Below are 57,671 nucleotides of genomic sequence, written 5' to 3'. Positions count from 1 at the left end.
TGTTAGAATGTTTATTTTAGGTTAGGAGAGTGCTGTCATGACGTATGTGGTGACTGAGTCTTGTGTTCGTTGTAAATATACTGATTGTGTTGATGTTTGCCCAGTTGACTGTTTTCGTGAAGGACCTAACTTTTTAGTTATTGATCCTGATGAATGTATTGACTGTACCTTATGTGTCGCTGAATGTCCTGTTGAAGCGATCTATGCTGAAGATGATGTTCCTGAAAACCAACGTGCCTTTATTGCAATTAATGCTGACCTTGCGAAAGTGTGGAAGCCTATTATTGAACGTAAGGACCCTTTAGAGGATGCTGATGAGTGGAAAGACGTGAAGGACAAACGAGACTTCTTAGAGAAATAACATCATCATGGGCGCTATTAGCAACAGCCCATGAAATAAAGACGATAATTGAGCAATATCCTGAGGGTAGGGGAGTCACTGTAGTCGTCCCACACGCAAAACTTATTCCCCACCTCGAATCATTGGTTTTCTCATATGCTAGATATGTACATATCACAACTTTTTCACTATTGGCAGAACAGGTTCCCTTACATGGTCAAATTGTTGGGGAATATGAACGCCAACAATTGGTTTATGATGCATTAGTAGAAAATAGTTGGTTTGAAGAGCATTATCGCTGGCATTTCGCACAAGAGTCAGTGAGGTTAATGGATGAATTAAATCTCCAAGGTATTATTTGGCCAAATAACGAATCAGAATTAGCGCAGACTCTTGCAAGTGCTTATCAGTCAGCTCTATCACAGCCTCTTCAGTTTGAAGCACGAGTTGTTCATACACTTTGGCAACTACTTCATGATTCTTCCCGCTATTTATCAAGCTCAATGGCATATATAGCGCGCCTAAAAAACTTGCCTAAATATTGTTCAATGAATGTATTGATGGTGATGGAGGCAAGCATTCGTTACCCGGCGGAGAGACAGTTTCTAGAAGATATCAGTGATAACGTATTAATAAAGATAATTGCAACAGAACCCATCCAGCATTCTAAATTAAGAGATTGGTTGTCGAATTTATGGTTACATCGCTCAGACATAGCGCTTGTAGATTGGGCGAATTCTTATAAAACACGATGCCATGATAGTCCATTAATTAATCGGGTTAATTTGGTTGCTTGCGATTATTTTGAGCAAGAGACTGAGTTTGCTGTGTCTTGGATTGAAGCAAGAATAAAAAACAATCAAGTCCCTGTGATGGTAATTGCTCAAGACAGACAATCTGTAAGACGGTTACAGGCTTGTTTATCTTCTAAAAATATTCCTTTTGAAGATACTACAGGTTGGATATTTAGCACTACCACTGTAGTTGCGGCTATTAAGGTTTGTTTGAATTTAGCTCAACGAGGTTTTTCAAGGCAAGGTTTATTTGAGTTGTTTCATATACCGTGGTTTATGGGCGATGAAGAGGAAAATGAACGTTGCCAATTAATTGAACAGCTTATTAATGATATTGGACAGTTCTCTAACCAAAGCCAGTTAAATAAATGGTTAGTAAATGTGACTGTATTAGAAGAAGAAAATAATAATAAAACGAATAAGATAAAAAGAGCTCTTTTAACTGGATTATCATTATTTCAACATAGAAGATTAAGTCTTAGTGGATGGATCAATCAACTGTTTCAATTATTAGAGTGTTGGTCTATGTACACATCTTTAACTAAAGATATGGCGGGACAACAATTCCTGGAGTATTTGCAACAACTCCTTTCAAATAAACAACATCAACAAGGACTTTATGCTTTTAATGAATGGGTGGGATGGTTGGAAGAAGTACTAGAAAGTAGTTATTTTAAACCTGAATATACTAATCCTGTAGTTACTTTTAGCCAATTGTCTCAGTCATTGTATATATCATCAACAGCCACTCTTGTCCTTGGTATAGATAGTACTCAGTTACCATATATTCCAGTTAACCCCATATTTGGTGAATCTGTAAGAAAAGTATTTGGTTTGCCCCTGAGAGAAGATTTTTTAGAGGAATCGACAAAAGATATAATGGAGTTGATTGAGCATTCCAATACAATAGTGATGACCTATCGTACACAAATTAATGGAGCCCAATCCGTATTGGCACCCATGATTGACCTCATGGAAAATACCCATAAATATATGTATGGAAGTTCTCTTTTTATTAGTACACAATCATCTAATATAGAGAATCAGTCAATTCAGGTAACTAGGCCAAAGGTATCTATTCCCGCTAATAAATTCCCTCAAACGGTTACTGCATCGTTTTATCAAAGAGTTATGAATTGTCCTTATCAGGCATTTTTATATGATATTTTGTGTGTAAAAAAACCTTTCCCAGTCACCGAAGGCGTGACAAAAGCGGAGTTTGGCCAATTGGTTCACCGAGTACTTGAAAAAGTTGTTGTGTTTAAAAAATGTCATCCTAACCAGACTTGGCACGATTGTCTTATGCAGGTAACAGACAGTCTCTGGCAACCATTATTAGAAGAGGATCCTTACTGGCAGGCTTGGTATGTGTACTGGTGTTCTTTGATTCCGGTTATTTCAGAATGGTTTGATAAACGAGAACAAGCTAATTGGCAAACAATTGGCATTGAGCAACATATAAATAAGTTAAAACATAATTCGCGGGGTGAGGAGTTTGAATTAGTTGGTAATATCGATAGATTAGATACTAAAGTTGAAGATGGACAACAGATTACAGAAATCTTAGATTATAAATTACGAAGTAGTAAACACATTATAAGAAAAGATATTGAATCAGGAGAAGAAATTCAACTTCCTTTCTATGCCCAATTACTTGATGAGCTAGAGCCAAAAACCAGTTATGTTTTTCTTGAAGATCAACCCATACGAGAAGTGAGTATTAATCATCTATCTGAGTTAAGCGAAAAAATTATGGAGAGATGGTTTGATATTGTAAATGATACACGTAATGGCATAAGTTGGCCTGCAAATGGGACAACCAAAACCTGCGAGTATTGCCAATATCAAGGTGTTTGCCGTCGTCAATATTGGAATTAATATGAATACTTCACTGTTGAGGACATACGAAGCACTTAATCCAGAGCGCTCTGTGATAGTGGATGCTTGTGCTGGAACGGGAAAAACTTGGTTATTAGTTTCGCGAATTATTCGTTTACTTTTAGATAATGTTCCTCCTAATCAAATTGTTGCAATTACCTTTACAAGAAAAGCAGCATCAGAAATGCAAGTACGTTTACGAGAATGGAGTCATCAATTAGCATTTGAACATGACTCTTGGGTAATTGATTTTCTAGTAGAAAGAGGAATTACTCATCAGCAGATAAGTAACTATTTACCTCGTGCCAGAAAGCTCTATCAAAATCTAATGGCACAACCTGGTGTTGTTATAAATACTTTTGACGAATGGTTTTTGTCTTTAATTAAACAAGCACCCTTATCCTCATCAATACAATTTGATGTAAATCCTGGAATTGATCGTTTGTCGATTCGTCAGGAAGCATGGCTATCATTATTAAAAAGAATTGAATTAAATAATGATCACGCTGAGATAAATAATTTAATTAAAAAAATAGGTACCGAATCTCTTAGACAAATATTATTTGAAGGAGCTAACTGGCGTGTTGAGTGGCAATTATTTACACAACACAATAACCCTAAATTAGTATGGGAAAAAATAGATTTTGAACAAGCAGGGGCAATCAATCCTCAAGACATGATGAACGACTCTAGAGTGAATGTATTAGCCTTAGCATTAATTCAGCAATTAACACAATTAACTCCTGCTTTACAAAGACAAGCTCAAGAATTGTCTCTACTTATATCCACTTCAGAACAAGTGTTAGATTTCATTGAGTGGACTTTTACTCAGGAAGGATATGGTACTCCAAGACAGAATATTGCTAATGCCTTAAATGCAGTTCAGCAGAATCAGTTGTGGTTAGATTGGGTAGATTTAATGGAGCGGTATAGAGAGGGGGTTCGGCTTGAGTTTACTCGGCAGTTAAATTTACAACTCTTCACTTGCCTTGATGCATACATACAAGAGTTGATTCGTCTTAAAAAGATTAATCGTGAAGCAGATTTCTCTGATATAGCCTATTGGATCTATCAGCTATTGAGAGATCCAATACAAGCACCACATTGGTTCTATCGATTAGACACTCGTTTCCAACAAGTTCTAGTAGATGAGTTTCAAGATACCAGTCCGTTACAGTGGCATATTTTAAAACAGTGGTTTGTTAATGCTCGAGAGTCAGATTCTTCTCTGAGATTATTTATTGTAGGGGATCCTAAACAAGCGATATATCGTTTTAGACGGTCGGATAGTCGAGTTTTTGAAGAGGCAAAGGAGTTGTTGTTAGCTCAATATGACGCTTTACAATTAACTCTGTCTCAGTCTTATCGTAGTTATCAAGGAATTATTAACTTAGTTAATCGTTTATTTGAAAACAAGTCATCTTTTCCTCATGTTGCTCATCAAGCAAAAAACAATACAGATAAAGGATTGGTAAAACTTATTGTAGACAAACAAAATCGTAAACTTGAAACCAATAAAAAAGCCTATTCGGATAATCTATTACGTCATCCATTAAAAACGGCTCGTGAAGAATATGAAATGAATCCTACAGGGGCAATGGCTGTTGCTCACCTACTCAATGACTCTGTTGGGAAGAGAGATATCTTAACAGGGCAAGGGAAAAAAACACTAGAGTATAGTGATATATTAATTCTCGCCAGACGACGACAAACACTGATAGAGTTTGAAGAAGTATTCAGAGACCTAGGTATTCCATTTATTAGTCAGCAAAAAGGCCAACTATTATTTTTTTTGGAAATTGAAGATATTTTAAGTTTGCTAAAAGTGTTGGTCTATCCAATGGATAATTTAAGTTTAGCCAAAGTTTTAAAATCCCCTGTTTTTAATCGCACAGATACAGATTTATTGAGGTTTTCTCAAGATCTCTCATGGTGGCATCAATTGTCGTCCATATCTTGCTTTAACGATGTTTTCCTTTTACTGGACCACTGGAGGAAACTGTCACAACAGGTTCCCGTTCATGATTTGTTAGAAACGATACTAATTGAAGGAAAAGTTCTACAGTCCTATCAAGCGTGTTTATCTTTTGAGCGCTATTATCAGGCACAGTCAAATATTGACGCTTTTTTAGAGTTTACTCTATCGTGGAATAGTGGACGTTATCCTAATCTAGTGCGTTTTCTTATGGAAATGGATGAATTACGTAATGATGAGTCACAAGCTCCTGATCAAGGCATGCTTTCAGCTACAACCAATGCTGTTAAATTAATGACGATTCATGGAGCAAAAGGTTTAGAGGCACCAATGGTATGGTTAGTTGACCATGATGGATGGCGTGCTAAGGGGAAAAGTCATTTTTGGTATGTAAATTGGTTACCTGAGCACGCTTATCCTGATTACTTTTCTTATGTGCCTGAGAAAAAAATGATTCCCAAAACTCAGTTGTTTTACTTGGATAGAGAGGAAGCGTTACTTCAACAGGAAGAAAATAATTTATTGTATGTTGCTATGACAAGAGCTCAGAGTGAGTTATATATTCTGGGAGGAGTTGAGGAAAAAGAGACCGCTTGGATCAAAGAATTAATAAATCTAAAAAACATTCATCCTGATTTGTTAATAGTTGAAGAGTATCAATAAAAAGAGCTGAAAACTATTTCAGCTCTTTTTAGATTAAAAACTAACTATTAATTAACAAATATTATTACGCAGCAAAATTCTTTGCAGCAAATTCCCAGTTAACTAAATGAGCGAGATAAGTCTCGACAAACTTAGGACGTAAGTTGCGATAATCAATGTAATAAGCATGTTCCCATACATCAATACATAGAACAGCTTTATCTCCAGTAGTAAGTGGTGTACCCGCTGCGCCCATGTTAACAATATCAAGGCTGCCGTCTGCTTTTTTTACCAACCAAGTCCAACCAGAGCCAAAATTTCCAACCGCAGCAGTTTGAAAGGCTTTTTTAAACTCATCTACAGAACCCCATTTCTTATTAATGGCATCAAGTAATGCGCCAGTTGGCTCTCCGCCACCCTGTGGGCTAAGACAATGCCAGAAAAAGGTATGATTCCAAACCTGGGCCGCATTGTTGTAGATTCCGCCTGCAGGTGCTTTTTTTACGATTGATTCTAAATCCAAGCTTTCAAACTCAGTTCCTTTAATCAGGTTATTGAGGTTCACTACATAGGCGTTATGATGTTTACTGTAATGATAATCAAAGGTTTCTTCGCTCATATGCGGTACTAAGGCATTTTTGGCGTAAGGCAGAGCAGGTAACTGGTGTTCCATGAGATTCTCCATGTTTATGAAAGTTTAGACTAATTCTATAAAAATAATAAGAAAAAGAAAACAAAAAAATCCCTCTAGGGTTTTTCTACCTAGAGGGAGTGAGCGTTACACTGATGTTGGAACAGGTTTTTCTGGGTTTATGTTGTATTTCTTAATAGCTTCAGATACTACCTCAGGTTTGATTTTACCTTCCTCAGCCAGGGCATTAAGGGCAGTAATTGTTACGTAATAACGATCAACCTCAAAGAAGTGTCTGAGTTTGGCTCTGGTATCAGAACGACCAAATCCATCGGTGCCTAAAGTCACATATTTACCTGGTACAAAAGCTCGAATTTGCTCAGCAAAGGTTTTGATGTAATCTGTTGCAGCAATAACTGGCCCATTGGTATCTTTTAGGCAGTTTTCCACATAAGACAGTTTTCTTGGTGCGGTTGGATGTAGACGATTCCATCTGACAGTATTCTGTCCCTCACGTGCAAGCTCATTGAAACTTGTTGCGCTCCACACTTGGCTATTGATACCCCAATCTTCAGCCAGCAGCTCTGAGGCGGCAATAACTTCACGTAATATGGACCCACTACCAAGTAATTGAACTTCAGGGCCTTTATGTTTTTCTTGGCGAGCTTTAAATAAATACATTCCTTTTAAGATACCAGCCTCAACTCCCTGGGGCATTGCGGGGTGGGAGTAATTTTCATTCAAAGTGGTTATATAGTAGAAAATGTTTTCTTGCTCTTGATACATTCTTCTTAAACCATCTTGCATAATGACGGCGACTTCATAGGCGAAGGTGGGGTCATAAGACACGCAATTAGGAATAAAGCTTGCATGAACTTGGCTATGACCATCTTGGTGTTGTAAGCCTTCACCATTTAAAGTAGTACGACCTGAAGTCCCACCAATTAAAAATCCACGACACTGCATATCTCCTGCAGCCCAAGCGAGGTCCCCCACTCTTTGAAAACCAAACATGGAGTAGAAAATATAAAACGGAATTGTGGTAACACCATGGTTTGCATAGGAAGTAGCAGCTGCAATCCATGATGAGAACGCTCCCGCTTCATTAATCCCTTCTTGTAAAATTTGGCCAGTAACGTCTTCACGGTAGTACATCAACTGGTCGTGATCCTGTGGTTCATACAGTTGCCCCACAGAAGAGTAAATACCTAGACTGCGGAACATCCCCTCCATGCCAAAGGTTCTTGATTCATCAGGTACAATTGGTACGATTAATTTACCCAGTTCTTTATCGCGAGTTAGTAGTGTTAGTATTCTCACAAAGGCCATAGTAGTGGACGATTGTCGATCTTCTGTACTTTGTAATAGTGACTCAAAGGTTGATAGTGGCGGGACAGTGAGTTTGGGTACATCAAAGCGTCTTGCAGGGATATACCCACCTAGTTTTTCTCGTTGCTGTTTTAAGTACTGTATTTCAGGACTGTCATCACTTGGTCGATAGAAGGGGATTTCTGCAATCACTTCATCTGATATCGGTATTTGGAAACGATCACGGAATTGTTTGATTGCATGTTCACCCATTTTTTTCTGTTGGTGAGTAATGTTTTGCCCCTCTCCAGCCTCACCCATACCATAGCCTTTAACTGTTTTAGCTAAAATTACAGTAGGTTGGCCTGAATGACGCACAGCTGATAGATATGCGTTATAGACTTTAAATGGATCATGACCACCTCTATTCAAACGCCAAATATCATCATCTGTCATATTAGCTACCAAACGAGCTAATTCAGGATATTTACCAAAAAAATGCTTTCTCACATAAGCACCATCACGTGCTTTCATACTTTGATATTCACCATCAACCACTTCCATCATCCGTTGTAACAGTAACCCAGAACGATCTTTGGCAATTAATGCGTCCCACTGTCTTCCCCAGATGACTTTGATGACGTTCCAACCAGCACCACGGAAATCAGCTTCAAGTTCTTGAATAATCTTGCCATTACCACGTACTGGCCCATCTAGGCGTTGTAAATTACAGTTAACAACAAAGATAAGATTATCTAGTTTTTCGCGGGCAGCAAGGGATATCGCACCCAAGGATTCTGGTTCATCCATCTCGCCATCACCCATAAATGCCCAGACTTTTCGATTTTCAGTTTTTGCTATCCCTCTGTTTTCAAGGTATTTCATAAAGCGAGCCTGATAGATCGCCATTAAAGGCCCTAAGCCCATTGATACAGTAGGCATTTGCCAAAAATCAGGCATTAACCATGGGTGTGGATAGGATGACAAGCCGCCACCATCAACTTCTTGACGGAATTTAGCAAGCTGCTCTTCATTTAGGCGACCTTCTAAAAATGCTCGAGCATAAATCCCTGGCGCTGAATGGCCCTGGATATATAGTAAATCACCACCGTGTTCAGCACTAGGAGCTCTAAAAAAATGATCAAAACCAACATCATATAAGGTTGCAGCCGACTGGAAACTAGCAATGTGTCCACCAAGTTCACTTGATGTTTTGTTGGCTCGGACCACCATAGCCATTGCATTCCAACGAATTAACGAGCGGATTTTGTGCTCCATTTCAGGATCGCCTGGAACACTCACTTCCTGGTGGGGTGGAATAGTATTTATATAAGCGGTATTTGCGCTATAAGGTAGAAAGGCACCTGAACGTCTCGCTTTATCAATTAATTGCTCGAGTAGGTAGTGAGCTCGTTCTGGCCCTTCAAGTTCAAGTACGGAATCTAAGGCATCAAGCCATTCTTGGGTTTCTTGTTTATCATTATCAGGCACTGCGGACATAGTTAGTTCCCTCGCGATCAGCGGTTTAGTTTATTAGATTGACTCCTCCAGCCGGGATCACCGGCCACAACCACTATATTACTGCCAAAATAGATTAGATGCTATGGGTTGAAGGGGGAGTTTCCAGGGTCCAGTGGCCTGATTGTCCACCCGCTTTCTCTAAGAGACATATGTCTTTCATTATCATGCCTTTATCTGCTGCTTTAAGCATATCGTAAATAGTTAATAAACCTATTTGAACGCCAGTTAGTGCTTCCATTTCCACCCCCGTTTTACCAATAGTTTCAACACTGACTATACAGTGAACTGCGGAAAACTTAGGATCTAACTTAAACTCCACATTAATATGAGTTAACGCTAAGGGATGACATAAGGGAATCAAATCCGCAGTCTTTTTTGCACCTTGAATAGCAGCAATTTGGGCAACAGCGAGTACGTCCCCTTTTTTCGCCTGTCCTGTTGCAACCAGATCATAAGTGGTTGGTTTCATGACAATGGTGCCTGTAGCGGTTGCCTTGCGGTGAGTGGGGGGTTTTTCTGCAACATCAACCATATGTGCATCACCCTGAGCGTTAAAGTGTGTAAGTGCCATATTGAATTAAGAAAAAAGTAATTAAGTTAGGTTATCATACAGTTATGAAAAAAGTCTTTCTTTGTCTTTTAATTTGCTGTTTCGCTGGGCAAGCGTTAGCAGTTGAATTACCTGATCTTGGTGACAGTTCAGCAAACTATCTGTCTCCCCAAGAGGAATCAGCACTTGGCCGTCAGGTGATGATGGAAATTCGCTCTGATCCAGCTTATTTTGATGATCCAGAATCGGTTGATTTTGTGAATCATGTTGCTGGGCGTTTATTGGCAGTGAGTGACGATGCAACAGGTATGCACTTTGAAGTGTTTATATTACAAGATCCAACACTCAACGCATTTGCTATGCCAGGAGGGTTTATTGGGGTTCATACCGGATTGATTATGGCTGCAGAGACAGAATCTGAATTGGCTTCAGTACTCGCTCACGAAATATCTCACGTCACACAACATCATATTGCCAGAGAAATGGAAGCGCAAAGCCAAAATATGCCTCTTACTTTGGCTGCTATGGCAGCGGCACTATTGGCTGCTAGAACGAGTCCTGATGCAGCAGTTGGAGGGATGATGGGTGCTCAAGCTGGTGCTATACAGGCTCAATTGAATGCCAGTAGAGGATACGAAAAAGAAGCTGATCGTTTAGGTATACAAAGATTAATTAGATCAGGATACGATCCGCGGGGTATGTGGACTTTTTTCGAGAAACTTCAGCACTATGATAGTTTTTACGAGGGAGTCCCAGCTTTCTTACAAACCCACCCGCTTACTACTGAACGGTTGGCTGAGATACAGAATAGATTACAGAATATTCCCTATAAGCAAGTACAAGATAGCCCCAATTTCCAGTTGGTACGCTCAAGAATTAAGGCTCTTGTTGGTACTCCTAATGAGGCAGTACGATCTTTTGCTGGTGAAGAGTTAAATCCAAAATATCCGCAAGATCAACCTGAAATATACGGTTATGCTGTTGCTCTCTGGCGAAATCATCAGTTCAGAGAAGCTCAGCAAAAGTTAGATAGCATTAGATTGTATGCAAAAGCTAATCCAATGTTTTTAAGTCTAAATGCGGCCATAGCACAAGATGAGGGTAAACTTGATTTGGCTTTAGATTTATATCATCAAGCTTTGGCTCAGTATCCTGATGATAGAGCACTTAATTACGGGTATATAAAAACGCTACTAACTTTGAAGCGTAATCAGGATGCGTTAGAGCATATTCGTAAACGAATAAGTCATAACGAACAAGATGCAAAACTATATAACTATGAGGCACGTGCATTTGCTGCTCTTAACCAGCAGCTTGCAAGTCACCAGGCCTTAGCTTATTACTATGAGCATATGGATAATTACAGTGCTGCATTAGATCAGTTACAAATTGCTTTAAAAACAGGCGACGGAGATTTTTATCAAAAATCATCCGTCGAAGCTGAAATAGATACTATTAAAAATGCCTTGGCATCTGACAAGGCAAAACGTAAAAAATAATGTTGTTATTGTTTTAACCGACTGACCTGTACGGTTAAATCAGTGACCTGCTTTTCAAATTGCGTTAAACGCTCTTTTTCTTGATTAACAACCTCGACTGGTGCTTTATCGACAAAACTGGTATTGCTTAGTTTTTGACGAGCTTTGTTAATTTCAATAGTGAGTTTTTCAATTTGCTTGTTTAGACGTTGAATTTCTGCGTCAACATCAATTTCTACTTTAAGCATTAATTTGTAATCACCCACTACTGCAACAGGAGCGGTTGTATTATCTAATACTTGTGAATCAACGTATTGCACTTCACTTAACTTACCAAGATGAGCTAAATGGTCGGCGAATGAATGCAGGTTATCAGTATTACCGACAATGAGTAACGGTACCCGGTCTTTGGGTGAAAGATTCATTTCTGAACGTAATGTTCGACAAGCATTAACGAGCTCTTTAAGAAGACTAATTTCTTTATCCGCTTGGTCATCAAATTGGGTAATAGTAAACTCTGGATAGGGAGCAACCATAATACTTTTATCATGACGGTTCATTAATGGAGCGATTTTCTGCCATAGTTCTTCAGTAATAAAAGGCATTAATGGATGAGTTAAACGTAATATTGTTTCCAGAGTATGAATTAACGTGTAGCGGGTTGCGTATTGAATATCTTGATCAGTTGATCCTAAAGAGGTTTTAGCTAACTCAACATACCAGTCACAGTACTCATCCCAAACTAACTGATAAATACTACGAGAAGCCATATCGAAACGATAGGTATCAAATCCTTCTCTTACTTCTTTAATAGCTTGATTGAGTCGACTCAACATCCATCTATCAATTAGCCCAAAAGTTCTTGGAGTGATTTCAAATGTCGATTCATGATCTGGCAGATTCATTAATACATAACGAGTTGCATTCCAAATTTTATTGCAAAAGTTACGGTAACCTTCGCAACGTTGTAAATCAAATTTTATATCACGCCCATGTGTGGCAAGACTGGCAAAGGTAAATCGTAATGCATCTGTACCAAAACTTTGAATACCTTTAGGAAATTCATTACGCGTTGCTTTTTCAATGGTTTTGGCTTGTTTAGGATCCATTAAATTACTGGTTCTCTTATGCACTAGACTTTCAAGATCTATTCCATCAATGAGATCAATGGGATCAAGAATGTTCCCTTTGGATTTACTCATTTTTTGACCATGAGCGTCACGGACTAAACCTGTGATGTACACTTCTTGAAAGGGTATTTTGCCGGTAAAATGATTTGTCATCATAATCATTCTTGCTACCCAAAAGAAAATAATATCAAACCCAGTCACTAACACATTAGTTGGTAAGTAAGTATCTAGTTCCTTGGTTTTATCAGGCCAACCCAAAGTTGAAAAAGGCCATAAGGCAGAAGAAAACCATGTATCAAGTACGTCATCATCTTGTTTTAGCTTTTTATTGGCTGCTAAAGACTGTGCTTCTGCTTCTGAATGAGCAACAAATACATTACCATTTTCATCATACCAAGCAGGAATTCTGTGTCCCCACCATAATTGGCGAGAGATACACCAATCTTGAATATTTGTTAACCAATGGTTATAGGTGTTAGTCCAATTTTCTGGAATAAAACGGATTTGTCCGGATGAGACCAATTCAAGTGCTTGCTGTGCAAAACCTTCCATCTTTACAAACCATTGATCTGACAACATAGGTTCTATGACAGAGCGGGTTCGATCACCTCTTGGTACCATAAGAGTATGTTTTTTAGACTCAGCTAATAAGCCTTGTGACTCTAACTGTTCAAGTACTTTTTGTCTGGCAACAAATCGATCTAAACCTTGGAATTCAGTAGGGACATGTTCATTTAGTTTCGCTTCTTTTGTGAAAATATTAATCGGTATTAATTGATGTCTTAATCCCACTTGGTAGTCATTAAAGTCATGAGCCGGAGTAATTTTTACGCAACCCGTACCAAAGTTGCTATCTACATAATCATCAGCAATGATGGGAATATGTTTATCAGTTAGTGGTAAGGCTAAATACTGACCAATCAGTGACTGATAACGATCATCTTGAGGGTTTACTGCAACAGCCATATCACCAAACAGTGTTTCTGGTCGGGTGGTTGCTACTACTAAGAACTGACCTGGTTGATTTACGATAGGATAACGGATGTGCCATAAAAACCCTTGTTCTTCCTCAGAAATTACTTCTAGATCCGATACAGCAGTCTGAAGAACAGGATCCCAGTTGACTAACCGTTTACCGCGATAGATCAGTCCTTGTTGATACAAACGTACGAAAACTTCGTTGACGGCTTTGGATAATCCCTCATCCATGGTGAAGCGTTCTCTCTCCCAGTCACAGGAACTGCCCATACGCCTCATTTGACGAGTAATAGTAGACCCGGAGTGCTCTTTCCATTGCCATACCTTTTCCAGAAAACTATCTCGCCCCAAGGTTCTTCTATCAAGACCTTGAGATTCTAACTGTCTTTCCACAACAATTTGTGTGGCAATCCCAGCATGATCCGTTCCTGCTTGCCAAAGGGTATTGTCACCCTGCATACGATGGTAACGGATAAGCGCATCCATTAATGTATGTTGAAAGGCATGTCCCATATGTAACGTCCCTGTTACATTAGGGGGAGGCAATAAAATAGAATAGGGGGAGGTATTGCTTTGGTTGCGTGCTTTAAATAAACCCTCTTTTTCCCAAAAAGGGTACCAGCAGGATTCTATAGAATGGGGGTCAAAACTTTTATCTAATTCAATCATTATTTACGGCTCAAATCATGTGTATAAATTTCAAAACCACGATCACGGTAGTACTGGAAACGTAATCGTGCTGCTTGTCTATCTTGCTCATCAATACTTACAATTTCTAATAATCTTTGAAAACGAGCAAAGTAGTCAAAGCGCTCTGGATGTAAATTAACTAAACAGTCGTGGTGCCATGGTGTCTGTCCAGCGCAATCAATTACAATCGGTACTTCATTGGCGATTGGGTCATTACTCAGACAATGAGGAATCACTGAAGTGGGATTGATTTGCCATAATAGAGCATCAAGTGTTTCGGCTTGATGTTGAGTAGCAGTCCTTACCCAAATAGTTTTTTTTTGCTCCCAGGCTTTTTGAATAAGTTTTTGTGCCACAAGAACTTGGTCTTTAACATGGGTATAAAAGTCAATCCGCGTCACTCAGTGATCCATCCTATTATCTCATTATTGTTGTTTTAAAAAATGGCATAAAAGTGAGACTGGACGTCCGGTTGCCCCTTTTTCTTTCCCGCCACGGTAAGCTACACCGGCAATATCTAAGTGAGCCCAAGTCGCATTACGGGTGAATTTTGCCAAGAAACAAGCTGCGGTAATACTGCCTCCTGCACGTCCTGCCACATTGGCCATATCGGCAAAATTTGAGCGTAATCCTTCATGATATTCCTCCCACAGAGGCATAGGCCATGCTCTATCGCCTGTCACATCACCAGCCTGTTTTAAAGCAGAGGATAAACTATCGTTGTTAGCAAATAATCCTGCAGCCTCATTACCTAAAGCAATAACACATGCGCCTGTCAGCGTAGCAATATCAACTATAGCTTTGGGTTCAAAACGTTGAGCATAGGTTAAGGCATCACATAAAATTAACCTACCTTCAGCATCTGTATTAAGAATCTCAATGGTTTGTCCAGACATGCTGGTAACAATATCTCCTGGTCTTGTGGCGTTGCCATCTGGCATATTCTCACAAGTGGGTACTACACCAATCAAATTGATTGGCAGCTTCATTTCTGCCACCGCACGCATAACGCCAAAAACAGAAGCAGCACCACACATGTCAAACTTCATTTCATCCATTTCAGGAGCAGGTTTTAAAGATATACCCCCGGTATCAAAAGTAATTCCTTTACCAACTAATACAATAGGTTTGGCATTTTTTTGTGTAGCCCCGTTATATTTCATTGTAATCAGTTTAGGGGCTTGTCTTGAACCTTGTGATACAGCGAGTAGGGATCCCATCCCTAATTTTTCCATATCCGATTTCTCAAGAATTTCGATTTTAAGTTTCCATTCTTTACCTAGTTTTTGAGCTTCCTTAGCTAGATAGGTTGGGGTGCAAATATTAGGTGGTAAATTTGCTAAGTCTTTAGTGAAGGCAATTCCATTTGCAGTAGCGTGTGCTTGAGTAATAACTTTGTTCAATGCAGCACTTGGTGTTTTTCCTTTGGTTACAAAAGACATGTGTTGTAGAGAACTTAAACTACCTTTTTCTTTAGTGATTTTTTTAATTCGATAACATATTTCGCTGGCTATAATAACTGCCTGTTCAGTAGACCAGGCATCATCTCTGTTATCAACATTTAGTTGATTTAGAGTGAAGGCAATATTTTTAACACCCAGTGCTTCAAGTGTTTTTAAGCTGGTACGAACTAATTGTTTATATTCACTATCGTTTAATAGCGTTTTACTACCACTGTTAACAAGTAAAATTCTTTGAGCTTTAATACCGGTTACATGATGCAGTACAACTGTAGCACCTAATGTTTTACCTAAATCACCAGCTTTTATGGTTTGGCTGATTATTTTTGAGCATGCGGTGTCTAACTGCTTGATTTCGCTAGAAAGTTGCTGATTTGATGGGATGGCTACAATCAGGGCATCAGCTACAATTTTCTCTAAAGGTTGAGCTTTTAAACTAAATTCCACAGTTGTTCTCCGTATTAAATTAGAATATTGATATATTAAACCCTAAATTATCTTGTTAAAGTTCAATAAAAGTCAAAGTGGTAAAAAATAAGTGATATTTAATCAAGTTTTTCGACGTGAGTTTAGCCAAACCGCATTAATGGCCTTATTGGTTCTGGTTGCCATTTTGTTTACTGTAACAGTAGTAAAGTTACTCGGTCTTGCGGCTGGGGGAGAGTTGTCTGGCGATGCCGTTGCAGCTATGGTGGGTTTTGGAATTTTGACTTACTTGCCGGTTATCATGTCAGCCTCTGTTTTTACTGCTGTACTAATGACTTTAACTCGTGCTTATCGTGACTCAGAAATGATTATATGGCTCGCTTCGGGGGTGAGTTTAACGCGATTTTTGATCCCAGTGATGGCATTTGCTATTCCTATGGCACTTATTGTTTCATTAATGAGTGTTGTTATTTCCCCATGGGCCACAGGACAAAAAGCAATTTATCAAAAACGACTGGATTCACAAGATGATACCTCTCAAATCACCCCAGGCGTATTTAGAGAATCCAAACAATCTGACCAGGTGTTTTTTGTAGATTCAATCAATACAAATAAAAAAGATGTATCAAACGTATTTGTTCAGTCAATTCAAGAAAATAAAGTTGGTGTCATCGCAGCTGAAAAAGGGTTTGTTACTACCAAGGCTAACGGTGATCGTTTTGTAGTGTTACAAAAGGGACGACGCTATGAAGGAAAACCTGGTACTGCAAATTATAACCTTGTGGATTTTGATGAAGCTCAATTGAGAATTCAAGAAAAAGCAGCTGGGCAAACTTCATTATCTGTTAAATCAATGCCTATTACTCAATTAATGACAAAACCCACTTTAGAACAGTGGAGTGAATTTAATTGGCGTATTGGTTTGCCTATCAGCTTGATTATCTTATGTATTTTTGCCATTCCATTGTCATACATCAATACCAGAGCAGGACGTTCTGCGAATATGGTTTTCGCTTTATTAGCCTATATGGTCTATTACAACACAATGGGTATTGGTCAGTCATGGATAGTGCAGGGGAAAGTATCGCCTTGGGTCGGCATTTGGCCAATTCATTTAGGTTTTTTTCTGGTTGCTTTTTTTATGTTAATCAAAAGACAATGGTTATGGTCTGTAAAACGCTTATTTATTAAAAGACAAACCAACAACTAAATGACAGTGTTTATTGAGTTAAGTTATAATATATGGTTTGGAGAGATGGATGAGCGGTTTAAGTCGCACGCCTGGAAAGCGTGTTCAGGGTAATACCCTGACGGGGGTTCGAATCCCCCTCTCTCCGCCAAATGTCAAGCATTTGAGAGGTTTTAAAACATAGGCTGTACCCAATTAACGGGGGATGAGTATTCACTAAACTCTATTAAATATTCCATTCCAACCGCAGTGCGTTAGTACTCTTAATCTGTAGTTTTCAAAGTTTCTGAATCCAAACGCTCGTCGTGACATCATTTCCATTTTAGTATGGAATCCCTCTGTAATACCATTTGATTTAGAGAAGCGCCACATTCTAACAATCGGCTCTAGCCAAGATTGTAGGGTTTGAGCTAAAGACTTGGCTGGACTGTGAGAGAGCTGCTGGATTAATCTTGTCAGTCTCTTGATCTTCTTTTTAGCCTGGTATCTACGCAGGTGTCTACTCAGTAGTAATGAGTTTAATCGCTGCTTGGCAAAGTATAGAGATCGTAATATTGGGTACTGATCCAAGTAAATGCCTAAGTTATGCTTCTGTTCTTCACTCAATCGCCAACGATGTCGACGCATTAGACTGAGTAATCCTCGGTTCTTTCTGCCCACCGGATCGGTTTGTTGCCATAGTTTGAGGAAGTGGTGATTCACCAATCTAATAACATGGAATCGATCAGAAATGATCTTAGCGTTAGGGAAATAGTGATGAACAATCTGTCGATAAGTCTCTGATAGATCCATGACGACGAACTGCACACGATCTCGCCCTGGTAAACGGTTTAAATAGCGCCGTAGACTAGGCTCAGATCGCCCCAGAACCACATCAAATACCTTATGGTTTCTCAAGTCTACTAGGGTTGTGGCATAGCCTTATTTACGACTAAAAAAGTGCTCATCAATACCAAGAACGATTGGGCAGGATCGTCCTGAGAGTTCTGATATGCGCTTATTAAGGTGATGGTGATACCAGCGCTCTACGGTGGCGCTACTAATATGATGGGTGAGAGACAGTTTATGTTGGCTGATACCTCCATCGTGAGCTTCAAAGATCTCGAGACGGAAGCATTCGGTTGCCCTATGGCGTGGACGTATCCCCTTAAAGGGGTGTCTAAAGTAATGATTACAGTTCAAGCAATGGTATTTGGGTACGCTTAAATGCAGTACCATTAACTGATTCCCTTGGCGGGTATGCTTGAGTGTACGCTCATGGGTGGCTTTGATTCGAATAGGGCTATATTGGCAGTGGATACAGTCCATTCTGCGCTTAGGCTTAGCCCAAACATGAATAGCGGATCCTCTATCTACTCTAAGAACTTCAAGACCATCAATACCTAGGATAGAATCTATCTGGGACATCGGTATTACCTCCATTAAAAAAGTTTCTTCGCAAAAACAATTTTAATGAATACCGCTGTCCCCCGTTAATGATGTAGAGCCTAAGGCTACCAATTATAAAAATTAGTGCCCCCAGGAAAATTGCCAAATCGGATTTATAAAATTTATTTGTCATTAGGTGATCTCCATCAACAAGGCGAACTTGCTAGGTAATGCCGTTGCAAAATCTGTGTTGTATAAAAAATTTCAACTACGAAACATCCTTGATATCTCTGGTTGGATGAAACAAATACCATGCTTGCCAACAATTAAACCTGAATAGGAAGGGTAATCTGTGGTTGAATTGGCACCAAAATTTTTGTGTAGGCATGCAAAATCTCATTATAAAGATCGGCATGCCGAGGCGCTTCAACAGAGATGATTAACGCATATCGAATCCGTTCTGGTCCAATTGCTCTTGCACCAGCTTCACGAGCGTTGTAATGAATATCAAAAACCGGATTTTTAAGACTTGATCCAAGCATTGACTTATTGCCATGGAGTACAGTTTCCCATTTTCCCTGATCTGCGCGTCGCTCTTGTTCAGTTGCAAATTGCTTCATATCAAAAAAACCCTTCGTATCGGCATTTGCCTTACCTACCTGAATGCGATCATCGTTTGGACGGAAAACCACTTCGAGACCAGCGCGCGTGTATGCCGCAGCATCCTGAGGATCCGTCGGAGATGAATAACAGAATGTTGCCTTTAGTCGAACTTTTCCAGCTAGCCCACCAGTCGGTAGCGGTAATGTTGCCCTAAGATATTTACCAGGTTTAAGTTCTCCTTGATAGACAACTCTTGCTACTCCATCTGGACACGTGATGATTTGCATAAGATCTTCAGGAATCTTTCCCCATCCCACCTCTGTTTGAGCGTGCGTAGATTTATTGGCAGCGTGAATCAAAAGAGCTTTAATTGCAAGGGGTGTTAGATCGGAACCCAAAATAGCGCGAATACCAACGGCACTACGCAATAAGTATGGTGCAGCAAAACTAGTTCCTCGCTGAGGGACCAAAACAGGTTTTTTATCGGCAGCAAGGACATGAAAATACCTGTCAGTATCGCCACCAAAAGCCATCAAATCAGGTTTTACGACTCCAGGACTTCGCCCTGGACCGATGGCGCTATACGGAGCACGGGACCACTCTGCATCATTATCTTTATTGGCGGCTCCAACTGCGACTGCGTTAACACAATCTGATGGGACTTGTACGCGAGCATTGCCAGAAACTTGATCGAGTTCACCATTGTTGCCGACAGCAACAGTCATAAATGTATCGCCATCACTCAGGAGGTCATCTATCACCGAGGTCCAAGCATGTACTTCTCTGTCCTCAATTGGAAGGTCGGGGCCGAGACTCAAGTTGATAAATTGATACGATCTAGATAAAAGAACCTGCTCAACAAAACCTAGCGTTCGGTAAAGCTCGAGAGGATCTTCGGTATCTATATCTTGATCAAGCACCCTCAGGTGATCGACATGTGAATATGGACGTGGTGCCATTCCGTTGGGCTGAATGGGGCCAAACAAGAATGCGGATGTTACTGCTAGACCATGGTCTAGCCCTTCAGAGATGTCTGAGGCATTTGGATCAAGCAGTCGATAAGAGCGAATCCACGGGGTAATTGCATGTTGTTCAGGCAGACCCCCATCAAGAATGGCAACACGAGGCTCTGATGAGAGCGGTTGTTTATTGGGCAAGTGGCATCCAACGGATAGTCCACTGCTGCGCTGAACTGGCCTAAGGCCACGAAGCCTAGGGACAGGTCTAATCACGCGAATGAATACGAATTGCGATAAATTTTCAATTGCAGACCTATTCCCTTCGACAGGTACAAACCAAAGATTTCCTGCGGTAAATTCCAAATTGGAATGAACTTTCAGATTTTGTTTTTCTGCAAATTGAACAAAAGCACGCTGGATGTATGCAGGGTCTTGATCCGGCAGAAGATGAATTCCTACTTCAAAAAAACGATCATTCGTATTACCACAATGAGATAAACGCTCCGCCGGAATAAATGCTGCAAATTGCTCAATGTGAGTTAGGTCGTTGGCTTCATCGGAGTCAGGTTGAATTGCTTGTGCCAAGCTTGCTAATTGCCGAAAAGCTTGACGTTTTCCGGCAACAAATATTTCAGTAGTTGAGCTCTCTTGGGGAGTTCCCTTTTTGCTCCAACCATGTGGCGTAACTTTGACAGTCCTACTTCCGATTGATTCAAGACCAGCTGCTCGTAATAAACCTGTCGGGAAATACGTGCGAGCGATAAAGCTTGGATTTAGCATCATGCGCCCAACACCAAAATCGCCAGGGCAAGCGTCATTCCCAATCAGATCAAGTGCTGAGGCTGCTTGGCTGAATTGTGGAACCAATCTATGGCACGCTTGCTCCAAACTGTAGACCTCCGCTTTGCCTGGCATTCGTCGCGGCCCCTTGATGTCGTGAGTCAGCAGTTCTCCTCGACCAATCAAAAAGTTTGTTTTATTCATACCTCAACCTTTCTGCTTATTATGTGTTTGACTCCCAAAGGTGCGTCTGTAGTGTATTTTCTAATCGTATCTCTGCTTGCTCCAGTGATCTCTGAAATTTTATGTTGTGATAACTTTGTGCTTTTCGATAATAGAACTGATAAATCAATCCGCCCTTGGCGGTCTAGATTCAAAGCACGCGCTTTAACAAAGTCTTCGATTAAATCTGAATCATTCGATGTTCCTAAAGCAAGTGCACGTCTAAAACGCTGAATGTCTCGCTCAATGTCACTAAACGATTGACCCAAGAAAGTAAAAGACAGCACGTCGATCCATCTGCCCAGCAGCGCGTAGTCTGGACCAAGAAATCGTTTAATAGCCTCTTTGACTGCAGCACGTTCTGGAGTTGCAAACTGCACAACAAGATCGAAACGGCGCCACAGGGCAGGATCTATTAGCTCAGGATGGTTCGTTGCTGCCAACAACAAGCCACTACTTGGCCACTCATCAACTTCTTGAAGAATAACAGTCACAAGACGTTTTAGCTCCCCAACATCCGTATCATCATTTCGGCGTTTGGCTATTGCGTCAATTTCATCAAGCAGCAATACGCATGGGGCACGCTTCGAAAAATCTAAGGCTGCACGTAAATTGTTGCCACTACGGCCGAGCAGGCTACTCATAACGGCGGTTAGATCAAGCACATACAAGGGAACGCCCAACTGCGCCGAGAGCCATCGTGCCGTCAAGGTTTTGCCAACGCCTGGTGGACCAACAAAAATTGCTGATCGAGTCGGTTGAAGCCCAAGTGCAGCTAAACGCTCAGTTTGTTTGCGCTCTTGAATTAGCTGATTTAAGGTTTCTTCAAGATTAGGGGAAAGTAACGGGGCAGCTCGATCGACTTCGTCCTGATAAACCTTCAGTAAGGATAAGCGAGACTCGTCGTCAACTGGCAGCCCTTGAGGTTGTGTAGGCGGTGCAATTGCTTTACGTAAAGGGGTGTTGGCTCGAGCAGGTTTGGATCGTAAAAATAAGTCAAGTTGATCAGAAAAGTTTGGGTTCGTGCTTCGATACTTCCGCACTAAACGTGCAACATACAGTCGAACGTCATCAGTTTGCTCCGCAAGAGCAAGTCTCACTATCTGGGCTAAGTCAGATTGTATTTCATTTATTTCGCCCATAATTCTCCTAACTTTTTGAAAATAAATACTAAAATAAAGTTCTTTAGCGGAATAGTTAATTATCTCATAAATTGAAAGCTTTGAAAATGAGGAATTTGAATAGCTTTGTTGGCATCCTGTATCAGCAGATTCAAGTGAAATACGGAATCGAACCCCCCATCCGCAATTTTTCCAGCAGGCTCGGAAAACGTGCAATCTACTCTTGGCGAGTAACTGTCTGCCAACATTTTTGAGGCAAGCTTTGATGTTGCTCGGGGAGAATATAACGAGCGGCGCATCCAAGGCGCAATGATCGAGGGAATTATTGTTGTCGACCCCACAAATATTCGGGTCACTGGAGCAGATGATGTTGCGAACGAAGGTCGATTCACAAGGTATTTGCTCACCAACAGGTCTTGAGTAACTTTCCTCTGTATTCTTAGGTCGACTTGATCCAAGGGGCGTTGGCAATTCGATAATGATGCCAGTTCAAGCGTGAAATGCTCCTGCGGATGGCAATACTTTAATTTTGCGACAACTTTGGGGTATGCAACCCCTCACGCCCCCACTTTTGCAGAGAAAGTAGTCTTAATTGAAATTTGGCATCATAAAAACTATTAAATTGGACATAAAGTAAGAATTTTTATATATATGACCTCTTCAATGGGCTTAATGATGTTTTAATTAAAAACATCGTTAAGTGTGCTATAGTGGTCATTGTAAAATTTGGAGATGAATTATGGCTGCTATAGGGGACTTTTTGACGGACTCTGAAAACATGAGCGAGTTTGGTGCTAGGCTGCGTGCAAGACGGCTTGAGCGCAATCTCACCACAGAAGCGCTTGCCGAGGCGACGGGGCTCAACCGCAAAACTATCATGGAGCTAGAAGCCGGTCGCGATGTGCGGTTGAGTACGGTCATCAAAGTGTTTCGAGTCATGCACCTACTGGGCATTTTGAATACAGCACTTCCCGATACGCTCCCTGGTGGTGAGGCTCTTACAGCGCGTGGGCAACCCAGAGTTCGTGCCTACAGATTGACCGCCAAAAATGCCAATTGAACACTCGGATTTAGTTTACGAGACAAAAATGACAGATACAGACAAATCTAAATCAATTTCACCAAAACCGCGCACACGGAAAACTGGCCCTAAGGTTCTTGCAAAAGCGAATATCCATCTATGGGATGAACTGGTCGGTGCGGTGATGGAGTTTGAGAACGGCCGCATTGGGTTTTCCTATGACAGTGAATACATTCGGAATGGTGGCTTAGCCATCTCACCCAAGTTTTTGCCGATTGAGCCACGTACTTTCGAATTTCCTGACCTACAGCGTCAAGACGCTTTCATGGGTCTACCTGGAGTACTGGCTGACTCTTTGCCGGATACGTTCGGTAACCTGATCATAAAAAAATATTTCGAAGAACGCGGAGAGCTTGATAAGTCGATAAGTCCCGTACAGCGTTTGCTGTATGTTGGAAACCGGGCGATGGGAGCCCTTGAATACGCACCTCACTTACAACGCAAAAGCGCCAAAGAAGAGCAAGCTCTAGAAATCAAGAGTTTGGTGGAATCTGCAAGACGCTTGATTGCGGGTGAAGCCGGTGAGGCCATTCACGAAATTATGCGTGTCGGTGGATCCGCTGGCGGCGCAAGACCCAAAGCACTGATCTTGTGGAATCGTGAAAAAAACAAAGTTCGGTCTGGCTTTGCAAAGCAACGCGCTGGCGAAGAACATTGGATGATCAAATTTGATGGCGTTAATTCCGCCAGTGAGCGTGATAACAAAGCAAAACCATTCAACCGAATTGAATACACCTATGCATTGTTAGCAAAGCAACTGGGTCTGGACATGGAGGAAGTGAGCTATCTGGAAGATGGAGAGTTGTTTCACTTTATGACGAGACGTTTTGATCGCAAGCAAACGGCCAAGCACCATATGCATAGCCTGGCTGGCATGACACATGTAGATTACAACTTGCCAGGAGCATACAGCTATGAGGCATGGTTACGACTAATCCAAGAGTTACATCTGGGCTACCCATCTATGGAACAGGCTTATCGACGGATGATTTTCAATGTGGTTGGTCGCAATCAGGATGACCATGTGAAAAATATTTCCTTCTTAATGAAGGATAAATCTTCTGGTTGGGAGCTGGCCCCAGCCTATGACTTAACGTATTCAGCTGGCATCGGGTACACGCGACAACATCAAATGACGGTAGCTGGTCGCGGCGATGATTTCACTCGAGATGAACTAATCGAGGTCGGCAAGAAATTCGATATTCACAATCCGGGAATAATCATAGATTCGACCGTTGACGCCTTCTCCATGTGGTCAACGCTTGGCCGACAATGGGGAGTTCAAGATGAAGATCGAAAGCGCGTTGCTGCTGGGCATCGACTTTTTTTGACCACCTCATTGTGAGTAAATTTACTCACAATGAACACTAAAGGGCCTCGGCTTGAACGGTAGCAGAAAAAATATGGCGACATATTGGGGATTTATGTCGTCTCGAACGACATATACAAAAAACGTATCGTCAAAATCGAAATTCATCGACATGATGGTTGCTAAGGCCATCTGAGATAGGGCGATGTTTGAAATATTCACGAAAAAGTGCATTTGAATGGTGTTTTCACTTAATATTTCAAACAACTAGTCTAGTAGCTAGGTATTGCTTCTATATATAGAGTTATCGTTTTTACTCAAAACGTGCACTTTTATAATGAAATTGTGCATTTGTGATCGTTTTTGCACGTGACATCTTCTTTTCTGTCCGAAAAACGTATACAAATTTCGGACAGAATAAGCTTCTACAGAAGTTCAAAAGTGACTGTGGACTTTTGCGTCAAGTTGAACGATTCACCTGACAGCAGAGAAGGGCGCCAGAATATGTACTGGATTAGACCGGAATACACGCTTTATCACTCAGTCTGATAATAAGTTTCAATCTTTACTTTCAGGGTGATAAACTTTTTTCATGCTTGCATCTTCAAAGCTTTCAATGTCAACAAGTCGATACATTACGCGACCACAAATTTTCAAATAGGCAGGTCCGATGCGATCGCTTCGCCAACGCTCTAAAGTAGCCTCGGCTACTTACCACCGTACAGAAAGTTGTTTTTGGTTTAAGGAATGACAGCCATCGGGATTTCCTTTTTGGCTGGTTAAAACCAATGAACGCTTCTTTAAAAAGTGAAGTCAAGTTGTTGTGGGCTATGACTCGATTGTGATTTACGGAATCGAACCCCCGTCCGTAATTTTTCATGAGCTTTTTTTATAAATAAAAAAAACCACCCTCCAAGCCTTGAATTCATTGGACTTTGCGGCTTCCTACTAAAACCGGGAAGCCCTATTAATGGTCTTTCTTGAATCGTTTGCTGTTGGCGGCGACCACACCACCAATAAAAGAAAAACCAACCCTTTGGGGTTGGTTTTTTTTGCCTACTATCGTGAGTTTGCAGGGGTTCCTGCAGATTCTTGCGGACTGCGGAGATAGCCATTTAGGGACGCAAAAACTTAAATTCTCTCTACCCTAGGCAATTCTCTCCCGGCCTATACACACTCGATATCGCCAAAAGTCCGCAAGACCGTTTCGCTACCCCAATATAAATCAACGAGTTACGCGCGGACGAATCAAGTCGTTTTTTTGCGGCATTGGTAGGCGAAGGGATATTTGCGATGAGTTTCAAGAATTTTTAATGCGCCGCTATTGCCACTCTTGAGGGCTTATTGATGTGGTCTGCATGTGAATATTGAACTGCTCACCAATTAATTTCCCAAAGACAAGGGTGGACACTATGTATTTGATGTTGTTTTGGTTTGTTAAGTAAACAATAAACAACCCTTTTACCTCTGACCGATTATCGAGTGCTTTACGTAAGTCACCCTCAAGCGACTCAGCTAATAGATAGTAAAAACCATTCGGAGTAATTAACCTAGGGGCCTGCTCCATTACTTTTGGACCATCACCAAGCTTAGTTCCCCAAAGGTAAATATTCGTCTGGCCTTTATTGGATATGTTTATATTTTTTGTATTTTCATCCTAAGTGATCTCAGCCGATAGGACAAATGGTAAATCAGCAAGACTTCTACTTATTATTGTTTGCACTTCGCTTATATCGGCTTGTCGATTACTAATTTCTGCCTGTTTAAGACCAATGCAAATAGCTGCAAGTAACGTTGCAAACAAAATCACGGTTTGTGCAATCAAGATCTCCAATTGCCATTTTTCAAATGCACTCGTAAGTTAGGACCCATACTTAAAGACATGTATCTTTTGAATTCAATTACCCTGTGTGGCGATGTCCATCAAAGTTCGGTAGTTTCGTGGGCGATTACTATCTGATACGACAGCTTTCTTTCTTCTAGATCATTTTACGCCTCAATTTATGTATATCATCATGGTTGAGTTCCATTTGACGTCGACTTTAAATCGCACTGAATGATCGCAAAAAGTTGACTGACTTCGCTTGCCAAAAAGGCATCATAACCCGGTGTCTTGAAGGCTTGTTCGTGGGCACTTTGGGTGATGAATCGCTGCATTTGTTCTTTGAAGGCGGGTCCTGTGGCGATGCCATGGATGGTTTGAATAGCATTGTCTAATAGCAAGTCGTAGTGCTTGATTCCATAGTCTGCAAGTTTCTTGTGGATGAGGTCTAACTTTAGATGCGCACCTTGCCGCACTAGCCAAGCGATATCCCAAATGTCGCGATGCCGGATTTTCGCAGGGGTTGGGATTAAATTGCCACCCTCCAGTTTGGCGATCGAGGTAGGAAGGGCTACCAGTTTGTCGGCAAGGATTTCATCCATCGTCTCAGTGATCACGATGGGGCTTCTCATGCCCTCAAGAACGGAATAGTTCTGTCTTAGAGGGATTGGCTCCCGGGTGTACGCCGGAATATTGGCAATATCGATTTTGATTTTTTGACGGGGAATATCCGGTGACCCAGGATTTGTCTCAATGCTCACCATCCACTTGGTCACATTGGCCAAGGCATCTTTTGGGGCTGGTTTGGGCTCCTTGACGGTGACCTTTAAGCCAAAGCGTTCACCGATGTGTTTGATGAGACAGTCTTTGACTTTTTCCATGCTTTCAGCGGAAAACTCGGTGCCGCCGACAAAATCAAGATCCTCGCTAAACCGCTCAGACCCTCGGCATAGCCGGAGAGAGGTGCCGCCTTGGAAGACTAGATTTTTGAGTAATCCATCTTCATCTAAGGCATTGAATATCTCGTAGTGGAGAAGCTCTTTCTCGACCACGGGCCGCATCGCAGCCATCTCTGCGTTGGCCATCGCTTTTTCTATGTACAGTTTGAAATCTTCTTGTTTCATCAGGCCACCTCATCTAATTCTTCGTAATCAATCATGTCGGTATTGCGACCTACGCGCAGTAAATCGGTGACGGCCGCTCGTTTTTTTGCGATGCGTAGTGGGCGACCTTTGATAAAGACCGTTCGCTCCAAGATGTCTGGAACACTGCGTTTGGTATGGGTGAACTCGATCGTGCCAAAGGGCGTTTTATGAACTCCTCCGGCACCTGTGGTCATGACCGTCAATCGGCTGAGGGGGATCTGAGAGATGACGCCATGTTCGGAGAGCATGCTCTCAAGACTCACGTATGACAGCTTGCCGGGCCGAAGGGCTTTGGCAATCTCTTCCACTATCCAGCCGGAATGCCGTACAGCCGCTAAGGCGTTGACGTAGATTCCCCTGGCTGCTTTGATGAGTAATCCATCTTTGGCCATGCGCTGCAATGACTTTTCCATCGACTTTTCATCTTCGGTCGGAAACAGCTTCTCTAAATCTTTTTTAGTGAAGACGAATACCCCTCGGCGTTCAAGGCTGGTCAGACTGTGGATGAGTTCCATGCGTTTCATAAGTGACTCCCATCCCTAATTATAAGTAGGGTTTTAAATGACATAGTAGCTGTTAATCGATTGTTTTGTCAATAAGTCATGTAAAACCCTATTTATTGATAGGGGAATAATAAACTTAATGGCATGCTTGCTGAGCGTTTGTTATTGCATGATCAGCGATCAGAGCCATTTTGCAAAGCAGGATGCCCGTTTTATGTCTGTTCTGTCCGGTTTTTTCTAAATGCACTGTTGGGGATGTCAACCATCTTGACCCGATGACTGGGCTTCCCTCCATTACAAACTCCTTTCATGTTAACACTCTTAATGAAAGTGTCCGTTTTATTGAGGGAAGCCCAAGTTATCGTTTTTACTCAAAACGTGCACTTTTATAATGAAATTGTGCATTTGTGATCGTTTTTGCACGTGACATCTTCTTTTCTGTCCGAAAAACGTATACAAATTTCGGACAGAATAAGCTTCTACAGAAGTTCAAAAGTGACTGTGGACTTTTGCGTCAAGTTGAACGATTCACCTGACAGCAGAGAAGGGCGCCAGAATATGTACTGGATTAGACCGGAATACACGCTTTATCACTCAGTCTGATAATAAGTTTCAATCTTTACTTTCAGGGTGATAAACTTTTTTCATGCTTGCATCTTCAAAGCTTTCAATGTCAACAAGTCGATACATTACGCGACCACAAATTTTCAAATAGGCAGGTCCGATGCGATCGCTTCGCCAACGCTCTAAAGTAGCCTCGGCTACTTACCACCGTACAGAAAGTTGTTTTTGGTTTAAGGAATGACAGCCATCGGGATTTCCTTTTTGGCTGGTTAAAAACCAATGAACGCTTCTTTAAAAAGTGAAGTCAAGTTGTTGTGGGCTATGACTCGATTGTGATTTACGGAATCGAACCCCCGTCCGTAATTTTTCATGAGCTTTTTATAAATAAAAAAACCACCCTCCAAGCCTTGAATTCATTGGACTTTGCGGCTTCCTACTAAAACCGGGAAGCCCTATTAATGGTCTTTCTTGAATCGTTTGCTGTTGGCGGCGACCCCACCGCCAACAACACCGATTTCCTCCCCCCGTTAATGATGTAGAGCCTGATGGAGACCCTCAAGGCCTAGAGCCATTATCTACCGGTATTCCCTGTCAAAGACTGATAACAAACAATTGTTTTTGTACAAGATAGTATTGAAACAAAATGCAACTAATTACTTTAACTTTTTGAAAATATTAGTGTAAAATTCAATTAAGTTGTTGTTTATTTATAATTATTATTTAGGGAGCTAATTATGAAGTATATTCTTATCTTGCTTGTTATTTTAGTTGCGATTTTCTCAGCCTACATGTTAAATAACAATGCAAAAGCAGCCTCTTTAACTCCAGGCAGCCATCAAGGCACTACTCAAATTAGCGTAAGCCGATAATTACAAAGTAACCAGTTTTAAAAGGATGTGATAAATCACATCCTTTTTTATTGCCTTAAAAATCTCTGCATAATATCTTTAAGCGGTTTATATCTTTCTCTGGCTGTTAAGGGAGTAAAAACAGGGTTTCTACAACCAGCCTCTTTTAGAAATTCAAGTTCGCTATCTAAATCCTCAGTTTGTATATACCAAGATTTTTTGATTTCGCTTGATCCTTCAAACCATTTATATCCTCTGGCTTTAGCTAAATTTTTATTATCAAAGGGAAGGTCGATGGCTTGTATGTGCCATAATTTTTTTCTGGCTGAATTGATTAATAAAGACAAAGCGGTAGTACTCATGTCTGGGGTGGATTGACTAAGTAACATCATTAACATGTCTACGTCAGCACGAGCACGATGTGCGTCATGAAACAAATTAAAACGAAAACCCAAATAATCTAATTTACTACTTTTAGTTGCCCAAAGATCCCAAGGGATTTCATGAAGCGAACAACCAAAATGCATTTGACTAAATAGTGGATAGCGCGCCTCTAAAAATCCTCTATCAAAACTGGCGTTATGGCAAATGATTAAACTAACCCCGTCTAGCACTTTATCAATTTTATTTTCATCAATTTTTTCCCCTTTTACCATGTCATCACTAATTCCAGTAAGTCTTGTCACTTCATGAGGGATGGGAAACTCAGGATCCTCTAAGCTATCGTATCGACTAATTACTCGGTATAAATGCCCACTATTTTTACCATACTCACAAGTAGCAATTGATAAATCTATAATACGATCACCTTCATCAACTTTTAATCCTGTGGTTTCTGTATCAATAACTGCAAGTCGCCCAATCGGTTCATCTGACGGTGCGTTTTCAAATTGATGAAAGTCAGTTATGTTTAGTCGTGTCAAAACACGATAATTAGAATCGGCTTTTACAATTTCTAATGCGCTATTAATATCCACAGTAATTACATCCAAATAAACAATAAGTTATTGTAATGAGTTTTTATTAGTCTTGGATTAATAAAAAAATAATTTTTTACTTTTTATCTTTTTTGGTAATATGTTTGAACTTATGGTGCTCATTTAATTATGAGTTAAACGGGAAACACTAACCAAACGTGTGCTGCCCCCGCAACGGTAAGTGAATGTAAAGCTTTCTTTACTACGGACTTGATACCACTGTATTTTTTATGGGAAGGTAAATTCCTTAAGTTCACTAGCCCGGATATCGGCCATAAGATGGTGGAGTAACGCGGACGGGGACCTTCGCTGATACTGAGTGAACAGCCTTTCCCATTGTCTTCTCATTATCTATCGATTTGTCTTTTTAATCCCATACTCTTTAAGAGACTAAGGTCACGTGGGCGTGACTGATTGCTTAGGGATTTATTATGTTTTTTTCTACTCGTACTCGTTTAGTAAAGAGTACTCAATTAATTTCAAGTTTTCTTTTGTTGATAGTTAGTTTTAGCTCTATCGCTGATACGCAAAACAATAATTCTGTACAAATTGATCCTGTCATAGTGACAGCTGATATGATACCAAAGCCTAGCTCACAGGTTATTCAAGATCATCTTTATATTAGTAATGAACAAATTCGCGCTGCAGGACAGCAAAGTTTAGCTGAATTACTTCAGCAACAAGCGGGTTTTCAAGTTGCCACTTTCGGTGATGCTGGGAATACTGCTTCTGTTTTTACACGTGGAACAAACGGTAATCATACTTTGTTGTTGGTCGATGGCGTACGAGTTGAGTTGACTAGTACTGGAGGAGGTATTTGGAACTCAATACCTTTATCCATGATTGATCATATTGAAGTCATCTATGGGCCAGAGAGTATATATTATGGCGCTGATGCTGTTGGTGGTGTTGTTCAAGTTTTTACAAAACAAGGAAATGGTGCCCCATCGGTAAGTGCAATGGCCGGTTATGGTAGTTATGGAACCAGCATGTCTCAAGCATCGATAAGCGGTTCTACTCAGTCAACACATTCTGTTAAATATTCTTTTGGTGTCACACAAGAAAACTCCTCTGGGTATAACACGGTGTCACAGGCGAATCCTTATGGCTATGTGACTGGAGCAACTGGCTATCAAAGACAAGGAGCCTATGGGACATTAAGTGAAATGATAGCCCAAGGTCATGAGATCGGAATTCATTTTCTTGCTGTTAGGGATTCTTATTTAAGTCCTAATAGCGGTGAGTTTGATAAATCACAAAATAATACGACTAATTTATCGTTTTTTACTCATGATCAAATAACTTCAAATTGGTATAGTAATTTTACTGTTGCCTATAATGCCAACTTTTTTCAATACTTTACGATAGCAACACCTTCTAATGACAATACTTTTACGCCGTCATATGATTACAAGTGGGATAACAATTACACTTTTGGTTTGGATTCATTGCAAGTTATTGCAGAACATCGTTCACAATATTTGAATGGTCAGTTTACTCCTGCATATGATTATTGTACAAATTGCTCATTAAATCTAAATCGAAATATTGATTCTTTAGCAACTATTTATCACTTACATAGTGGGCAGCATTCCCTAGATGTTGGGGTTAGAGCGGATGGATATTCAGGTTATGGAAGTAAGTTAACTGGGAGCGCTACTTATGGATACCAAATTACAAATTCCATTAAAACTCATTTAGGAGCTGGTACCGCATTTGCTGAACCCACTTTTTATGAACTGTATTATCCAGGATATCAGAACCCTAATTTGGCACCTGAATACTCAAAAAATATTGAATGGGGTATTAACTATGATGATCATCACCAATCTTTTGGTATAGTTTTATATCAAAACGATATTTCAAACTTGATTCAAGCTGATCCTAATACATTCATTTCTTATAATATAGGAAATGCGAAAATTCAAGGCGCCACAATTTCAGCTCAAAAATATATTGGATCATTTAATTTCCATGGCTCAATGGATTTTCTAAATCCGGTTGACCGTAATACAGACTTAGTATTACCACTAAGAGCTGAAGAAGTTGGACGTGTAGGAGTTGATTACGCATTAGAAAAGCTAAAATTAGGTGCTAATTTAATTGCTTCAAGTAGACGTTACGGTGCAGAATCACTTTCTGCTGGGTTGAGCCAGCCAATAGGTGGTTATCAAATGTTTAGCCTAAATGGTTCTTATCAAGTTACTAAACAATGGTCTTTATTTGGACGTTGGGATAACGTAACCAATATGCCGTATCAGTTACAGTATGGTTATAACACACCAGGATCCAACGTGTTTTTTGGTGTTCGCTACGATCAATAACGAATATAGTTATGATTCCATCACCTTGTATTAACGTATGCCAAGTAGATCCCCCAACGGGGATTTGCTTGGGTTGCGGGAGAACAATTCAGGAGATTACTAACTGGGTTGTATTAAAAGATGAAGAAAAAGAACGTGTTATTCATCAATCACAGATTCGTCTAGATAATCTTCTGTTTGGTGATGAATCGAATTAGTATTTGGTAAGACAATGATCTCTGATGATTTGAAAATAAATTTGATGAGTATTTTGTAAACATCATAATCAAAAATCACCTCTCTTCGAGAACTATTGGCCTCCAATGCATCTTGATAGGAGCTATATGTTCCAAAGTATGCCCATTGATCAATGAGATGGAAATCTGAATAAGAATGGTTGCTTTCTTTAATGACTATAGCGTTAGCCCATTTCCAATTTTGCAATCTTATTCTTTCAAGAGCCATTTGAACTTTTAAATCATGATGGACCATGTCTTCCTTGCCACAACATGCTCCATGACATTTGTTAATTTGCGCTCTAAAACAGGCTTTCCCTTTTACATGCTTATCTATGCCAAGAACGGCTAGGCATAGTCCATGAGCATCTGCGATTGCTCTTAATGTATCAAGTGCTTTTTTGCGAGTTTGAAATACACCAAAATAATTGTCTGATTGTGAAAAATTAATTTCATCAGTATTTTTAATTTCTAATATATTTTTATCATGTACTGTATTCCATTGCCAAGAGCACAGTTGCTGTTGACGTCTGAGTCGATGATTATGTATGGGATTTAACTCTTTAATTAGTTTTGCTTCAAGTAATAGGGCACCTAGTTCACCAACGGTATTATGATGTTCGATTCTTTTTATTTGTTGAGAAAGTCGTAATTCTTTGTGGTGTTTATGATCTGAATTGAAATGGGATAGGACGCGTTCTCTTAAATTGATACTTTTCCCTATATAGATTGGTAAATCATTTTCCCCATAAAATAGGTATACCCCAGGACTATCAGGTAGCGAGTCTATTTCATATTCATCAACTCCTGGCGGTAGAGAGGGCTTTTTTGTTACTTTTTGTATTGCTTGTGTAAGCAGTTCTTCTGAGAAATTTTCTTTTACATGAGTAAGAAAATAAGCTACAACTTTGGCATCATTCAACGCTCTGTGACGATCTGTTATGTCGATTCCCAGTCGCTCAATAATGCTATCAAGATTATGTTTAAAGTGGTGTGGATAGAGTTGTCTTGATAAACGAACAGTACATAATGTGTTTTCTTTGAAATAAATGCCACATTTCAAAAACTCTTGTTTTAAAAAAGCGTAATCAAAACGTACATTATGTGCTATAAAAACTTTATCTTTTAAAATCGTTAATAATTCATCTGCAATATCTGAGAATAATGGAGCTTCTTGTACCATTTCATTTGAAATTCCTGTTAACCGACTAATAAAAGGAGGGATAGGAGTCTCAGGGTTGATTAGGCTATGCCATTCACGACTTGAGCCATTTGGGAGTAGTTCTACAATACCAATTTCTGTAATTCTATCTTTGAGTGGATTTGCTCCAGTTGTTTCAAGATCGATACAGATTAGATTGTTCTGCCAAAAACGGCTCATTTGCATTTATTTTTGATTAACCAATTGATTTAAGTCAGCGATAACCTCTTTGGGATTCTCGCCAGCGTCAACGCTTTCATATACTTTTGCAATTTTTCCAGCGGGGTCAATGATAAAGGTGTTTCTTTTGGCTATTTTATAACCAAGAAGATTTCTTTCTGAACCATATGATCTTGAAATACTTCCGTCTTTATCAGCTAACAGAGGAAAGGGTAAATGATGATTGGCTGCAAATTCAGCATGACTTGTAGCGTCATCAATACTGACACCTATTACTACTCCTCCTAATTTTTTAACTTGATTGAAGTCATCTCGATAGGCACACGCTTCTGTGGTGCATCCTGGAGTCTCATCTTTGGGGTAAAAATAGAGCACTACCCATTTACCACGATAATTAGACAAGCTTTGTAATTGGTTGTGTTGGTCTATCACTTTAAAGTCAGGTGCCATTTGTCCTACAGTGGGCATGTCATTAGCTGAGGCTGTTCGTGAAAAGAGAAGACCTAAGCCAATTAAAGTCAATAACGACATTAGAATTAATTTCATGTTTTTCTCCAATTTATAATTCATCAATTATTTTAACTAACAGTTATTTCAAGGTTCTTTATCAAATTCAATATCAATGAGCAGTATTTAAATACTAAACTTTCATTTTTATTTATATTATGACTGTCATTATTTCATACTCCGTAATCTAAGATTGCTTTTGTACAGGGAGAATGTTTTAAAAATTTTCTGCTTATTTATATGAATAAGGTATGTTTATTTTGAGCCATGGTGCAGTCATTCCTAACCGCTGATAGGAATGAGCCGCTATTCCATTTCTAAGTGCATAACGTACCGGTTTTGCTATTGCTAATATGGTTGCGTCTAATAATTTTTTTTGTATCAACGTGGGTGGCATAATGCCTATTAGAGGATAAACCCAATTAGGTAAGTTGTAAAAACCTGCTTTTACGATTAAAGATAATAGTGGTTTACCTAATAGATGTGTTGGAAAGTGATGAAGTAAATCAATAACTGTTTCAACACGTTTTGTCATTCTTAATTCTTGGCGATAGATATTAATTGTTTCTATAGTAGATGACAGAGTAACGGGTAAATCTGTTCCTCCTAATAAATGACCAATTTGAGCAATTTCTAAAAAATATTGGTTTTGTTTTGAAATACTCATTTGAGGGTCACGGTAACGAAGGTGACTATTTAGAAAACAAAAGCTTTCTGTAATATGTACCCATTTTAAAAGATGTGGGTCATTAGCTTGATAGCTTATTCCTTGGTCATCAATACCCGTTACCTTGTCGTGAATCCGTTTGACACGTTCAATTGCTGATAAGGCCATTTCTGTCGAGCCATAGGTGGTTGCTGCAATAAATTGAGCCGTACGCCCTAGACGACCTGGTAAATTCTCTTTGAATGTTGAATGATCCCACACCCCTGCCATTGCTTGCGGGTGAAGTGCTTGCATAATTAGAGAGCTAATGCCGCCGATCATCATACTAATAAAATCAGCATGTACTTGCCAGATAACACTATTTGGACCAAAAAGACCTGGATCACCTGGAGGAATAAGATAATCTTGAACAGTTGTCGATGATTTGACTGTTCGTCTTATTGATTGACGGATTATTTCATCCCACATAAACCATATCTTACTAAACTCTAATTTATGATAGAAAGAGATTCGAGTAATTAGTTCCCAGTAACTATTCTTTGAGCTTATTTATCGATGTAATTGCTGCCGAAAAAATAGGTTCTGTTAATCCGAGAGAATCTTTAATGAATTCTCTATTGTTTTCTAAAAGAGAGAGTACCTCGGGTACTGTTGAGCAATGTTCAAGTTGAGTTTTTATTTGTAATATTTTAGGTAGATGCCAGAGAGAAGGAGTTTTGTTACTTTGTTGAAAAGCCTTTTCTAAAATTAATTTAATCTGTTCTTTTTGCATTAACGCCATCCTGGTAGCCAGTTATCAGTGTTTTTTAATTCTTGCCAATCCATTTGCCATTGACGGTGATTAATTAACGCTTCCATAACTATTTTGTCTGGTATTAAATGGTCTTTGTCTATGTATATGACTTGAATAACCATATGATGTTTTTCTTTATTAGTGGGGTAAACCGCTGTCCATTTACTAAGTAGCAGTTTTTTACTATTAATATTGTTAGCCATGATGATGGATTAATTGTACAGTAAGACTAATAGCACTGATTAAACAAATCATACTAAAGAGTCGTCTCAGAATTATTTCATTAATTAAAGGAGCGATTATTCTACCTATTGCCATTGTGATAAGTGCGCCAGCTAAAAAGGGAACAGCAAGCTGACGATTAAAATTACCCATAGCACTCCATTGTAATACGCTTCCAGTTGAAACCAAGGCAAGGACCATTAATGAGGTGGAAGTCACTGAGTGTACATTTAGTGGAGTATGTTTTTTTAAAGCAGGAACCAATACAAAGCCACCGCCAACACCTAATAAACCAGATGTAAAACCAAGTAGTATCCCTAATTTACTCATTGTCATTAGACATTTAAAATCCCATCGAAAACGACCTGTTTGTTGATCAATTTGGCAGGGGAAGTCTTTATCAATATTAAGGTGTTTAATAAAAGCGTAACGATAAGCTTGGTAAAGTAAGAGTAAGATAAATAAGAGTTTCAAAACCGCTTTTGGAATAAGTTGAGCAGTTTCAATACCAAAAGGAGTAATAAGCAAGCCTATAGCAGTAATTAAAAAAGCTGCACGATAACGTACGATTCCTTGTTTTAGTCCTATTATCATGCCGATCCATGATGCAGCAGCAACGCCTATTAAAGACAAAGGAGCGGCTGTGACGACATTCAGATTTAAAAAGAGAACGAGTAAGGGGGTAGCGATAATACCACCACCTGCACCGGTTAGCCCTAGAATAAGCCCTGTTGTGCCACCAAGTAGTGCGGTGAGAATTACTAGTTCCATCAGTTAGTTGTTGAACAAACTGGATTATGATTGGTTTTACAAAACTGCTCTTGAAGTGTTTGCATGACCGCCAGTGATTCGTTGCTAGAGATGGAGTAATAAATGAATTTACCATCACGCCTGGTTTTTACTAACCCTTCTTCACGTAATACGCCAAGTTGCTGTGAGAGGGTGGGTTGCTTAATATCAAGCGAGTTTTCTAATTCACTGACGCTACATTCTCCTTCAGCAATTTTACAAAGTAAAATTAAGCGATCAATATTAGACAATACTTTAAGTAGTTGTGTGGCTCTACCTGCCGCTTCATACATCTGTCCGAAATCGATTTTGTCCATATTCTTAATTTTACCCTTAAAGAAGAATTTGAATAATGATTATAGTAGTTGACAGTATAGCAAAAAACATTATATAAATGTAAATAATGTAATTTAATATAATATATTTAAGTAAAGTGATTAGGGAGTAATTAATGCAAAAATTTAATAAAATTAGAGGGTTAGCTTTTTTAAGCTGTTTATTTCTCTCATTTTCAGTCCTTGCAGACACCCAAAATCATAATAATAACGGTACCTCACTGAACCCGTTTGATGCTCAAATTGAGTCAGTTAATCATGCCGATATAGCAGCACAAGTATCAGGTAGAGTGACTAATATAAAAGTGACCGCTGGTGAAAAAGTAAAAGTAGGTCAAATTCTATTAACTCTCGAATCCACAAGTGCACAGCAACAAGCAATAGCCAGTGAGGCACAAATAGCCGCAGCTAATGCTGATTTAGAATTGGCACAAAAAGATTATCAAAGACAAGAGGCGCTGTTTAAACAAGATTACATAAGCCAAGCAGCTCTTGATCGTGCGAAAACAAAGTTAGAAGCAGCCAAAGCTCAAGCTAGAGCCACCTCATCTTTAGCTAAGTCTGCTAGAGCGCAGTCTGATTTATATGTTATAAAAGCCCCCTTTTCTGGTGTAATAGCTGAAATACCAGTTAATCTAGGTGATATGGCTATGCCAGGTAAAATACTGGTAAGTCTTTATGATCCCGAGCATTTACGTGTTAGTGCTTCAGTTCCAGAAAGAGCAGTAAATAAAGAGTTAACTGTTAAACAATTAAAAATTGAAGTTCCTTCTTTAACTCAACAGGAACATTGGCTTAATCCTCAAACTCTTCATTTATTCCCAACGGTGGATAGTCAATCACATACGGTTTTATTACGTATAAATATTGATCGTAATACCGCAGATATCAAACCAGGTTTGTTTGCGCGTGTATGGTTACCAACAAAATTATCTGTGCCTAATCGTATAGTAGTTCCCTTAACTGCCATTGTAGAACGAGGTGAATTAACTGGTGTATATGTTAAAAACGAAAAAGGTGAACCTCTATTAAGACAAGTACGATTAGGTCGTCAGTGGGGTAATGAAGTTGAAGTGATATCAGGATTAAGTTCTACAGATGGATTAATCGAAAATGCCCAATCTCTCTCATTTAAAAACGGTCAATGAGGGACGAATAAATGACTAAACCACTTGGACTATCAGGACGAATAGCACATTACTTCCAAAGTGCACAAATTACCCCGTTACTGGCATTAGTTGCATTATTACTGGGTATTTTTGCCTTAATTGTAACTCCTCGTGAAGAAGAGCCACAAATCAACGTCACCATGGCTAATGTGTTAATCCCATTCCCTGGTGCCTCTGCTAAAGATGTCGAGCAAATGGTTTCTACTCCAGCAGAACAAGTGCTATCACAAATCCAAGGTATTGAACACGTATACTCCATTTCTCGTCCTGGTATGTCAATTATTACAGTGCAGTATAAAGTAGGAGTCCCGCGGATTGAGGCATTAGTTAGGTTGTATGATACGGTTAATGCTAATGCAGACTGGCTCCCTTCAGGTTTAGGGGTATTACCACCCATCATTAAACCAAAAGGAATCGATGATGTTCCTATTGTGGCTTTGACTTTATATAGCAAAGATCCTCATATTGGCAGTTATGATTTAGAAAGAGTTGCACATAGCATTGAGGTGGATATTAAACGTGTGGCGGGCACCAGAGAGGTTAAAACTATTGGTGGACCTGGACGTGTTGTAAATATACAAGTTGATGCGGCTCGATTAAACAGCGCAGGCCTTACTATAAGTGATTTACAAAGAACATTAGCCTCTGCAAATGTGGGTGCACCTTTAGGTCATTTATTAATTAATAATCAATCTATTCAATTAGAAACAAGCAACTTCCTAACTAATGCCCAAGACGTGTCACAGTTAATTGTTGGGGTACATGGAGGACGTCCAATTTATTTAAGTGAAGTAGCTCAAATAAATGATAATCCTCCCATTGCTCAGCGTTATGTGTGGTATGGCAAACATAACAATAACGTATCAGAGGAATATCCTGCAGTAACAGTCTCCGTAACAAAAAAACCCGGAGAAAATGCTATTGATGTTGCAAATGCTGTGATGACAAGAGTAGAAAGTCTTAAAAATACTATTATTCCTGCTAATGTTATCGTTGCTGAGACGAGAAACTATGGCGCTACAGCAAACGATAAAGCTAAAAAGCTTATTGAAAAACTATTGTTTGCAACTTCATCTGTCGTAGCGTTAGTATTTTTTGCATTAGGACGACGTGAAGCATTAATTGTCGGTAGTGCAGTGATTTTAACGTTAACGGTGACACTATTTGCCTCTTGGGCATGGGGATTTACACTTAATCGCGTTTCTTTATTTGCGTTGATTTTTTCAATAGGGATTTTAGTTGATGACGCCATTGTGGTTGTTGAAAATATCCATCGTCATCAATTACATCATCCTGATAAAACTTTATTACAACTTATTCCAGGTGCCGTTGATGAGGTGGGTGGTCCAACTATACTCGCTACTTTAACAGTAATAGCAGCATTGTTACCTATGGCATTTGTTACCGGCTTGATGGGGCCATATATGAGTCCTATTCCGATTAATGCAAGTATGGGAATGCTGTTATCACTCGCGATTGCATTTATAGTCACTCCATGGCTATCTCGAATTTGGCTAAAACCCAGTCAGCATCAATCGCATAGTGGTGGACTGGGTAGTAAATTACATCCATGGTTTGTGAAAATTTTTACACCGTTATTAGATGAAGTAAACGGTAAAAAAAATCGCAAAAAAATGGGGTTTGCGATAGGGTTACTCATTCTCATCTCTCTTGTTTTACCGGCTACAGGTTTGGTTTTACTTAAGATGCTTCCGTTTGATAATAAATCCGAGTTTCAGGTAATGGTAGATATGCCAGCTGGTACGTCGCTAGAAGAAACAGCTGCAGTAATGCATGAGTTAGGCGCTTATTTAGCTAAAGTACCTGAAGTGGTTGATTACCAAGCTTATGTGGGCACAGCATCCCCAATTAACTTTAATGGTTTAGTACGTCAGTACTATTTGAGAAGTGACAGTAATCAAGGTGACATACAAGTTAATTTGGTTGATAAACATCATCGTGATGAACAAAGCCATGCTATTGCAACACGAATTCGCCCTCAATTACAAAAAATTGGTCGCTTATATAACGCCAATATCAAGGTAGTAGAAGTACCACCTGGCCCACCAGTTCTCTCGCCAATCGTTGCAGAGGTATACGGTCCGAGTGATAGTGGGCGTCTAACTGTCGCTAAAGATGTGCGTGATGTATTTAGTCGGACTCCAAATGTTGTTGATGTGGATGACAGTAGTATCGTTAAAGCACCTAAAAAATTAATTCAGGTTGATCGTCGTAAAGCAGCACTTTATGGAGTCAGTCAACAGCAAGTGGTATCCACTCTACAAACTGCATTGAGTGGACAAGCTGCTACATGGTTTCATGATCAACGAAAATATCCCGCTGCTGCTTGGATTCAAATGTCTGGTAGAGAACAAGGCGATCTTGGAGCACTCTTACATTTTAGTGTTCATGGTAGTCAAGGGCAGCTCATTCCATTAAGTGAATTAGTCACTATTACAGATACTGTCAGAGAGCAGCCTATTTTTCATAAAGACTTATTACCTGTGAATTATGTTGTTGGTGATATGGCAGGTAAATTAGATAGTCCCTTGTACGGTATGTTTAAGATGCGCTCCCAAATTCATAACATAAGAACACCTAATGGAGAGCAATTAGTTGATTATTTTATACATCAACCTGCTGATCCTTATAGACATTATGCAATTAAATGGGATGGTGAATGGCAAGTAACCTACGAGACTTTCAGAGATATGGGAGCGGCTTATGCAGTAGGACTGATTTTAATTTATTTACTTGTTGTTGCCCAGTTTGGATCATATCTCACGCCACTCATTATCATGGCCCCAATTCCTCTAACAATTATTGGTGTGATGCCAGGTCATGCACTATTGGGAGCGCAATACACAGCAACGAGTATGATTGGTATGATTGCACTCGCCGGTATTATTGTTAGAAACTCAATTTTGCTGGTAGATTTTATAAATTTACAAGTTGCTGAAGGGGTTCCCTTTAAAGAGGCAATTATTCATTCGGCTGTAACACGTGCTCAGCCAATTTTACTAACAGGTTTGGCTGCTATGTTAGGCGCATTCTTTATTCTTGATGATCCTATTTTTAATGGGCTAGCTATTTCATTAATATTTGGCATATTTGTTTCTACCTTATTAACGCTGATTGTGATTCCAACTCTTTACTATGCGGCCTATCACAACAAGTTCACTCATTCAAATAACCCTTCAGAGGAGATCACACAATGACTTCATGGCGAGTAGTACGTGTAATTGCAGGAACTTTTATTTTATTGTCTCTTGCGTTAGGAATACCGGGTAGTCCTTTATTTGTTAGCCAATGGTGGCTTGCTTTCACAGCGTTTGTTGGTTTGAATTTACTCCAAAGCGGTCTAACTCGTTGGTGTTTAATGAACAATATACTTCGTAAATTATTTGGTTTACGCGAGGAGTGCTAATGAAAACGTTTCGGTCAAAGGCTCGTTTATTATCAGTAATAATTTCTCTTGCTATAACTGCACAAGGTGCATTTGCTACTGATTTAATTACTGTATTAAACGCCGCTCAGACCCATGACTTAGATTTCTTAGCAGCTCAATCTACCCATATGGCTGGGTTAACTAAGCATGATCAAGCAAATGCCATGTGGCGCCCTGATATTAGTGTGCAGGGTGGGGCTGGACGTATGAATCAACAAACACAAACTGCTGGTGCTCAATTTGTACAAAACGGTACAGTAGGAATCGCTAATTTTAATACTTCCATTAATCAAGGAACTTATAACATGTGGGCTGTTAGTATTCGTCAGCCTATCATTAATGGAGAACGCTCGTCTCAGTCACAAGCCTTACATATCGAAGCGAATACTGCTGAGCTGGAATGGCAAGCCGCACAACAAGATTTTATATTACGAACGATTAAGAAATATTTTGATGTTTCAATGGCGCTTGAGACAGTTAAAACTACACAAGAACAATTACAAGCAGTCCAAAAAGTACAGGGGGAAGCTCAGGCACGCTATAAATTAGGTGATGCGCCTATTTTGGATGTGCATGAGACAACTGCCCGCTTAGATGGGTTAAAAGCTCAATTACTAGCTGTACAAACAGATCTTGATATCAAAGAAAGCGCACTCTCAGACGCGACAGGAATTAATATAGAACAGTTAAAAATTATGATTCCAAGCGCAGGTGAAATTGTGTTTGATAAGAAGCCATTAGATTTTTGGCTATCCCAGGTAAATACCAGTAATCCTCAGCTGTTGGTTGCACTTAATCAGTTAAGTGAAGCACGTCAAAATGTTAAACGTTATCACGCGTTATCAAGCCCCTCACTGGATTTGGTTGGTCAGATCAATGATACGCACGTCTATGGATCAGGAGATTATGGTCCGAATGCTAGTAATCTAAATAGAGATGCTATGGTAGGCGTGCAACTGACTATTCCTCTCTATAACGGTGGTATGCGTATAGCAAAAGAAGATGAGGCAGCGCATCTTGCTGACGTAACGTTAGATAGAACAAATCGTTTGCGCCAGCAGATTGGTTTGCAAACAAAACAAGCATATCTTGGATTAACCGCAGGTGTAAATCGTGTGGAAGCATTGAAAGCTGCGTGGCAAGCGAGTGAAGCGAGACGAAAAGCAACTCAATTAGGTAAAAAAGTAGGTGATCGTACTACTTTGGATTTATTAAATGCTGAGACAGATGCTGCCAATGCTCATTTAAATTGGATTCAATCAAGAGTCGATTTGATAATCAATGAATTAAATTTAGCAGCACTTTCTGGGCAATTAACAGAAGATAGGATTAAAGAAATTAATAGCACACTGCAACCATTTTAAAAAAGGAGATAGAACATGGCCCATATAGTCGTATTAGGTGCAGGTACAGGGGGAATGCCTGCAGCCTATGAATTGAGAGAGAAGTTAGGTAAAGGTCACCGGATAACTGTGGTTAATGCGGTGGATTATTTCCAATTCGTGCCTTCTAATCCATGGATTGCAGTGGGCTGGCGCAGTCGGGATCAGATCACTTTCCCGATTAGACCTTATTTAGCAAAGAAAAATATAGAGTTTTTAGCTCAACCTGTATCTAAAATTGATGCTGAAGGTAGTGCTTTAGAGTTTCCTGACGGTAGTCGTTTAACCTATGATTATTTAATTATCGCAACAGGTCCTAAATTGGCCTTTGATGAGGTGGAAGGGGCAGGACCCAAACAGTTTACTCATTCAATTTGTACTGTTGATCACGCCGAAGAAGCGTATAAAGATTATCAAAATCTAATCAATAATCCTGGTCCAGTGATTATTGGTGCGCTTCCCGGAGCCTCTTGTTTTGGTCCAGCCTATGAATTTGCTTTTGTCGTTAACCGCGATCTTCGTCGTCGTAAACTTCGTCATAAAATCCCAATGACATATATTACTAGCGAACCCTATATTGGCCATTTGGGGTTGGGTGGGGTTGGTGATTCTAAATCCATGCTTGAAAGTGAAATGCGTAATAACGACATTAAATGGATTACTAACGCTAAAGTTACCAAAATTGAGAATGGCAAAATGTTTGTCACAGAACTTGATGAACTGGGTAATGTAAAAAAAGAACATGAAGTGCCTTTTAAATTCAGTATGATGTTGCCTGCCTTTAAAGGCGTCGATCCAGTAGCTGCTGTTGAGGGGTTGTGTAATCCAAGAGGAATGGTAATTGTTGACGAATATCAACGCAGTAAGAAGTATAAAAATATATTCTCAGCAGGAGTATGCGTTGCAATTCCACCTGTGGAAGTAACACCTGTTCCTACTGGAACTCCGAAAACAGGATATATGATTGAATCAATGGTTTCTGCAATTGTCCATAATATATGGGCAGATTTAAATGGTCACACACCTGATAGTAAAGGAACATGGAATGCATTTTGTCTTGCCGATATGGGCGACACAGGAGCCGCATTTATTGCTCTTCCTCAGATACCTCCACGTAATGTGAACTGGTTTAAAAAAGGGCGTTGGGTACATTGGGCAAAAATCGCTTTTGAAAAATACTTTATTTATAAAATGAAACAGGGTAGTTCTGAACCTATATACGAAAAACACGTATTAAAGTGGATAGGTATTGAACGTCTTCAAAATAACAAATAAAGGAAATACAAATGGGTTTATTCTCTAACTTATTTTCAGCGGGTGCGACACCAGAGCTACCAGCCAATGCCATGATTATAGATGTACGTAGTCAACAAGAATACGCCACTGGGCATGTGGATGGAGCGGTCAACTTACCATTGGATGAATTTAATGCGGGTATACAAAAGTTAGTTCCCGAAAAAGATACACCAGTTATCTTATGTTGCTTATCCGGCGGCCGATCAGGCCATGCTTGCAATATTATGAAACAGCAAGGATATAAAGCCGTATTCAATGGTGGTGGCGCAGTCCAATTAGCGCAGCGTTTGAAAAAAGAATTAAAAAGATAGGTGTGGTGAATGAAAAGCCTCAATAAACCAAAACTAGCTAAAGAGTTAGCAATAGTACTTCTGATCAAAGTATTTTTGCTAACTCTGTTATGGAGTGTTTTTGTTAGAAATCATGAAGTAACAGTAGATGCTGAGAAAGTATCTCAAAGTTTTGGTTTTCAATCCCAAGTTTCAGATCAACTTCAAGGAGCAAATCATGATAAGCGATGAACTAGTTAACCTATCGCGCCTACAATTCGCAGTAACTGCGCTTTACCATTTCTTATTCGTTCCATTAACAATTGGTATGGTGTGGATACTGGTAGTAATGGAAAGTGTTTATGTTATGACAGGTAAGACTATTTATAAGGACATGACACGCTTTTGGGGTAAGTTATTTGGGATTAATTTTGCCTTGGGTGTAACAACAGGTATTACGATGGAGTTCCAGTTTGGTACCAATTGGGCTTATTACTCTCATTATGTAGGTGATGTTTTTGGTGCTCCTTTAGCAATTGAGGGATTAATGGCCTTCTTCTTAGAATCAACATTTATTGGGTTATTCTTTTTTGCTTGGGACAGGCTGTCAAAACCAAAACATTTGATGGTGACGCTACTGATGGCTATTGGCACAAATTTATCAGCTATGTGGATTTTAATTGCCAATGGCTGGATGCAAAATCCCGTTGGTGCAGAATTTAACTATACCACGATGCGTATGGAATTAACTGACTTTGCAGCGATGCTCTTCAATCCAGACGCACAAGCAAAATTTGTTCATACTGTATCAGCAGGATACGTTACCGCATCAACTTTTGTATTAGCAATCTCAGCGTGGTACTTACTAAAAGGGCGTGATGTGGAGTTTGCTAAACGTAGTTTTAGAATTGCCGCAGCATTTGGTTTGGCTTCTGCATTATCCGTTATTGTACTTGGTGATGAGTCAGGCTACACGGTAGGGGAAGCACAACAAACTAAAATGGCTGCTATAGAGGCAATGTGGGAAACAGAACCAGCACCAGCTCCTTTTAATTTAGTGGCATCACCCAACGAGAAATTGCAGAAAAACGATTGGAGTATCCAAATTCCTTGGGTTATGGGTTTGATTGGCACTCGTTCTGTAACCAAACAGATTCCTGGTATACATGACATTAAGGAAAAAAATCGTCAACGTGTTATTTCAGGTATCGAGGCTGTGAAAGCACTTGAAATTATTCGTAACCATCCAGAGGATACGGCCGCAAAAGCGGTTTTTGAGGCTCATAAAAAAGATCTTGGGTTTGGTTTGTTGTTAAAACAATTTACCAATGACTTCACTCATGTCACTCCAGAACTGATAGACAAGGCTGTTAATTCCACAGTACCCAAAGTAGCACCCATGTTTTGGGGTTTCAGAATCATGGTGTTAATTGGTTTTATGCTATTAATGTTGTTTGCAATCTCTTTTTGGGCTAGTTTAAAAACCCGTTGCGAAAAAATGCCCTGGTTACTCAAATGGGCCTTTTTTATGTTCCCAATGCCATGGCTCGCTTGCGAGTTTGGTTGGTTTGTCGCTGAATATGGCCGTCAACCCTGGACAATTTATGGTGTTCTGCCTACCCATCTATCTGTTTCAACATTAAGTCCTGCTTCACTGTACGGATCAATTGGTGGATTTGTAGGGTTTTATACATTACTACTAATCGTTGAAGTCTATTTAATGGTTAAGTTTGCACGCCAAGGTCCAAGTAGTTTAGGTACTGGCCGTTATGATGGTGAAACTAATCTTGCTCATGGTCGTGCATAAAAGGAGTATGACATTATGGATTACGCTACATTAAAAATAATATGGTGGCTGTTAGTAGGTGTTTTGTTAGTTGGTTTTGCCATCATGGATGGCCATGATATGGGCGTGGGAACATTACTTCCTTTTGTTGGAAAAAATGATAGTGAACGTCGTGTGGTAATTAATACAGTAGGACCACACTGGGATGGTAATCAAGTTTGGTTTATTACTGGCGGTGGCGCTATCTTTGCTGCTTGGCCTATTGTTTATGCTACTGCTTTTTCTGGCTTTTACTGGGCTATGTTAGCGGTTCTATGGGCATTATTCTTTCGTCCTGTAGGCTTTGATTATCGCAGTAAAATCAATAATCCTACTTGGCGTAATACTTGGGACTGGGGTCTGTTTATTGGTGGAGCGGTGCCACCGCTGATTTTTGGTGTGGCTTTTGGTAACTTATTACAGGGTGTGCCATTTGGTTTTGATCAAAACCTAGCATCTACTTATACAGGATCCTTTTGGCAATTATTAAATCCCTTTGCGATATTAACGGGTGTTGTAAGTTCAGCAATGATTACCTTTCATGGTGGTGTATATCTTTCACATAGAACGGAAGGTATCATTCAACAACGCGCAATGAAAGCCTCATCTATTGCCGGTTTAATTATGATTATTGCCTTCACTGCTGCTGGTATTTGGCTTGCTAAAGATATTAGTGGATATGTGATTACTTCACCTGTAGATCCAGATCAGTTGGCTAATCCTTTGGCTAAAACTGTTATTCGTGAACAAGGCGCATGGCTTACTAACTATTACACTATGCCATGGACTAAAGTTGTTCCACTTGTCGCTTATTTAGGCGCATTTATCGCTATTTTTGCCTTACGTTTTAATAAAACTTTATTGGCTTTTGTTTTCTCATCGCTATCTATTGCTGGAGTAATTGGCACTGCTGGTGTATCTATGTTTCCTTTTATTATGCCATCGTCAACCATGTACAACTCGTCGTTAACGGTTTGGGACAGTGTATCTAGTAAAACGACTTTGGGCATCATGCTTGTAGCAGCATTGATATTTGTCCCAACAATTATTTTTTACACCTCTTGGGCATACAAAGTAATGGCTGGAAAAGTGACTTTACAGTTTATTAAAGATCACGACCATTCTGCTTATTAATATTGAGTAGTAATAGATTTAGGAGACTAAGTTATGTGGTATTTTGCTTGGGTTTTAGGTATAGGTTTTGCGGTGCTATTGGCAATATTAAATGCCATGTGGGGTGAGAATGAGAGTTCTCGTTTATTATCCAAAGATGAGATCGATCACTAATGAATGTAAATCCACAACAAAGTATTTGGACTGAACGCTATCAGTCTGTCGGTGATAATTACTTATTTGGTGAAGAACCGAATGCATTTTTAGTGAGACAGTTAAATTTATTTAAACCAGGTCAGAAAGTATTATGTATAGCCGATGGAGAAGGACGAAATTCTGTTTGGTTGGCAAGACAGGGTTTAGATGTTACAGCTGTTGAAATTTCAAATGTAGCGGTTGAAAAAGCCAAACGCTTAGCTGATAAATACCATACCACCGTTAATTTTGAATGCGCTGATTTGTTATCAGACAGTTGGATTAAAGAACATTCAACCGTTCAGTATGACTGGGTAGTTGCTATTTTTGTCCAGTTTGCCGATCCGATAACAAGACAAAAGTTATTTTCTGTTATAACGCAACTCACTCGTCCCGGGGGAGGATTAGTGCTACAGGGTTATACACCAAAACAGCTTGAATATAAGACAGGAGGACCTTCTGTTTTAGAAAATCTCTACACAGAGGAGATCATCCGGTCTTTACTGCAGGATTGGCGTATTGAACAATTAACTCAATATGAAGAGATGGTCTCAGAGGGAAAGGGGCACCATGGTCTGTCTGCATTAATGGGCGTCATTGCGCGTAAGCCTTAACAAAAGAACTCTTTAAGTGCGAAGGTCTTAGCGGGGGAGGCGTCCCCCGCATTTTTTAAGCCCATTTAATTGAGCAACCAACTGAAGGCGTTTGTTTCTCAGGGCCTTTCCCGCCTTGTGCAATTGTAGCCATAGCGTCAAAAAGCTCCCTTTCTCTGTTTTCTGGAGCCCTATTAATTCCATACGGATCCAGTCGACCTCTATATTGTAGTTTTAATTGATGATTAAATCCAAAGAAGTCAGGTGTGCAAACTGCGTTATATCTTTTTGCGATCTCTTGTGTTGTATCAATCACATATGGAAAGGGAAAGTTGAGTTCTTTGGCCCAATGACGCATGTTTTCAAAACTGTCCTCTGGATAACTTTTAACATCATTACTCATAATAGCTATACTATTAATACCGTATGATTGTAATTCCTGACAGTCTTCACATAGTCTTTGAATAATTGCTTTTACATAGGGGCAATGGTTACAAATGAACATTACCAGTAAACCATTTTCACCACGACTGTTTTGTAATGTATATGTTTTTCCGTCAACACCTGTGAGGGCAAAATCGGTAGCTGGCCAATTAAAGTTACATATCGGTGAACTTAAAGCAGGCATAGTGTATCCGTTTGATAGAATTAGGAAATTAAATTTTAAGGTAAATTACTAATCGTGAGTATTTATTTATATAAACGATCTTTATTGATATCAACTTTAGTATCCATTGTACTTGTTATTTTGACCGCATTAACTGGTATGTTATTTTTACCTGGCGCGTGGTATGAAGGACTATATAAACCGCATTGGACTCCACCCAATATCGTATTTCCGATAATGTGGTCAACACTTTACCTGATTGATATGTTAGTTGGTGCTTGGGTAATTCAAAAAGGAATAAAACAACTATTATTTATATGGTTATTGCAATTAATATTTAACGCTTGTTGGTCTTATTTGGTATTTGGACACCACCAATTATTTTTAGGTTTACTAGATATTGTTTTTCTTTGGCTAACAATATTGTTGTTTTTATTGTCCGTTTTTAATAAACAAAGAGTAATTTTTATTTTATTTATTCCATATCTATTATGGGTTAGTATCGCAATGATACTCAACCTTAATCTATGGCTCCTAAACTAAACAGAATTGAATAATGTTCTATTTAAAAAAAATTCTTAGTGCATGGATTATTCCACCAATTTCCTTAATAGTTGTGGCGTTAATAGGGACTTTACTTATACGTCGACGCCCCGTACTAGCAAAAAATATTATTATTGGTTGTCTTGGTTTAACCTTGTTTTTGTCGTTTTATCCTGTGACGGATTTGTTAATGTGGAAGTTACAACCAAGTCACGTATTGACTCAAAAAGAATTAGAAAAGGCACAGGCTATAGTGGTTCTTGGAGGAGGAACATATGTCAATGCCCCTGAGTATGGTTCTGATACTGTTAGTCGTTTTACTCTAGAAAGAGTTCGTTATGCCGTAGAACTGCAACGCCTATCTCATTTACCCATCCTTGTTACAGGGGGGAGTGTCTACGGGGAAGTCTCGGATGCAAGGGCAATGCAAGCTACTATTATTCATGATTTTGCAGGTAGGGTTGAGTGGATTGAGGATCATTCAAGGGATACTGCTGAAAATGCGTTGTATTCGGCAAGTTTACTTCATGTGGCAGGTATTAATCGCGTAATATTAGTTAGCCAAGCATGGCATTTAAAACGTGCACAACAGTTATTTGAACAAGAAGGATTGACGGTATACCTTGGTCCGACAGGATTTGTTACTTATCCTCATAGTTTTTTATATATGATATTACCTCATTCTGAAGCACTAATGATGAGTTGCGTTGCTCTTCATGAATGGCTAGGTATTGTAGTAGATAGAGTTTTTAAAGGAGTTAAAACACATGGAGAATAATGGTTCATGGGAACGCGATGTAATTATTCAGTTAGCTACATCAGCTCTCGCTGAGCAAAAAGCTGCTCGACGTTGGCGAATTTTTTTTAGAGCAAGCACATTATTAATTGTATTTGTTATTGCTTGGTGGGTGTTAGTGAAAGAATCCGGAAAAAACATCTCTTCTGGAGGAAAACATACTGCTGAAGTTCAATTAAAAGGTGAGATTTCATCTGACAACACCAGTGCTGAAAAAATTATCCAGGGATTGGATGATGCTTATGATGATCCGAATACAGTTGGCGTTATATTGAGAATAAATAGCCCTGGTGGAAGTCCCGTACAAGCAGGACAGATTTATGATGAAATAAAACGCTTAAGAAAAGCCCATCCTTCAGTCCCGATCTATTCTGTAGTTGAAGACTTGTGCGCATCAGGTGCTTATTATGTTGCCGCAGCCACTGACAAGATTTATGTCGATAAAGCCAGTATTGTGGGATCTATTGGGGTCATTATGAATGGCTTCGGTTTTACTGACACCATGAAAAAATTAGGTGTAGAAAGACGTTTGATTATTGCAGGTGAAAATAAAGCATTTCTAGATCCCTTTTCTCCAGAAAATCCAAAACAGATGAGTTATGCTAAAAATATGCTTGAAGAAATACATCAGCAGTTTATTCAGGCAGTTAGAACGGGGAGGGGCGAACGATTACATGAAACGCCAGATATGTTCTCTGGTTTAGTGTGGACTGGTGAAAAAAGTATACAGTTAGGTTTAACAGACGGATTAGGTAATGTTAAGTCTGTGGCCAAAGATGTGATTAAAGCCAAAAATATTGTTGATTTTACTCCCACTGAGGACATTACTGACCGTTTAGCAAAACGTTTGGGTTCCACTGAGTCACATATTAGCTGGCAAAGTGTACTGGGACTTTTTTCAATAAACTAAGGCTTTAATTGTAATTTTTTTGAGAGCTTATCCATGAAAGACTGAGTTTTAATTACTGTTCTTTCATGGATAGCTTCACCGATCAGATCGATCCCATCAACTGCGGTAATTTTAAAAGTAATTTTTCGGCCATTTACTGCTGTGACCAATGCCGTTGCTTCAACCTTAAACCCCAAAGGTGTAGCAGCCAAATGCTTTAATTCGATGGCTGTACCTAAAGCAGTTTCGCCCTCATCAAAGAATGGTTTGATCGCATTTAAAGCGGCATTTTCCATTACAGCAACTAGCATGGGCGTTGAAAAGACTGGCGCTAAAGAAGAGTCTTTAAGTTGACTTGCCAAATGATGTTCTTGAACAATTAAACTTGCGTATCCAATCGTATTATCTGGGATCTCTCTCATGTTTTTGTGGGTGGTTGAGTAATATTTTCGTTAGGATTGAATTTAACTGCAGAAATACGTGCAAAGATTAATACGGCCAATAGTGCGGTTAGAGTGAGGATAATTTCCCATTCAATTGTATTATTATATAAATCGATTAAAATTTCTCTTAAGATAAATGCAATGCCTACTTCAGAGAGAACACGTAACCTGATTCTATGGTATTCAAAGTAGTCACTAAATGTTCTGAAGAGTTCAATGAGTACAAATACCGAGAGAACATCAATAACTAAATCTCTAGCCCAACTATCAACTAAACCATGAGAGAGATTATGTCCAGGAATTCCTGAGCGGATAGAGTTGAATGCTGAACCCAAGTCTATGAATACACCAAATACTGTTGCAATTAAGATAAGTAGCATTACGATAATCATGATCGTGATGATCACATCAAGTGCTTTACCATAAAAACTGACAATTTGATTTTTAAACATAGTCAACTTACCGTATTAGATTATTGTCATTGACACAATGTAACATGTTAGACTGAATTATTAAAATTTATTATATTATTCAATGTATAAGCTATATAGTTATTGGAGAAGCTCTGCAGCATTTAGAGTAAGAATTGCGCTTAATATCAAGAAAGTTCCTGTAGAGATTATTCCTGTACCGTTGACATCCAAAGATGTTAATCTTGATCTACAATTGTTACGAAATATAAATCCAGCAGGGGCTGTCCCAGTTCTTACTAATGGCGATATTTCTTTAACTCAATCTTTGGCAATTTTAGACTATTTAGAAGAGTGTTACCCTACACCCTCGTTGTTACCTAGTGATAAAGTTGAGCGTGCTAATATCAGGGCATTAGCCCAAGATGTGGCATGTGACATGCATCCTTTAAATAATTTACAAGTATTACGTTTTTTACTAAAAACCATGAAGGTAAGCAAAGAACAAAAAGATGACTGGGTTGTTCATTGGTTACAAAATGGTTTTACTCGTATAGAAGAAAAACTATCGAGGAGACATATTAAAGAAGGCCAATTTGTTTTAGGTAACCAAATTTCACTTTTTGAAGTCTGTTTGATACCGCAAGTTAGAAATGCAATAGCAGTCAATCTGGATTTTTCTTCTTATCCATTAATACGTTCTATCTATGATAAAGCCATGACTTTACCTGAATTTATTAAGGCTTCATGGGAGCAACAATCTGATTACGGGAAGTAAAAAAATGTCACCTTTCAGAATTCTGTTTTTTATATTTGCGTTTATTTTATTAATTGCAATTATTCAATTAAACATTATTACAGTTGCCTTCGATAAGCTTGGTTTGTCTAATCATTCAGCCTATCTATTAATTATGGCAACCTTGATTGGTAGTATGATTAATTTGCCATTTATTACTCTAAAAGCTGACAGTACCTTAGCTAAAGAAGACCCATTCGCTAATTTCCCCCAACAGCTTTTCCGACGGCCTCCTTTTATTGGCAAAACCGAAATAAGAATTAATGTCGGTGGTGCATTATTACCGGTTATATTTTCTCTTTATTTACTTATGCACCATCCTATTTCTGTTATTCAATTTGTTGTTGCTGTTGGGTGTGTATCAGGTATTTCATATTGGATTAGTAAACCTGTTCCGGGTATGGGTATTGGTATGCCAATCTTTATTGCTCCTATTGCCGCTGCCATTGTGTCTTCCATACTTAATCCGGAGGAAAGAGCTGCTTTGGCCTATGTCAGTGGAACCTTGGGAGTATTAATTGGCGCTGATATCATTCGCTTAAAAGATATTAGACATTTGGGAGCCCCCATTGCATCCATTGGTGGAGCTGGTAGTTTTGACGGAATCTTTATAACGGGTTTTATTGCTGTGTTACTTGCATAACCCCGGTTGCTGTAAATTAAGTCTACTGGCAGGGTTAACTACTTAACGATTTGACTTTAGTTTCCAAGACATCATTAAGCTTCCGATACCCATTGAACCGCAGGCAAAAACCCAAGCTATGGTTTTATGTTGTCCACCTAAAATATCAAGAATGATTCCTACAACAATTGGCCCTAAAAAACCTGCTCCAAATCCTGCCAGTGAATAGATTGCCATCGCAGCTCCCCTGATTGATTTAGGAGTGATTTCAATAAGACCTGCTGTAAGAGCTCCTGAATCAGCCATAACACTAAAGAAATAAATGGGTAATAGAAGAAGTAAAATCCATATATGATGGATAAACAGCCCACAAGCCCATGCCAATATGCCTGAGATTAACATGGTTCTTTTTATGAATTGTGCTCTACTGTTTTGTGAAGCGAACTCATTCCCTAAAATACTAGCTGGGATACCTACTAAATTAATTATGGCTGCGGTCAATGTTGCCGAATATCGTCCGTGTAATCCTTCAGTCAGAATAACAACTATCCATGAACGAAAGGCAAACAATTCCCAACAATGTACAGAATAACCAAATATATAGTTCCTAATATTCCTATTTCTTAATGCGTTAAGTTGCCCAGTAATGAGTGAGTGGGGCTGTTTTTTTGCATGGTGCATATTCTGTAGCGCTATTGCAATAATAAACATCGCTAAGAGAGGTAATATCCCATTAATAAAGAATGCGGTAGTGATGTTGCTAATGTGGCTAACCCAACCTGTCAGGGCATAAGATAAAGACGCCCCAATGCCAAAGGTCGATGTGTAAAAGGCCACGTAACGTGTTTGTAAATGCTCTGGCATACGGTCTGTTAGCGCTCGTAAACCCGGCATATAGGTACCAGCAAGTCCAGCGCCGCACAGTAATTGTGAAAGACATCCTAGGTACCAATTATGAGCAATATAAATAAATAAAATGCTACCGATCCCGGCTAAACCTGATCCAATTAAATATATTTTTTTTGCATCTATTCTGTCAGTGGCTCCGGAGAGGTGTGAGATACTAATTAGGTAACCTAAAAAATAAGAGCCGCCTAATAAACCTTCTTGGGTGGCTGACAGATGCCATTCTTTTACTAATTGAGGTAGTAGCGCTGGAATGGAGGAAAAAGGCGCCATGGTTAATATTTCGCTACTACAAAGTAGTAAAAGCAGTTTTATTGGTGTCATTAAATGAATGATAATATTTATATACTTTCTTATTTCAACATTAAATTATGTCTGTATCTACTGTCAATTCTCTATCTCGTCCTAATACAACTGCGCACATAGTAGCTCAAGCTTTATTAGATGGATTTAATCGACATTATCGATTGTTTCGCGAAGCGTCCCAGAGAGCAAAGCGGTTATTTGAGCAAAAAAATTGGCTCGAATTACAACAAATAGCAGTAGAACGTATTGAGTTTTATGATCGACGAGTACATGAGGCAGTTAAAAATCTAATCGAACAATTTAATGCGGACGCGTTAGATGACGACACGTGGCAACAAATCAAACTTGAATATATCGTTTTACTAACAGATCATAAACAGCCGGAACTTGCCGAAAGCTTTTTTAACTCGGTTTTTTGTCAAATTCTTCACCGTTCTTACTACAATAATGATTTTATTTTTGTAAGACCTGGTGTTTCAACTGAACATATTGATTCTGATCCCCCAGCATATCGTTGTTACTATCCTCTAAGAGATGGATTACGTTATATCATTAAGCAGGTCTACCAAGATTTGGGATTTACTCAACCCATCACATACATTAAGCGTGACTTAAGAAGATTGTTAAGAGTCTGGCGTAACCATTTACCCTATCCATTGATCTTGGAAGCCAATCATCAAATTCAAGTGTTAAGTAGTGTTTTTTACCGCAATACTTCAGCGTATATTGTGGGCAGAATGATTAACGGGGGTAATCAGTATCCTTTTGTTGTGGCATTGATGCATGATGACAAGAAGGGGATAGAGGTGGATGCATTATTGTTAACCCCAGAACAGCTCTCCGTATTTGTAAATTCCAGTCGCGCCTATTTTTTCGTAGACATGGAAGTCCCGTCAGCTTTCGTAGAGTTTTTACATAGTATGTTGCCTCAGAAACCTAAGGCTGAGCTATACAGTATTTTGGGTCTTCATAAACAAGGGAAAACTCTTTTTTATCGCGATTTTTTACATCATCTTAAGTATTCGAGTGATGATTTTATTGTGGCACCAGGTATACGTGGGTTGGTTATGGCTGTGTTTACCCTTCCTTCTTATCCTTATGTATTTAAAGTTATTAAAGATGTCATTTCACCACCAAAACAAATTAATAGAGAACAAGTAAAAGCTAAATACCTATTAGTTAAACAACATGATCGTGTGGGGCGCATGGCAGATACATTAGAGTATTCTAATGTGGCCTTCCCCAAGCATCGATTTACCCAGGAATTACTTGATGAATTAAAGCGATTAGCACCATCTCAAATAGAAGAATCAGTTGATACGCTTATTGTGAAGCATTTATATATTGAGCGTCGCATGGTGCCATTAAATATTTATATGGATAAAGCCAATGATGAACAAATTGCGCATGCTATTTCAGAATTTGGTGACGCTTTAAAAGATTTGGCTGCGGTAAATATTTTCGCTGGCGACTTATTATTTAAAAATTTTGGTGTAACGCGATTTGGCAGAGTGGTTTTTTATGATTATGACGAAATCGACTATATAACCAATTGCCATTTCAGAAAAATACCGCCGCCACGTTTTGAAGAGGATGAATTATCAGCAGAACCCTGGTATTCAGTGGATCCTAATGACATCTTTCCAGAGGAGTTTGAGTATTTTTTACTCACTGACCCAAAAGTAAAACAGTATTTTTTAGCAAAACATAAAGATTTACTTGATGCCAGCTGGTGGCAAGCAATGCAGCATGAAATACAAAGGGGGCGAGTAGTGGATGTCTTCCCTTATCCTCAATCACAGAGATTTTCTGTTATTTTTAAAGAAGGCTTACCAATATACCTAAGAGCAAGTATTGGCCAGGGTTTCCGAGGACTTGCTAGTCACGAAAGAGCATTGAGTTCTGGTAGAAAACGCCCTCTTGGTCGATTTTCATTTGACAGCGATTAAATTAGTTAGTATAGTAGCTGACTCTACTCACCTGACGCGGGGTGGAGCAGTCTGGCAGCTCGTCGGGCTCATAACCCGAAGGTCGTAGGTTCAAATCCTACCCCCGCAACCAGATTGAGAATGTTCTTTAAAATTTAGATAAACCGATAGGTGTGGGTACTAGTGAGGAGTAATTTATTAGTATTGACACTTAAAATTTCCGTTAGGTTATTTGAGTGATTTTGTGTAGGAATTGAACTGAAGAGTTTGATCCTGGCTCAGATTGAACGCTGGCGGCATGCTTTACACATGCAAGTCGAACGGCAGCACGGGGGCAACCCTGGTGGCGAGTGGCGAACGGGTGAGTAATACATCGGAACGTATCCTTGAGTGGGGGATAACGCAGCGAAAGTTGTGCTAATACCGCATGAGCTCTGAGGAGGAAAGTGGGGGACCGTAAGGCCTCACGCTGGAAGGGGCGGCCGATGTCCGATTAGCTAGTTGGTGAGGTAAAGGCTCACCAAGGCTTCGATCGGTAGCTGGTCTGAGAGGATGATCAGCCACACTGGGACTGAGACACGGCCCGGACTCCTACGGGAGGCAGCAGTGG

The 57,671-nt window shown here is 39.5% G+C and carries 52 protein-coding genes, 2 tRNA genes, 1 rRNA gene, 1 pseudogene and 1 riboswitch; of the genes and pseudogenes, 31 read left to right on the top strand and 25 right to left on the bottom strand.

Annotated elements, in window-relative coordinates; translation table 11 throughout:
• The first annotated feature begins 37 nt into the window (after nucleotides 1–37).
• The 3 genes from fdxA to FV185_RS07950 are packed head-to-tail and all read left to right on the top strand — an operon-like array spanning nucleotide 38 to nucleotide 5,650.
• A complete protein-coding gene (fdxA, locus tag FV185_RS07960; RefSeq protein ID WP_067496134.1) occupies nucleotides 38–361 on the top strand; it encodes a ferredoxin FdxA in 324 nt (107 codons plus the stop codon).
• Entirely contained in the window at nucleotides 319–3,012 is a 2,694-nt protein-coding gene (locus tag FV185_RS07955) for a PD-(D/E)XK nuclease family protein (protein ID WP_067496131.1), read from the top strand. Before fdxA ends, FV185_RS07955 begins: the two co-directional genes overlap by 43 nt.
• Nucleotides 2,945–5,650 carry a UvrD-helicase domain-containing protein gene (locus FV185_RS07950; protein WP_082787096.1) on the top strand — a complete coding sequence of 902 codons (2,706 nt, stop codon included), beginning with the start codon at nucleotides 2,945–2,947 and terminating at the stop codon, nucleotides 5,648–5,650. The genes FV185_RS07955 and FV185_RS07950 overlap by 68 nt, the downstream gene beginning before the upstream one ends.
• Nucleotides 5,651–5,714: 64 nt before the next feature.
• Here FV185_RS07950 and FV185_RS07945 read toward each other — a convergent pair whose 3' ends face one another.
• The 3 genes from FV185_RS07945 to moaC all read right to left on the bottom strand — a co-directional run bounded on the left by FV185_RS07945 (nucleotide 5,715) and on the right by moaC (nucleotide 9,660).
• Nucleotides 5,715–6,302 carry a Fe-Mn family superoxide dismutase gene (locus tag FV185_RS07945; protein WP_067496125.1) on the bottom strand — a complete coding sequence of 196 codons (588 nt, stop codon included), beginning with the start codon at nucleotides 6,300–6,302 and terminating at the stop codon, nucleotides 5,715–5,717.
• A 105-nt stretch (nucleotides 6,303–6,407) separates the two neighbouring features.
• Complete coding sequence (aceE, locus tag FV185_RS07940; protein ID WP_067496122.1) at nucleotides 6,408–9,068, bottom strand: pyruvate dehydrogenase (acetyl-transferring), homodimeric type; 2,661 nt, start codon at nucleotides 9,066–9,068, stop codon at nucleotides 6,408–6,410.
• Nucleotides 9,069–9,162: 94 nt separating this feature from the next.
• Nucleotides 9,163–9,660, bottom strand: a complete 498-nt coding sequence (moaC, locus tag FV185_RS07935) for a cyclic pyranopterin monophosphate synthase MoaC (protein ID WP_067496119.1) — start codon at nucleotides 9,658–9,660, stop codon at nucleotides 9,163–9,165.
• A 44-nt stretch (nucleotides 9,661–9,704) separates the two neighbouring features.
• Between moaC and FV185_RS07930 the strand changes: the two genes are divergently transcribed.
• Nucleotides 9,705–11,138, top strand: coding sequence for a beta-barrel assembly-enhancing protease (locus tag FV185_RS07930; RefSeq protein WP_067496116.1), 1,434 nt, complete (start codon nucleotides 9,705–9,707; stop codon nucleotides 11,136–11,138).
• Between the two features lie 5 nt (nucleotides 11,139–11,143).
• Here FV185_RS07930 and FV185_RS07925 read toward each other — a convergent pair whose 3' ends face one another.
• Genes FV185_RS07925 through FV185_RS07915 form a run of 3 tightly spaced genes read right to left on the bottom strand, consistent with a single transcriptional unit; the run spans nucleotide 11,144 to nucleotide 15,822 of the window.
• Nucleotides 11,144–13,891, bottom strand: a complete 2,748-nt coding sequence (locus FV185_RS07925) for a valine--tRNA ligase (RefSeq protein ID WP_067496402.1) — start codon at nucleotides 13,889–13,891, stop codon at nucleotides 11,144–11,146.
• Between the two features lie 2 nt (nucleotides 13,892–13,893).
• A complete protein-coding gene (locus FV185_RS07920; protein WP_067496113.1) occupies nucleotides 13,894–14,316 on the bottom strand; it encodes a DNA polymerase III subunit chi in 423 nt (140 codons plus the stop codon).
• 24 nt (nucleotides 14,317–14,340) lie between these two features.
• Entirely contained in the window at nucleotides 14,341–15,822 is a 1,482-nt protein-coding gene (locus FV185_RS07915; protein WP_067496109.1) for a leucyl aminopeptidase, read from the bottom strand.
• Nucleotides 15,823–15,913: 91 nt separating this feature from the next.
• Between FV185_RS07915 and lptF the strand changes: the two genes are divergently transcribed.
• Together lptF and FV185_RS07905 are read left to right on the top strand one after the other, a co-directional pair.
• A complete protein-coding gene (lptF, locus tag FV185_RS07910) occupies nucleotides 15,914–17,011 on the top strand; it encodes an LPS export ABC transporter permease LptF (RefSeq protein WP_067496106.1) in 1,098 nt (365 codons plus the stop codon).
• Between the two features lie 39 nt (nucleotides 17,012–17,050).
• Nucleotides 17,051–17,141, top strand: a tRNA-Ser gene (locus FV185_RS07905).
• A 65-nt stretch (nucleotides 17,142–17,206) separates the two neighbouring features.
• Here the strand turns inward: FV185_RS07905 and FV185_RS09720 are convergent.
• The 4 genes and pseudogenes from FV185_RS09720 to FV185_RS07890 all read right to left on the bottom strand — a co-directional run.
• A pseudogene (locus tag FV185_RS09720) lies at nucleotides 17,207–17,896 on the bottom strand (ISL3 family transposase); the annotation flags it as partial.
• A 15-nt stretch (nucleotides 17,897–17,911) separates the two neighbouring features.
• Nucleotides 17,912–18,397, bottom strand: coding sequence for a transposase family protein (locus FV185_RS09715; protein WP_197457835.1), 486 nt, complete (start codon nucleotides 18,395–18,397; stop codon nucleotides 17,912–17,914).
• Nucleotides 18,398–18,684: 287 nt separating this feature from the next.
• Nucleotides 18,685–20,904, bottom strand: a complete 2,220-nt coding sequence (locus FV185_RS07895) for a S8 family peptidase (protein ID WP_067496103.1) — start codon at nucleotides 20,902–20,904, stop codon at nucleotides 18,685–18,687.
• Entirely contained in the window at nucleotides 20,901–22,064 is a 1,164-nt protein-coding gene (locus FV185_RS07890) for an AAA family ATPase (RefSeq protein WP_067496100.1), read from the bottom strand. Before FV185_RS07890 ends, FV185_RS07895 begins: the two co-directional genes overlap by 4 nt.
• A gap of 718 nt (nucleotides 22,065–22,782) precedes the next feature.
• Between FV185_RS07890 and FV185_RS07885 the strand changes: the two genes are divergently transcribed.
• The 3 genes from FV185_RS07885 to FV185_RS09575 all read left to right on the top strand — a co-directional run bounded on the left by FV185_RS07885 (nucleotide 22,783) and on the right by FV185_RS09575 (nucleotide 25,544).
• Nucleotides 22,783–23,103 carry a helix-turn-helix domain-containing protein gene (locus FV185_RS07885; RefSeq protein ID WP_067496097.1) on the top strand — a complete coding sequence of 107 codons (321 nt, stop codon included), beginning with the start codon at nucleotides 22,783–22,785 and terminating at the stop codon, nucleotides 23,101–23,103.
• A gap of 28 nt (nucleotides 23,104–23,131) precedes the next feature.
• Complete coding sequence (locus FV185_RS07880) at nucleotides 23,132–24,469, top strand: type II toxin-antitoxin system HipA family toxin (RefSeq protein WP_082787103.1); 1,338 nt, start codon at nucleotides 23,132–23,134, stop codon at nucleotides 24,467–24,469.
• A gap of 934 nt (nucleotides 24,470–25,403) precedes the next feature.
• Nucleotides 25,404–25,544 (top strand): hypothetical protein, encoded by a 141-nt coding sequence (locus tag FV185_RS09575; RefSeq protein ID WP_156474213.1) that lies wholly within the window; start codon nucleotides 25,404–25,406, stop codon nucleotides 25,542–25,544.
• Between the two features lie 210 nt (nucleotides 25,545–25,754).
• Here FV185_RS09575 and FV185_RS07870 read toward each other — a convergent pair whose 3' ends face one another.
• The 3 genes from FV185_RS07870 to abiEi all read right to left on the bottom strand — a co-directional run bounded on the left by FV185_RS07870 (nucleotide 25,755) and on the right by abiEi (nucleotide 27,924).
• Nucleotides 25,755–26,000 (bottom strand): hypothetical protein, encoded by a 246-nt coding sequence (locus FV185_RS07870; RefSeq protein ID WP_067496091.1) that lies wholly within the window; start codon nucleotides 25,998–26,000, stop codon nucleotides 25,755–25,757.
• A gap of 446 nt (nucleotides 26,001–26,446) precedes the next feature.
• On the bottom strand, nucleotides 26,447–27,379 hold the full coding sequence (locus FV185_RS07865; RefSeq protein WP_067496088.1) for a nucleotidyl transferase AbiEii/AbiGii toxin family protein: 933 nt from the start codon (nucleotides 27,377–27,379) through the stop codon (nucleotides 26,447–26,449).
• A complete protein-coding gene (abiEi, locus tag FV185_RS07860) occupies nucleotides 27,379–27,924 on the bottom strand; it encodes a type IV toxin-antitoxin system AbiEi family antitoxin (RefSeq protein ID WP_067496085.1) in 546 nt (181 codons plus the stop codon). Before abiEi ends, FV185_RS07865 begins: the two co-directional genes overlap by 1 nt.
• Nucleotides 27,925–29,201: 1,277 nt before the next feature.
• Between abiEi and FV185_RS09815 the strand changes: the two genes are divergently transcribed.
• Complete coding sequence (locus FV185_RS09815) at nucleotides 29,202–29,336, top strand: hypothetical protein (protein WP_267865410.1); 135 nt, start codon at nucleotides 29,202–29,204, stop codon at nucleotides 29,334–29,336.
• A gap of 47 nt (nucleotides 29,337–29,383) precedes the next feature.
• Here FV185_RS09815 and FV185_RS07855 read toward each other — a convergent pair whose 3' ends face one another.
• Nucleotides 29,384–30,307: a 3'-5' exonuclease gene (locus FV185_RS07855; RefSeq protein WP_197457834.1), complete on the bottom strand. Its 924-nt coding sequence runs from the start codon at nucleotides 30,305–30,307 to the stop codon at nucleotides 29,384–29,386.
• An 81-nt stretch (nucleotides 30,308–30,388) separates the two neighbouring features.
• A riboswitch (cobalamin riboswitch) is annotated at nucleotides 30,389–30,583 on the top strand.
• Between the two features lie 140 nt (nucleotides 30,584–30,723).
• On the opposite strand from FV185_RS07855, the gene FV185_RS07850 reads away from it, so the two are divergent.
• Together FV185_RS07850 and FV185_RS09895 are read left to right on the top strand one after the other, a co-directional pair.
• Nucleotides 30,724–32,616: a TonB-dependent receptor domain-containing protein gene (locus FV185_RS07850; protein ID WP_067496077.1), complete on the top strand. Its 1,893-nt coding sequence runs from the start codon at nucleotides 30,724–30,726 to the stop codon at nucleotides 32,614–32,616.
• Nucleotides 32,617–32,627: 11 nt separating this feature from the next.
• Nucleotides 32,628–32,813: a DUF1289 domain-containing protein gene (locus FV185_RS09895; protein ID WP_082787094.1), complete on the top strand. Its 186-nt coding sequence runs from the start codon at nucleotides 32,628–32,630 to the stop codon at nucleotides 32,811–32,813.
• Here the strand turns inward: FV185_RS09895 and FV185_RS07845 are convergent.
• The 7 genes from FV185_RS07845 to FV185_RS07815 form a co-directional block, all read right to left on the bottom strand.
• Nucleotides 32,755–34,212, bottom strand: coding sequence for an exonuclease domain-containing protein (locus FV185_RS07845; RefSeq protein ID WP_197457833.1), 1,458 nt, complete (start codon nucleotides 34,210–34,212; stop codon nucleotides 32,755–32,757). The genes FV185_RS09895 and FV185_RS07845 overlap by 59 nt on opposite strands.
• Before the next feature lie 6 nt (nucleotides 34,213–34,218).
• Nucleotides 34,219–34,758 (bottom strand): peroxiredoxin, encoded by a 540-nt coding sequence (locus FV185_RS07840; protein WP_067496072.1) that lies wholly within the window; start codon nucleotides 34,756–34,758, stop codon nucleotides 34,219–34,221.
• A gap of 193 nt (nucleotides 34,759–34,951) precedes the next feature.
• On the bottom strand, nucleotides 34,952–35,854 hold the full coding sequence (locus FV185_RS07835; protein WP_067496069.1) for an oxygenase MpaB family protein: 903 nt from the start codon (nucleotides 35,852–35,854) through the stop codon (nucleotides 34,952–34,954).
• 64 nt (nucleotides 35,855–35,918) lie between these two features.
• Nucleotides 35,919–36,158: a hypothetical protein gene (locus tag FV185_RS07830; protein ID WP_067496066.1), complete on the bottom strand. Its 240-nt coding sequence runs from the start codon at nucleotides 36,156–36,158 to the stop codon at nucleotides 35,919–35,921.
• A complete protein-coding gene (locus FV185_RS07825) occupies nucleotides 36,158–36,382 on the bottom strand; it encodes a TIGR02450 family Trp-rich protein (RefSeq protein WP_067496063.1) in 225 nt (74 codons plus the stop codon). Before FV185_RS07825 ends, FV185_RS07830 begins: the two co-directional genes overlap by 1 nt.
• Complete coding sequence (locus tag FV185_RS07820) at nucleotides 36,375–37,172, bottom strand: sulfite exporter TauE/SafE family protein (RefSeq protein WP_067496060.1); 798 nt, start codon at nucleotides 37,170–37,172, stop codon at nucleotides 36,375–36,377. The genes FV185_RS07825 and FV185_RS07820 overlap by 8 nt, the downstream gene beginning before the upstream one ends.
• Nucleotides 37,172–37,507, bottom strand: coding sequence for an ArsR/SmtB family transcription factor (locus FV185_RS07815; protein WP_067496058.1), 336 nt, complete (start codon nucleotides 37,505–37,507; stop codon nucleotides 37,172–37,174). The genes FV185_RS07820 and FV185_RS07815 overlap by 1 nt, the downstream gene beginning before the upstream one ends.
• A gap of 134 nt (nucleotides 37,508–37,641) precedes the next feature.
• On the opposite strand from FV185_RS07815, the gene FV185_RS07810 reads away from it, so the two are divergent.
• The 11 genes from FV185_RS07810 to FV185_RS07765 are packed head-to-tail and all read left to right on the top strand — an operon-like array spanning nucleotide 37,642 to nucleotide 48,836.
• On the top strand, nucleotides 37,642–38,673 hold the full coding sequence (locus FV185_RS07810) for an efflux RND transporter periplasmic adaptor subunit (RefSeq protein WP_067496054.1): 1,032 nt from the start codon (nucleotides 37,642–37,644) through the stop codon (nucleotides 38,671–38,673).
• An 11-nt stretch (nucleotides 38,674–38,684) separates the two neighbouring features.
• Entirely contained in the window at nucleotides 38,685–41,912 is a 3,228-nt protein-coding gene (locus FV185_RS07805) for an efflux RND transporter permease subunit (protein ID WP_067496051.1), read from the top strand.
• Nucleotides 41,909–42,121, top strand: coding sequence for a YgaP family membrane protein (locus FV185_RS07800; protein ID WP_067496047.1), 213 nt, complete (start codon nucleotides 41,909–41,911; stop codon nucleotides 42,119–42,121). The genes FV185_RS07805 and FV185_RS07800 overlap by 4 nt, the downstream gene beginning before the upstream one ends.
• The gene (locus FV185_RS07795) at nucleotides 42,121–43,506 is read left to right on the top strand and encodes a TolC family protein (RefSeq protein ID WP_067496044.1); all 1,386 of its coding nucleotides are present in this window, start codon (nucleotides 42,121–42,123) and stop codon (nucleotides 43,504–43,506) included. Before FV185_RS07800 ends, FV185_RS07795 begins: the two co-directional genes overlap by 1 nt.
• A gap of 15 nt (nucleotides 43,507–43,521) precedes the next feature.
• Entirely contained in the window at nucleotides 43,522–44,799 is a 1,278-nt protein-coding gene (locus FV185_RS07790; RefSeq protein WP_067496041.1) for an NAD(P)/FAD-dependent oxidoreductase, read from the top strand.
• 11 nt (nucleotides 44,800–44,810) lie between these two features.
• Nucleotides 44,811–45,131, top strand: coding sequence for a rhodanese-like domain-containing protein (locus FV185_RS07785; protein WP_067496039.1), 321 nt, complete (start codon nucleotides 44,811–44,813; stop codon nucleotides 45,129–45,131).
• 9 nt (nucleotides 45,132–45,140) lie between these two features.
• The gene (cydP, locus tag FV185_RS07780) at nucleotides 45,141–45,341 is read left to right on the top strand and encodes a cytochrome oxidase putative small subunit CydP (protein WP_067496037.1); all 201 of its coding nucleotides are present in this window, start codon (nucleotides 45,141–45,143) and stop codon (nucleotides 45,339–45,341) included.
• A complete protein-coding gene (locus FV185_RS07775; RefSeq protein WP_067496035.1) occupies nucleotides 45,328–46,896 on the top strand; it encodes a cytochrome ubiquinol oxidase subunit I in 1,569 nt (522 codons plus the stop codon). Before cydP ends, FV185_RS07775 begins: the two co-directional genes overlap by 14 nt.
• Nucleotides 46,897–46,911: 15 nt before the next feature.
• Entirely contained in the window at nucleotides 46,912–48,048 is a 1,137-nt protein-coding gene (gene cydB, locus FV185_RS07770; protein WP_067496033.1) for a cytochrome d ubiquinol oxidase subunit II, read from the top strand.
• 33 nt (nucleotides 48,049–48,081) lie between these two features.
• A complete protein-coding gene (gene cydX, locus FV185_RS09450) occupies nucleotides 48,082–48,201 on the top strand; it encodes a cytochrome bd-I oxidase subunit CydX (RefSeq protein ID WP_082787092.1) in 120 nt (39 codons plus the stop codon).
• Nucleotides 48,201–48,836, top strand: a complete 636-nt coding sequence (locus FV185_RS07765; RefSeq protein WP_067496030.1) for a class I SAM-dependent methyltransferase — start codon at nucleotides 48,201–48,203, stop codon at nucleotides 48,834–48,836. The genes cydX and FV185_RS07765 overlap by 1 nt, the downstream gene beginning before the upstream one ends.
• A gap of 55 nt (nucleotides 48,837–48,891) precedes the next feature.
• Here the strand turns inward: FV185_RS07765 and FV185_RS07760 are convergent, their stop codons facing one another.
• Entirely contained in the window at nucleotides 48,892–49,443 is a 552-nt protein-coding gene (locus tag FV185_RS07760) for a thioredoxin family protein (protein WP_067496027.1), read from the bottom strand.
• A gap of 54 nt (nucleotides 49,444–49,497) precedes the next feature.
• Between FV185_RS07760 and FV185_RS07755 the strand changes: the two genes are divergently transcribed.
• From FV185_RS07755 to FV185_RS07745, 3 genes are read left to right on the top strand one after another with little or no spacing between them, the layout of a single operon-like run.
• A complete protein-coding gene (locus FV185_RS07755) occupies nucleotides 49,498–49,965 on the top strand; it encodes a TspO/MBR family protein (protein ID WP_082787091.1) in 468 nt (155 codons plus the stop codon).
• Nucleotides 49,966–49,978: 13 nt separating this feature from the next.
• Nucleotides 49,979–50,743, top strand: a complete 765-nt coding sequence (locus FV185_RS07750; RefSeq protein WP_067496024.1) for a YdcF family protein — start codon at nucleotides 49,979–49,981, stop codon at nucleotides 50,741–50,743.
• Nucleotides 50,733–51,671, top strand: coding sequence for a S49 family peptidase (locus tag FV185_RS07745; protein WP_067496021.1), 939 nt, complete (start codon nucleotides 50,733–50,735; stop codon nucleotides 51,669–51,671). The genes FV185_RS07750 and FV185_RS07745 overlap by 11 nt, the downstream gene beginning before the upstream one ends.
• On the opposite strand, the gene FV185_RS07740 is transcribed toward FV185_RS07745, so the two are convergent.
• Both FV185_RS07740 and FV185_RS07735 read right to left on the bottom strand, forming a co-directional pair.
• A complete protein-coding gene (locus tag FV185_RS07740) occupies nucleotides 51,668–52,072 on the bottom strand; it encodes a thioesterase family protein (protein ID WP_067496018.1) in 405 nt (134 codons plus the stop codon). The genes FV185_RS07745 and FV185_RS07740 overlap by 4 nt on opposite strands.
• A complete protein-coding gene (locus tag FV185_RS07735; protein ID WP_067496015.1) occupies nucleotides 52,069–52,545 on the bottom strand; it encodes a phosphate-starvation-inducible PsiE family protein in 477 nt (158 codons plus the stop codon). Before FV185_RS07735 ends, FV185_RS07740 begins: the two co-directional genes overlap by 4 nt.
• A gap of 82 nt (nucleotides 52,546–52,627) precedes the next feature.
• Between FV185_RS07735 and maiA the strand changes: the two genes are divergently transcribed.
• Nucleotides 52,628–53,281 (top strand): maleylacetoacetate isomerase, encoded by a 654-nt coding sequence (gene maiA / locus FV185_RS07730; RefSeq protein WP_067496012.1) that lies wholly within the window; start codon nucleotides 52,628–52,630, stop codon nucleotides 53,279–53,281.
• A gap of 4 nt (nucleotides 53,282–53,285) precedes the next feature.
• On the top strand, nucleotides 53,286–53,942 hold the full coding sequence (locus FV185_RS07725; RefSeq protein WP_067496009.1) for a DUF1614 domain-containing protein: 657 nt from the start codon (nucleotides 53,286–53,288) through the stop codon (nucleotides 53,940–53,942).
• Between the two features lie 42 nt (nucleotides 53,943–53,984).
• On the opposite strand, the gene FV185_RS07720 is transcribed toward FV185_RS07725, so the two are convergent.
• Complete coding sequence (locus tag FV185_RS07720) at nucleotides 53,985–55,151, bottom strand: MFS transporter (protein ID WP_082787090.1); 1,167 nt, start codon at nucleotides 55,149–55,151, stop codon at nucleotides 53,985–53,987.
• Nucleotides 55,152–55,198: 47 nt separating this feature from the next.
• Between FV185_RS07720 and aceK the strand changes: the two genes are divergently transcribed.
• The 3 genes from aceK to FV185_RS07705 form a co-directional block, all read left to right on the top strand.
• Nucleotides 55,199–57,082 carry a bifunctional isocitrate dehydrogenase kinase/phosphatase gene (gene aceK, locus FV185_RS07715; protein WP_082787089.1) on the top strand — a complete coding sequence of 628 codons (1,884 nt, stop codon included), beginning with the start codon at nucleotides 55,199–55,201 and terminating at the stop codon, nucleotides 57,080–57,082.
• A gap of 35 nt (nucleotides 57,083–57,117) precedes the next feature.
• Nucleotides 57,118–57,194: transfer RNA gene (locus tag FV185_RS07710), tRNA-Met, on the top strand.
• Between the two features lie 122 nt (nucleotides 57,195–57,316).
• Nucleotides 57,317–57,671: ribosomal RNA gene (locus tag FV185_RS07705) — 16S ribosomal RNA — on the top strand; the annotation flags it as partial.

The sequence above is a fragment of the Ferrovum sp. PN-J185 genome, assembly GCF_001581925.1.
Lineage (GTDB): Bacteria > Pseudomonadota > Gammaproteobacteria > Burkholderiales > Ferrovaceae > PN-J185.
The sequence above is the reverse complement of the archived record's forward strand: the minus strand, read 5'-3'. Positions and strand labels throughout refer to the sequence as shown.

Coding starts and splice junctions, on each gene's coding strand:
- cydP (WP_067496037.1), top strand. CDS start 45,141: ATGAAAAGCCTCAATAAACCAAAACTAGCTAAAGAGTTAGCAATAGTA.
- FV185_RS07800 (WP_067496047.1), top strand. CDS start 41,909: ATGACTTCATGGCGAGTAGTACGTGTAATTGCAGGAACTTTTATTTTA.
- FV185_RS07775 (WP_067496035.1), top strand. CDS start 45,328: ATGATAAGCGATGAACTAGTTAACCTATCGCGCCTACAATTCGCAGTA.
- FV185_RS07840 (WP_067496072.1), bottom strand. CDS start 34,758: ATGAAATTAATTCTAATGTCGTTATTGACTTTAATTGGCTTAGGTCTT.
- FV185_RS07845 (WP_197457833.1), bottom strand. CDS start 34,212: ATGAGCCGTTTTTGGCAGAACAATCTAATCTGTATCGATCTTGAAACA.
- aceE (WP_067496122.1), bottom strand. CDS start 9,068: ATGTCCGCAGTGCCTGATAATGATAAACAAGAAACCCAAGAATGGCTT.
- FV185_RS07725 (WP_067496009.1), top strand. CDS start 53,286: ATGTCACCTTTCAGAATTCTGTTTTTTATATTTGCGTTTATTTTATTA.
- FV185_RS07825 (WP_067496063.1), bottom strand. CDS start 36,382: ATGGCTAACAATATTAATAGTAAAAAACTGCTACTTAGTAAATGGACA.
- FV185_RS07870 (WP_067496091.1), bottom strand. CDS start 26,000: ATGGAGCAGGCCCCTAGGTTAATTACTCCGAATGGTTTTTACTATCTA.
- FV185_RS07890 (WP_067496100.1), bottom strand. CDS start 22,064: ATGGGCGAAATAAATGAAATACAATCTGACTTAGCCCAGATAGTGAGA.
- FV185_RS07895 (WP_067496103.1), bottom strand. CDS start 20,904: ATGAATAAAACAAACTTTTTGATTGGTCGAGGAGAACTGCTGACTCAC.
- FV185_RS07795 (WP_067496044.1), top strand. CDS start 42,121: ATGAAAACGTTTCGGTCAAAGGCTCGTTTATTATCAGTAATAATTTCT.
- cydB (WP_067496033.1), top strand. CDS start 46,912: ATGGATTACGCTACATTAAAAATAATATGGTGGCTGTTAGTAGGTGTT.
- moaC (WP_067496119.1), bottom strand. CDS start 9,660: ATGGCACTTACACACTTTAACGCTCAGGGTGATGCACATATGGTTGAT.
- FV185_RS07835 (WP_067496069.1), bottom strand. CDS start 35,854: ATGTGGGATGAAATAATCCGTCAATCAATAAGACGAACAGTCAAATCA.
- FV185_RS07880 (WP_082787103.1), top strand. CDS start 23,132: ATGACAGATACAGACAAATCTAAATCAATTTCACCAAAACCGCGCACA.
- FV185_RS07815 (WP_067496058.1), bottom strand. CDS start 37,507: ATGGACAAAATCGATTTCGGACAGATGTATGAAGCGGCAGGTAGAGCC.
- FV185_RS07740 (WP_067496018.1), bottom strand. CDS start 52,072: ATGAGAGAGATCCCAGATAATACGATTGGATACGCAAGTTTAATTGTT.
- maiA (WP_067496012.1), top strand. CDS start 52,628: ATGTATAAGCTATATAGTTATTGGAGAAGCTCTGCAGCATTTAGAGTA.
- FV185_RS07720 (WP_082787090.1), bottom strand. CDS start 55,151: ATGACACCAATAAAACTGCTTTTACTACTTTGTAGTAGCGAAATATTA.
- FV185_RS07945 (WP_067496125.1), bottom strand. CDS start 6,302: ATGGAACACCAGTTACCTGCTCTGCCTTACGCCAAAAATGCCTTAGTA.
- aceK (WP_082787089.1), top strand. CDS start 55,199: ATGTCTGTATCTACTGTCAATTCTCTATCTCGTCCTAATACAACTGCG.
- FV185_RS07885 (WP_067496097.1), top strand. CDS start 22,783: ATGGCTGCTATAGGGGACTTTTTGACGGACTCTGAAAACATGAGCGAG.
- FV185_RS09815 (WP_267865410.1), top strand. CDS start 29,202: ATGAAGTATATTCTTATCTTGCTTGTTATTTTAGTTGCGATTTTCTCA.
- fdxA (WP_067496134.1), top strand. CDS start 38: ATGACGTATGTGGTGACTGAGTCTTGTGTTCGTTGTAAATATACTGAT.
- FV185_RS07765 (WP_067496030.1), top strand. CDS start 48,201: ATGAATGTAAATCCACAACAAAGTATTTGGACTGAACGCTATCAGTCT.
- abiEi (WP_067496085.1), bottom strand. CDS start 27,924: ATGAAACGCATGGAACTCATCCACAGTCTGACCAGCCTTGAACGCCGA.
- FV185_RS07850 (WP_067496077.1), top strand. CDS start 30,724: ATGTTTTTTTCTACTCGTACTCGTTTAGTAAAGAGTACTCAATTAATT.
- FV185_RS07820 (WP_067496060.1), bottom strand. CDS start 37,172: ATGGAACTAGTAATTCTCACCGCACTACTTGGTGGCACAACAGGGCTT.
- FV185_RS07950 (WP_082787096.1), top strand. CDS start 2,945: ATGGGACAACCAAAACCTGCGAGTATTGCCAATATCAAGGTGTTTGCC.
- FV185_RS07790 (WP_067496041.1), top strand. CDS start 43,522: ATGGCCCATATAGTCGTATTAGGTGCAGGTACAGGGGGAATGCCTGCA.
- cydX (WP_082787092.1), top strand. CDS start 48,082: ATGTGGTATTTTGCTTGGGTTTTAGGTATAGGTTTTGCGGTGCTATTG.
- FV185_RS09575 (WP_156474213.1), top strand. CDS start 25,404: ATGGTCTTTCTTGAATCGTTTGCTGTTGGCGGCGACCACACCACCAAT.
- FV185_RS07785 (WP_067496039.1), top strand. CDS start 44,811: ATGGGTTTATTCTCTAACTTATTTTCAGCGGGTGCGACACCAGAGCTA.
- FV185_RS07760 (WP_067496027.1), bottom strand. CDS start 49,443: ATGCCTGCTTTAAGTTCACCGATATGTAACTTTAATTGGCCAGCTACC.
- FV185_RS07805 (WP_067496051.1), top strand. CDS start 38,685: ATGACTAAACCACTTGGACTATCAGGACGAATAGCACATTACTTCCAA.
- FV185_RS07865 (WP_067496088.1), bottom strand. CDS start 27,379: ATGAAACAAGAAGATTTCAAACTGTACATAGAAAAAGCGATGGCCAAC.
- FV185_RS07810 (WP_067496054.1), top strand. CDS start 37,642: ATGCAAAAATTTAATAAAATTAGAGGGTTAGCTTTTTTAAGCTGTTTA.
- FV185_RS09895 (WP_082787094.1), top strand. CDS start 32,628: ATGATTCCATCACCTTGTATTAACGTATGCCAAGTAGATCCCCCAACG.
- FV185_RS07735 (WP_067496015.1), bottom strand. CDS start 52,545: ATGTTTAAAAATCAAATTGTCAGTTTTTATGGTAAAGCACTTGATGTG.
- FV185_RS07830 (WP_067496066.1), bottom strand. CDS start 36,158: ATGCAAAAAGAACAGATTAAATTAATTTTAGAAAAGGCTTTTCAACAA.
- FV185_RS09715 (WP_197457835.1), bottom strand. CDS start 18,397: ATGTCCCAGATAGATTCTATCCTAGGTATTGATGGTCTTGAAGTTCTT.
- FV185_RS07750 (WP_067496024.1), top strand. CDS start 49,979: ATGTTCTATTTAAAAAAAATTCTTAGTGCATGGATTATTCCACCAATT.
- FV185_RS07930 (WP_067496116.1), top strand. CDS start 9,705: ATGAAAAAAGTCTTTCTTTGTCTTTTAATTTGCTGTTTCGCTGGGCAA.
- FV185_RS07745 (WP_067496021.1), top strand. CDS start 50,733: ATGGAGAATAATGGTTCATGGGAACGCGATGTAATTATTCAGTTAGCT.